The sequence below is a fragment of the Brevibacillus dissolubilis genome (assembly GCF_006170445.1).
Taxonomy (GTDB): domain Bacteria; phylum Bacillota; class Bacilli; order Brevibacillales; family Brevibacillaceae; genus Brevibacillus_B; species Brevibacillus_B dissolubilis.
In genome coordinates, this window is the sequence record NZ_VCNA01000014.1 from 57360 (window position 1) to 113491 (window position 56132).

Here is a 56132-nt window from a genome sequence, read left to right on the forward strand (position 1 = left end):
GGAGATAAAGCAATGCTCTACGAGGTTTTCCAAGTCACCAATGTTGCCCTCGTCAATTTTACGGTGAAAATCAAGGGTAATCTGGTTCTCGAAGCTTCTCGGCGGCCACTGCTGACTGCGGTGCTCATCGATTGGGATCCCGAGGAATTGCCTGATATGCGGGCGGTTTCCCCAGATTTCATTGAGAAGATGGATGATCAGCTCCGTATCCTCAGGGACCCTCTCGACTGTCAGCCAGAAGTGGACACAGATATGACAGCCGATCTGATCTGTCAACTCCACCTCAAGCTGCTCACTGGCGATATCCCGTAGACTCGTGGAGAGCTGGATCTGTCCACGGATCGGATTCGTCTGTACCGCTTCCACCGGCAGGGTGAATTCGATATGAAAATAGCGCTGGAAGGTAGCCAGATCCATCACATCATGGCGGTCGGTGACAGTCAGATTGCCCCCCAGGTCTTGATCATAGACGTGCCCCTCCAGCACAGTCCGGATGTTGTCAAATACAGTTGGATGAAACATGATGTACCCCTCTCATGGTTTCGCTTCCCCAATAGGATGCCCTGTTTTTTACCCGGTCGCAGGTGGATGTGCAGAAAAAAAGCCTGTCCCGTGCGACGAATCGGCTGTGGGAAGGCTCTTGCTGTTCTCGGTTCGGCAGATGTCAGACTTATACCGCTTCGTAGAGCGCTTCGTAGCGCTGACCGATCTCTTCATCGGAGAGTCCGAAGTCGCGGAGACGCTTAAACATCGCTTGCACCCAGATGCTGGTGCGGTCGAACATTTTTTTGTATTTTTTGGCTTCTTTAGACTTGCGTTTGGCACGGTCCTCAGCATTGGACTTGAGGTTATCGAGGATAAAGAGCATTTTCATGGTATCTTCCTCGCTCAGCTGCTGCCATTCTGCATCGAGGTGTTTGAGAACCTCTTTATAGTAAGTATCAAATTCGTCAAAAGCAATTTCGGTGTCCATATTGAGATATCCTTTAAGCTGTTCAAACAATGCTTCCATTCTGTTACACTCCCTCGTTTTTCTTACCCTCCATTATAGCAAAAAGTGGGGGCAAGAAGAAACCATTTACATTTTCTGTTTGATGTCACTTTAGACAAGCCATCCTTGTATGTTACTATCAGGGTACCGACTCATGTTTTTCTTATCAACTATATAAAGACTAGTAGCGGAGGGAACTGTTCATGGATCCGATCGAACGTATTAAACAAGCCAACGAGCTTCTGGCCCAAAACCAATTGGAATCTGCAAAACCGATCTATCAGGAGTTAGTTGGTCAAAATCCAATCGTAGATGCGCTGGCCTATTATCATCTGGGTCAAATCGCCAACCGTCAGAAAGATCCATTGCTCTCGCAGGATTGTCATCTCCGTGCGTTTCAAGCTTATCCGAAGCTGGCTGAAATCTTGGTGGCTCCCAATCATCCTTCACACCCCTATGTGTTCACCCATCCTGAAGAAACCAATGTAGTTCACTGCCCGTTATGCGGAACCGAGGGTAAGCCATATGCCTGCTACAACACGGTGACCGGAATCGACTTCATCCCAGGATTTAATCCTGTACGTCTGTGGATGCATTGTGATAACTGCCACCACTTGTTTGCCAATAACTATCCGTTTAATCTAGGTGAGCTTTTGGCTGGTACAGCATTCGAGTTTAACTTGAATCCACGCACACAGCGATTCTCTGTCCTCTCTACCATTATCTCTAATCTCAAACGCTTGGCTCCCGGCAATAAGCTGCTGGAAGTCGGGGTGGGTGCTGGTGAATTCTCAGCGGTAGCAAAAGAATTCTTGTTTGATGTCACTGGATTGGATATCCGTCCGGCTTATGCAGAAGCAGTCTCCAACATGCTTGAGATTCCCGTTCACTGCGCCGACTTTCAGCACGTGGAGGGTGAGGCTGAGTTTGATGTGATCTGCATGGGTGATGTGATCGAGCATATGGCTGACCCCGTCTCTGCCCTCAAAAAAGCTCACAGTCTGCTTGTGCCAAACGGTGTGCTGTGGGTGTCCACTCCGAACTTTGAGAGTGCCTTCTCCTATGTGAAAAAAGAGTCTGATCCAATGTGGCTGGTAGTTGAGCACTTGAACTACTTCTCCTTTGTTTCCCTCCGTAAAACATTGGAAGAGTGCGGCTTCGAGGTCGTCAACTATCAAGTCTCCTCCCACTACAACGGTTCTATGGAAGTCACCGCAGTCAAAAAATAAAGCAGGCTCTCACGCCTGCAATCGTCTCCACAGTCTGTATACATATAACACAAACACCATAATCCCGGTAAAATAGGCCGCTTGCAATCCGCCTCTGATCCAGTCGATGGAAGAGAGACGATGTGCAAGCGGTTCTTTTATGTAATCAGGCCGGGATTCAACCCGAATGAGGTGAACAATGGTATTGCCGCCGAGTACAGGTGTCCATGCCTCTGTCCCATACTCATCATCAGGTACAAGCCAGATCTCAATGCGGTCACCTGGGCGGACATCAACAGGTGCTCCTCCGGCATATTGGTCCCATGACCAGGACGGGAGATAGGAATAGGCTACTTTCAACAGACTCCCCTCCCCGATTCCGAGGCTGGATGGCTGCTTGAAGACTTCCAATACCCTCCCCTCAACAATCCGCAGCTGCACAGGGGACATTGGGTCCGGGTTCAGAATGCGCTCGACACGGTCTTGGGTGATCTCCAGCTTTACATGCACAGGGGCTTCTCGCTTCAACTCCTCCACTTCTGTAGGCGGGGGAGCTGCCCAGCCTATCATCGGGGGGATCAGCACGAAGCATACAGCCAGCATCAACAGCGTGAATCGGTAACGCCTCACAGGTACTTCCCCCTTTTTTAATTGATACTTGTGAGACGTAACTGGCTGTCTGTGCGTTACTTTTGTTTACGCGACGGACTATACTTCTGTCTTACTCATATTGACATCTTCCGTCAAAACAATCAAAATTTAGACGGGATTCTTAAATCCATCCGAAGATGTCGCCGCCACTGTCAGCGGACTGTGTCAGCACCTCTCAACCATTTCCCATTCATTAATAGAAAAAGCTGACAAATCAGATTGGTTGTTTTTTTGATATATTAGAACATTTTTATATACGATAAAAATAACATCAGAAAAAGTTTTTTTGTTAATTTAATTTTATAAATTAGTTTACCTGAACCTATTTACAAAACTAACAATTGATACTATTTTAGTAGAAGAATATTATTCCAATTTACACTATTTTTCGATAAATTTCGCTATGGTCAGAGGTTAAGGGGAGGGAACGTTTTGTGAAAAGTATCAAGGTCGTACTGGTCGTTGTCACACTCTTGATGACTGTTTTAGTTTTTGCTGGTCAATCCATTTTTAGTTTCTTTCAATTCAGCAATATTTTTATCAATGAAGTACAAGAAAAATTGATCTTTCAGGCTGAGAAGGAATCCGGAAATTTTTACAGCCAGTTGGATCATGTCGGTAAGTACACTGAATCTCTCGCTATCATGATTGCTTCCTCTGATACATATGGCCCCAACACATTTTCCAAGAACGTAGAAAAAACAGTTGAGGCAGACAAAATGATCGTGGGCGGTGGTTTCTGGATGGAACCGAATGTCTATGATCCTACTAAAAAATTCTTCGCTCCTTATGCCGCCAAAACCGACGGTAAAGCTAAAATCACATGGGAATATAGCACGGATCAGTACAATTACTTCCAATACGATTGGTATAAAGAAGGAATGAAGACAGAGAAAGCGGCCCTCTGGAGTGAGCCTTACTACGATCAGGTGTCTGGACAGACCATGATCACCGTATCCAGCCCAATCCGCAAGAACGGCAAGTCCATCGGGGTCACCACCATGGACGTCGGACTCAATGAACTGCAGGAATATGTCGCTACGATCAAAGCAGGAGAAAACGGCTATGCCTTCCTGCTGACCCGTGACGGTACCTACTTGGCCCATAAACAAAAAGAAAAGATTTTTAAAGGCAAAATCACTGAGGAAGCGGATGCGAACTGGAAGCAGTTGGGTGACGAAATCCTCAAGCAGGACAAAGCAACGATCACCCAAGCTACGCTGGACGGTACGGATATGCTCGTGGTCTATACCCCGATCGCCGATACAGGACTCAAAATGGCGATTCTCCTGCCGCGTGATGAAGTGCTGACCGGTCTGAAAAATCATGTGATGCTTACTTCGATTGCTTTTGTTGTCGCTATCGTATTTTTTGCACTGCTGCTGATCATCTTCATCAACCGTATCGTCATCCAGCCACTCTCCCTGTTGCGCGAAGAGATCAACAAGCTCGTGGAAAAAGGCGGCGACCTGACACAAGAAATCAAGATCAAACGCAAGGACGAGATTGGCGATCTGGTTCAATCCTTCAACCGCTTCATCGCCAACCTGCGCACAATTATGGCAAATGTGGTCCACAACACCGAGCAAGTGGCCAGTATCTCTCAGGAGGTTTCGTATGCAGCCCAGCATGCAGGTGAATCCTTCAAGCAGGTAGCCAGTACGATTGACCTGATCGCCCAAGGTTCCGGTACCCAATCGGAGGAAGCAAGCAAAATCCTCCGTATGATGGAGCAGACCCAGATGTATGTAAGCGATGTGAACGATCAGGCTGAGAAGACCGCACATAACGTAGAGTCCTCCACCCAGGTGGTCTACAGTGGGGAACAGGCGATGAAGGAAGCGACCCATCATCTCGAATCCCTGACCAATATGTTGCAAAATGCGACCGATGCGATCCAACAGCTGGGCGGACGCTCCCAAGAAATCGGCGTCATCATCACGACGATCACCGATATCTCCAGCCAAACCAACCTGCTTGCGCTGAATGCTGCGATTGAGGCAGCCCGTGCAGGTGAGCACGGCCGCGGCTTCGCGATCGTAGCGGACGAGGTGCGCAAGCTTGCGGAAGAATCCAAACAGGCCGGGGAACAGATCACGTCTCTGATCACTGCCATCCAAAACGAGACCTCCAGCATCGTCGATATGATGGCTGCCAACCTCGATGCCATCCATCGTCAATCCGATATGCTGTCCACCGGGGACAAGGCCCTTGCCACCATTGTGTCACAGGTCGAAGAAACGAGACGCAATACAATCGGGATGCAACGGATCTTCAACAACCTGCAAGAGAACTCCGTGGCGGTGCTGCAAGCGATCGAGACCACATCCGGGATCATCGAAGAGTCCTCCGCCTCGGCAGAGGAAGTGGCCGCAACCGCCCAAGAGCAGTCTGCCACCCTCGATGAAATGGTCAGCCGCCTGCAATCCCTGGCAAGCCTGTCCAGTGACCTGCAAAACGAGATCGGCAAGTTCAAAGTATAACAGCCTGACAAAAAACGGGATGCCCAAGTCAAAGTGCTTGGCATCCCGTTTTTTTGTCATTCATTACGATGAGTGAGGCTGGGCATCCGGCTCTGCCTGTTCTGCCTTGGCTGGCAGCAGCAGTGCGATCAGAGCGGCGATGATACTCATCACGACCATCCATTGAAATACGGTCTCAAGACCTACAGCCATCTGTACTCCAGCACCGCTGTAGGTGTTAAACACCGCACCAAGAACGGCAACCCCTACCGTCTGGCCGACAATCCGTGTGAATTGTAGCGTCCCTGTCGCTACACCGCGCTGTTGCCAGCCTACACTGCTCTGGACAGAGATGGTGATCGCTGTCATCGAATAACCAAAACCTGCCCCGATGATGAACATTACGAGCGGAATCATCCAGACCGGGCTTTGTTGGTTGACAAGGGACAGGAGCGAATACCCGAGGATCAAAAGCAACAGCCCGATCATCGTCGCCCGTTTGTACCCGGAGCGGACCAGCATACGCCCCCCTAAGGAAGCCGCTATCGGCCAGCCAATTGACATCGGCAGCAGAGAAAGGCCCGCATATGTTGCAGAATGCCCCATCACGCTGATAATCCACATCGGCAGATACGCATTGATCCCCATCAGAATCCCGCCCTGCACGAAGGAGACTGCCTGTGACACAGACATCAGCCTCATTTTATACAGACGCAGCGGAACCAATGGCTCTGGCACCCGCCGCTCAATCATCAGGAAGATCCCGAACAAGACGGCACTGACGATGAAATACATCCACGTAGCCGCAGTCAGATTCAGAGCGCTACCCTCTCCACCTGAGAGCAGGCTGTAGAGGAACAACCCGAGGCTGAGCGAGAAGAACAAGGCCCCGTAATAATCGATATGTACCTTTTTAACCACCACATTCTCGTGGAAGTTCTTCCAGATGAGGAAGATGGCCACAAGACCGACTGGCAGGTTGATGTAGAAGATCCATTCCCACGAGATATAATCGACGAAAAAGCCTCCCACCAACGGTCCGACGATCCCGGCCACACCCCACATCGAGCTGAACAGCCCCATCAGCTTGGCCCGCTCCTCCTGCGAGAACACGTCTCCGATAATCGTCATGGTCATCGGCTGTACCGCCCCTGCGCCGATCCCCTGTAAGGCACGGAAGATCATCAGCTGTGTCATCGATGTAGACATCCCGCACAAGCCTGAACCGATCAAAAAGGTGGCGGTACCGAACAGGAAGATTTTTTTCCTCCCGAACAAATCTGCCAGCTTCCCGTAGATCGGAGTCGTGATGCCCGTAGTGAGCAGATAAATGGAGAAGACCCATGAGATCAGCTCGCTTTGTCCGAGATCGCCTGCAATCGCAGGCATCGCCGTACTGACCACCGTCGTATCAATCGCGGTCAAAAACGTTGCCACCATCAAGGCCGTAATGATATTGCGCTTGCTGGACTGTGAAGTTGTCATACCCATTTTCTCCCTTTTTAAATTAGTACCTATCTATCATGGAGAATCCAAGCTTTGAAGTCAACTGCAAGGGACACTTATAAAAAAAGAGCGCTCATCGGCGCCCTGTTAGATTTTTGGTACATGTTCAAAGAATTTTTGTAACTCAGCAGGTGCTTCAACCGCACGTCTTGCTTTGGCATCGATCATGACAGATGTGATCTTCGCATCGGCGACCAGATCCCCTGCTTCGTTGTAGATTTCCTGACCGATCACACTGCTTTTGTTGCCGACGGTCAAAGGTTTGGTGACAATCTTCAGTGTTTCGTCCATCAGCACTTCTTTCCGATAGTTAATATTAATATTGACCACTACCGGCAGAATTCCGCGCTCGCGCATCGCTTCCATGGTCAGTCCCAGTTCTTTCAGCCACTCAAAACGTGCCCACTCCATATACTCCAAGTATTTGGCATTGTTGACGTGACCGATGGTGTCTACTTCTGTGGAGCGTACGGTATTGGTAAAAATATGTTCCATTTTGCCTGACCTCACTTTCTGTTCATGCTCTAAGTATACCCGATATCGCATATTGAGTGAACATTCATTCATGACGATTTTTATGTCGTGTATTTTCTGAAGGTTGCTTATATAATTGAATGGTAAGGATTACCTGATAGAAAGGTTGTGCTTTTCTTGACTACTGCTGCTACCTCTGCACAAATCAGTCAAATCGAAAACACCCGCGCGCTTCGTTACCGTCCTATTTTAGACAATCTCACCGCTGAGCAGGTAACATGGAAGGTTGCTCCAGGCTCCAACTCGATCGGTTTCTTGATTCGTCATATCGCTGAGGCGGAGTATGCGTTCTCCGGTATGTTCACCGGTAAACGTTACGAAGGTCTGTCCGAATTTTTCACCTTGGGCCCAGTAACCGATCAGGGACAAGTGACTGACCTGGCTGCCACCATCAAATTCGCTGACGAAGCTTTTTCCTATCTGATGGAAGCTGTCAAAGCACTCCCCGAAGATAAATGGGACATAAAAACCGAGACTCCAGTCGGTCCTCTCAGCCCGCGTGAAGGCTTGAGCCTGATGCAACACCACATGGGTTATCACGCAGGTCAAATCGGTCTGATCGCCAAGTACGGCTCTACCCTCTAGAACGGGCATGAGTATTCACCTGCAAGGCACTCGCATCACGATCACAGAATGGAGCGCGGCTGATCTTACAGCCGCGCTTAACGTATATAACAGCAATCCCGCTTATAACGAGTCCATCTTCGGTACGCCACAGCTCACTTGCGACGCACTGCGGTCGGAGTATGAAAAGTGGCGAGACATGCCCACCAGTCACTGGCTGGCCATCCGTCTAGCTGATGAGTGGATTGGCGTGGGTCATATCGCGGTCGTAAATCCACGCGATGAGAAGAGCTGGATCGGCCTCTTGATGATCCATGGTGAGCATCAGCGGCTCGGATACGGCCGGGAAGCGTATCACCTGATCGAATCCCACCTTCGGATGCTCGGCAGGACAAGTCTGAATGCCGGGGTGACCGTCTCCAATTCCGGGGCACTCGCCTTTTTTGGAACAATGGGTTTCGAGCAATATCGACAAGTCTTGGCACCAGTCGGCAAGCAGGTTCAACCCGTCATGTGCATGGCCAAATGGCTGGGTGAATAAAACAGAAAATCAGGTGAAATCAGTGGCATACTCGGACAAATGGGTATGTCACTTTTTGTTGTCCAGCTATATTGTATCAGTAGGGATTATCCAATACCGAAGTATGACCAGCCGGCCCCACCAGACAGGCAGATTGTAGATGTTTCGTGATGACAGAAAGGCTGATGACACGATGTTTAAAAGCTTACAACTCAAAATCCTGGTCTCGTTCTGCATCTTAAACCTTGTAGCGTGTGGCACGCTCGGGATTATGGTCTATAATTCTGCGGTCAATCTGGTCACCTCGACCATCGGTACTCAGGCGAAGGCTGTCATCGAGATGGCACGCAATCAAGTGGATACGGAAGCCTTGAAAAAAGTGATCAACGAGGTGAAGCGGCTGGAGAATGACCCCCAGCGTGTGGAAAAAATTGTGAGTATGCCGGAGTACCAGAGCATCCGAACCAAATTAACCACCTATCGGATCACCAACGGCATCAAGTATCTATACACCATGGCCAAACAAGATGACGGCTCCTATATGTATGTCATCGATGGCTTTCCATTGGACTACAGCGGCAGCCAGATTTCTCTGCCCGGCGATGTGGAGAAGGAGTACTATGAGGACATGGACTCGGCCTTCACTACCCAGCGTACACAGATTGGACAGTTGACCTTCAGCGACAAGTGGGGAGCCAATATTTCCACCTATGTGCCGATCTTTGATTCAAAAGGGACATTTGTCGGGATCATGGGCGCTGATTTTGACGCGAGCGAAGTGTATCAGATCCTTGATACCAATAAAAAGAACATCATCGCCCTGACCATCTCCATTTTGTTTATCTCCGCTTACTTCTCCTATATCTTCTCCCACTATTTCCTCCATCCGCTGCGCCAGCTTACCGACAAAGTAGCCAAAGTGCGCGGAGGCGACCTCTCCATCCAGGTCGAGGTGACCAGTCAGGACGAGATCGGTCAGCTTGCCCTCTCCTTCCGCGATATGATCAGTGAGTTACAAGTGATGTTTGAGCAGGTCAGTCATCTGGCCTATCATGATACATTGACAGGCTTGCCGAACCGCCGTTCGTTTGAGACAGAGCTGTCCGCGGCTCTCTCGAAAAAGGATCAGGCTGTGGCTGGCGCTGTTTTATTTATTGACCTGGATCAGTTCAAAGCCGTCAACGATACCTGGGGGCATGATGTCGGAGATGCCCTGCTGCAGGAAGTGGCGCGGCGGCTGGTCAAGATCATTTTTGGGTATGGGATGGTTGCCCGCCTCGGCGGAGATGAGTTCATCGTACTGCTTCATAAATATGAAAGCCTGTCTACCATCAAGTCGATCGCCATCCAAATCCTAGAGAGCCTGCAGCCTCCCATCACCATCGACTCCTACCAGCTTCCCGTCACCCCAAGCATCGGCATCGCCCTCTTCCCCGAACACGGCAAGCATCCCCAGGAACTGATCCAAAAAGCTGACATCGCCATGTATAGCGTCAAACAACACGGCAAAAACAGCTTTGCCTTCTACTCCCCTACCTTGGAGATGCCAAAATGAGAAAAATGGGATCAAACCTGACATAAAAACCTTGATTTTATGGAAGATCAAGGTTTTTTTCATGGGAAATAGGCAGAATGATTGTATGATGATTCAGAATGATGTAAGATTATCTTACATAGAATTCGTTACGTCCAACAATTTCGGCTGAAAGGGTGAATCCTATGGGTCTGTTATTTGATATGGTGAAGGCATACCGTCAACGCCTTCCCCATGATGTCGCGCGGCTGTTGCCTTTGGAGCATTTAGAAAAGATTCATCTTACACAGGAGGCGATTGCCGAGATTTTGGACCGAATGGAGCAAGTAACTAATCCGTCTGCACCAGCGGATGATACCGCTGGCGATCCCGCTCTTTTCTCCAACCAAACTCTCCCGGATCACACTGCTGCGTCTGGAGATGATCCGGTTTGTCCAGAAAAAGCCTAGCCTTCAAAAAAAGAGTAGACCGTTGTCCGATCTGTCATGCTGTCCTTGTCACTCATGTCAGCCTCGGCAAAGTGTTAACCTGGTGTTCACAAAATCCCCTTCATTTCCGCTGGGAGAATGAGCAGTAGCGGTTGTGCCCCCTCTATCCCATCATGATATAATGCAGACAAGGTTATTCTGAATGGCATGAAAAGGGTGACAGAGACGTTGCAAAAACATTATCGGCATCATATCGAAATACACGGAAAACCGGATCGGGATTGGCTCATCCTCATTCATGGTGCGGGAGGCTCGTCGAAAAGCTGGTATAAGCAGTTAGCCGCATTCGCTGAGCATTTTCATGTGCTCGTCTACGATCTGCGCGGTCACGGAAAAACCGCTGCGCTAAACGAGCACGATGAGGAGGAGTACTCTTTTCATCTGATCGCCCAAGACCTTCTGTCGATTATGGATCAGCATCATATCCGTTCTGCTCACCTGTGCGGCTGCTCTCTGGGGACCGTGGTGATGCAGGAGCTGTCCCTGATCGCTCCCGAACGGATTGATTCCATGGTGATGGCCGGTGCAGTCACCAAGTTTCACGGCTGGTCGAAGCTCCTGTACATGATCGCACGATACCTGCTGGTGCACATCCTATCGAAAGACCAGCTGTACCCGCTGATGGCTTATATGTTTATGCCGTTCAAGCTGGCGCGCGGATCACGCCGTCTGTTTATCCGTGAGTCCAAAAAGCTGTGTCCAGACGTTTTTTATAAATGGTGGCGGTTGACGTATCAGTTTACGATCTATCACAGGCTGAAGGAAATGCGGATTCCTACGCTGATTGTGATGGGTGAATATGATTATTCATTTTTGTCCGGCAGCTATCTCCTGCTGAAAAAGTGTCCGAATGCAACACATCATGTGCTGGAGAGAGCCGGGCATGTGTGTAATATGGATCAGCCGAGGGCGTTTAATAAGCTGGCTGTGGAGTTTTTGCTTGGGCAGAGTGGGGCGAAAAGTGTGGTTCGAGAGGAAGAGGCTTTCCATCTGCTTGCCTAGTTGAATCCCCTGCGTGAGAAGGGGTGACTGTCCGCTGCGAAACAAAACATGGCTAAGGACGGGGCAAAAATGATAAAAAGCTTGGATGTATGCCAACTTTGGCGGCTTATCCAAGCTTTTTCCGTATGCTATTTTACCTGACTCAGTTACTCTGAACTACTCTGCATCCATATTCCTCACTCGACCTCACTTCACTTACCCTTCAATCCATCCACCAGCTCCATAAACCCCGCTTCCTTCCGCTTCAGCGCCCCTACGGCCTCCCACATATACAGGGACACATAGCTCCGATACGGTCTCCAGCTCTCGCCGATCTCCCTGATCTCGGCTTCCGTCGGCTTTTCCGTCATGCCGTACATGATCATCATGCCATTGCGAAGCCCGATATCGGCTGCAGGCAACAGGTCAGGGCGGCCCATCCCAAACATCAGGAGGCACTCGACGGTCCAGCGGCCAATGCCTCGGAGCGGGGTCAGGTAGGCAATGATTTCATCGTCGGACATGTGCGGGAGTCGGTCGAGGTCGACTTTGCCATCGACGACAGCGCGGGCGAAGTCGATGATGTATTCGGCCTTGCGTTGGCTGTATTGAAGCTCGCGCAGCTGGGCGACCTCCAGGCGTGCGATGGCTTCCGCGGTAGGAAAAACATAAAAGGTGGTGCCGTCCTCCGCCGTGATCGAATCCCCAGCCAAGGTGAGCAAGCGGTGCGTGAGTGTAGCGGCAAAAGCAAGGTTGAGCTGCTGGCCGATAATCGTGCGGATCATCGATTGGAACAAGTCTGGATCAAGCAAATACCGCAGTCCGCGAAAGCTCTCCACCAACGGCTTGAGGTGCTGATCCTGATTCATATGATCATACAGCGGCTGCAGGTCCACATCTGCGCTGAACATATGCTTAACCTTATACACCAGCTCTTCCTGCTGGGCTTGTCCCAAATCACCAACCGCTGTCAGCTCAATCGACGGCTCTTCATCTCCCCCCTGAAACTGCAGGGTGACCAGCTCCGGCTTTCCCTGCAGGCGAAACGCCCGGCGGATCAGCCTATTCTCTGCATCGACACGCAGTTGATCGTCCGGGTGCGATTCTAATCGGCGCAACAGACGGTCAAACGAATAAGGCGGTTTCATTTCAATCCTCGTGGTAAACACTGCTTATCCTCTCCCCTCATCTTTGAGTACCTTTTTCTGAGTCCTACCACTGTTTTCCTGTTTCCATTCTCTGTAGTAACACAATTTTTGCTAGACCGCTGTATATTCTGAGCAAAATACGCTATGTCCGTGTTCACGCTCTCCCTTATAATGGGGAGAAATCTTTGGAAAAAGCGGTGAACACATCCTTATGAATTTTGGCCTCTTTCGTAATCGCAACTATGCCTTATTCATTTTTCGTGAATCTATGTCGGTATTTGGGACGATTTTTCTTAATATCTCACTTGCCTTGTATATTCTGAATCTGACTGGCTCCGCAGGCAAATTTGCGGCCATTCTGGCTATGGGGATCATCCCCCAAGTGCTGTTAGGGCCGTTCGCCGGGGCATTGGTCGACCGCTGGGATAAGTGAAAGGTTCTGGCACTCATTGATCTGTGCCGGGCTGTCTTTATGCTGTCGCTGTTTATCATCTCGTTGTTGATACCGATTGGGCAGCCGCTCATCTATGCGACGGTTATCTTTTTTGCCACATGCGACTTGTTCGCTGCCCCCGCCTATATCACACTGATGCCTGCCCTTGTCAAAAAAGAAGAACTGACCGAGGCCAACGCCATGGAGACGACCATCGTGGAGACAATCCGCGTACTGGCCCCGTTCCTCGGCACGGTGGTGTACAGTATAGCTGGTCTTGGGATGATTCTCCCTGTTCATGCGGTGTGTTCGTTTTTATGTGTAGGCGCGACTCTGTTCATGCGCGTAGACACCACTCCAGTCAGACATAGCAAGACCCCGTCGATTCTGCGCGAGATCCGCGAAGGGCTGACTGTCTTTCAAAAAGATATCCGTGTCACGTCCCTTGTGCTCAATGGAGTGCTGACCCACATCTTTCTGTTCCCGTTTGCGTTGATCGGCTTTCCTTATATGATCAAGCAGGTGTTTGGCGGTACGGACATCGACTTCGGGATTGTGGAGAGCGTACAGACGGTCGGTTCACTCTGCTCGATCTTCGGTGTGACGTTTCTCTTGAAGCGTTACAACCTCTCACAAAATATCTTCATCGGAATCTTCGCCTTGAATCTGGCGGTTGTACCGATGATGTTTCTCGGTCACAGCGGAACGCTTCTGCTGTTGAAGGGTTCTCCTGTGTTCATGCTGTTTTATTTCTCGGCGATCAGCTTCCTCTTGTTTTTGACCTTTAATACGTATGGGGTCTTTTTCCGCACGTTCTATCAGACCACAGTGGAGTCTGCGATGATGGGACGGTTCGTGTCCGTGATGGTGATGGTATTTGCACTCGGGCGGTTGCTCGGATTCCAGCTGTATGGGGCGCTGTTCGATCATATGCCGCTGGTCTATGCTGTCGCCGTGGTCGGTGTAGGGATGCTGCTGAAGATGCTCATGCACATTCCGTTTATGCGCCATGATAAAAAGCTGAGAGAGAATTCTGTCCCAACTGCTGAGATGGTGGGACAAAAGTAATTTGCTTCCAGTGTCAAATGTGATAAAATATCACTTGTAATGCATAGAATAAACAAGACCGCGGGTGCTGGTAACACCCACGGCCTTCATACAACTGACGTTCCCTCAAGGGGCGGCTCATATTTTTATCAAAGAAGTAGATCAAATGAGGTGCGAACTCAAGGGTGATCTACTTCTTTTTGTGGAAGGACAGAATGCCGAGCAGCAACGACCCGAATGCAAACATCAGGGAAAGAGCTTCGTAGACTGTCATGAGCGTCACCCCCTTCCATCTATTGATGGGGTTTGGAGATGAGCCGACCACCCTTGAGGAGCCTGTCAATTGTACATGTCAGATTATCCCACTGCTTTATACGATTCGAGCATCTCGCTAAACGCTTTATTTCACCCGTCCAAAACAAAACCTCCAAGCAGCCGCTTTTGGCTTCCTGGAGGTCTTTTTGCATGTATATCGATTGAGCTTCTGTTACTTCGTGAACATTCCTTTCAGCACGAACGCTACGTTGGCCGGACGCTCAGCGAGGCGGCGCATGTTGTAGCCGAACCAGTCATTGCCGTAAGGAACATAGACGCGCATTTTGTAGCCTTCTTTGGCCAGATCCACCTGGGACTGGGTACGGATTCCGTAGAGCATTTGGAATTCGAACTGGGTGCGCGGGATGTTGTACTCTTTTTCGATTTGTTTCACGTAGTTGATAATCTCGTCGTCATGGGTTGCGATTGCAGCATAGCTGCCGTTGAGCAGGTGTTGTTTGATGATTTTTTTGTAGTTCTCATCCACGTCTGCTTTGTTCGGGAACGCCACTTCAGGGGATTCCTTGTATGCACCTTTTACAAGACGGAGATTCACATTCTTGTCTTTGAGGGCATCGATATCGTCAGCTACTTTGTAGAGATACGCCTGCATAACGGTACCTACATTGTCGTACTCTTGGAGCAGCTTGTTCAGAATGTCGAGGGTCACTTCATTGTGCGCATAGTCTTCCATGTCGATACGGACAAAAATATTGCCGTGACGCTTCGCGGTATCCAGAATCCGGCGCATGTTGTTCATACACAGCTCGTAGCTGATGTCGAGACCAAGCTGGGTCATTTTGAGAGACAGGTTGCAGTCTACACCGGATTCTTTGATCGCATCCAGTGTTTTGATGCAGTAATCAGTAGCCTCGTTCGCCTCTTCCACGCTGAAGATGAATTCGCCGAGGTGGTCGAGTGTGCAGACGAGACCTTTTTTATTTAGTTCACGTACATTTTTAATCGCCTCTGCAATCGTTTCACCAGCGACGAAACGGCTTGCACCGAAGCGCAGACCCCACTTCTTCGCAGCTTTATTCAGGGCTGGGTTTTTGGAGAGAAACAGGAAAAAGTTCTTGAGTAGTTGTTCCATCGCAGTCACATCCTCCTAAGCTTGCTTGTCTGATTATTATATCAAGCAAGAAGCGTGCCAACTTTATATAGCGTGAATCCAACGGTTGTGTGAACGATATGAGCATGAACACTCAACAGATGTGTACAAAATGTGTTCATTCTTGTACACTAATGATTAACACGAACTGAACTTTCTTTTTAGGATGTGATAATTTGACCCCATTATTCTCGTTGCAAAAACCTTTTGTTGCATTCATCCGCCCACTAGATGGGATTCGTATAGAGGGTACACCACCACATCATCTTGTGACCGAAGACGGTGTGAGATATCCCGTCTTGACCGTCGAGGCGCAGATGCCGCTCGCTACAGTCTATCGGCTGATCGTAAGCTGGCTGCAGGAGCATGCAGGTGAGCCATCTCCTGCTGTGTTGGCACGAGACGGAGCGGGCCATGCCCGTGGCTGGCTCGATACAGCCGCTGTCCTGTCTCTGTGCGTTGAGGTGGCTGACAATCAGGCTGCACTCCTGCAGACCTTGATGGAGACGATGAGCGAGGCGACCACGGTCGTCGATCTGGATGCGAATGTGCAGTACTGGAATGAATCAGCTGAGAAGATCTATGAAATCAACCGCCACCATGTGATCGGCACGTCGCTGTATAACCATTTTGACAGTGAATCGATCCGGCTTCGGGACGCACTCTTCAACGGTTCACGAGTGCAGCGGCTGTATCATGTGCCGCGGCCAGACCGTCACGTATTGATCAATTCAGCACCGATCGTGCGCCATCAAGACATCATCGGTGCGCTCTCAATTGAGCAGGATATCACGGAGCTGGTGCGTCTGCACGAAGAGCTGACACACCGGACCGAGGATCTGCACAACCTCAAGCAGGAGATGAACCGCTACCAGTCCCAAGACGATCCGTTCTATATGATAAAAGGATATTCAGCCTCCATACAGACCGCCATCGCCTCTGCCAAAAAAGTCTCCGCCACTGATGCAACCGTGCTGATCCATGGTGAGAGCGGCGTTGGTAAGGAACTGTTCGCCCAAGCGATCCACTCTGCCAGCCGACGCAGTGACAAGCCGTTCATCGCGATCAACTGCGGGGCGATTCCTGCTGCCCTGTTTGAGAGCGAGCTGTTCGGCTACCAAGGCGGAGCCTTCACCGGCGCGGAGAAAAAAGGCAAGCCAGGCAAAATGGAGCTGGCACACGAGGGGACAATCTTTCTCGATGAGATCGGTGAATTGCCGCTGGAGCTGCAGGTAAAGCTGCTGCGTGCCCTGCAGGAGCGTCAGTTCTACCGTGTCGGGGGCACCGAGCCAATCCATGTCAACACGCGGATTATCGCGGCGACCAACCGTGATCTGGAGCAGATGGTGGCAGAGGGGCGTTTTCGCGAGGACTTGTATTACCGTCTCAATGTCTTCTCACTCGACATCCCCTCCCTGCGCGAGAGGGTGCAGGATATTCCGGAGCTGGTGCAGCTCTTTTTACAAGAATATTCAGCCTCGCATGAACAGCCTGTTCCACGCCTCGCAACCGAGGTGATGCAGGCACTGATCGATTACAGCTGGCCCGGCAACATCCGCCAGCTGCGCAATGTGATCGAGCGGCTGACCATCCTGCAAGAGGAGGACATCATCCTGCCTGAGCATCTGCCACCGGCAATCCGCGCTTATCTGCCTGCAGGCGGCTCTGTGCCTGCCATCGCCGAATTCAGCACGGCCTACGGCGTAACCGCACAGCCTCTGACTACACCGCTAACTAATCCTTTGTCCAATCCGCTCGGGCGTGGATTTGTCCGCAGAGAACCACTTACGCATCCGTCATTGGTCAATGCCCCCTTGGACGAACGGAGCCAGATCGAAGCAGCCCTGACCCGCACCTACGGCAACAAAAAAGCAGCCGCCGAGCTGCTTGGTATCTCCCGCGGCACTCTCTATAACAAAATGCGAAAATATGGAATGGAGTAGGAAAAGAGACTTTTTCCTTTCATTTACCAATTTTCATCGTTTTGCTACAATCGAGTGGTATACCTACTCGATCTAAGGGATGTGTTCCTCTTTGAATAAATTCAACAAAGTCCTGCTGCTCACTACCCTCACACTCTCTGTGGGCTTCAATCAGGCAGGCGCCGAAGAAATCGTAAGCAAACAAGGGATGCCAGCTGCATATGAGGTGAATAGCCCACAAGCCCTCTCCCTTGCCTCCGTACCGCAAGAATACGCAGGGATGGCCGTCTCTTCCCGTCTCGTCATCATCCGCTTTGACGGGCCGATCCAAGAGTTCTGGAAACAGGAGATGGCCCAGCTGGGTGTAGAATTGGGTGACTATTTGCCCGATTATGCCTTTATCGCTAAGCTCCCTTCCGCTGCCGTCCGCCAGCAGTTGGCGAAGCATGCACATGTTCAAGAGGTCCTTCCTTTTCACCCTGCATATAAATTAGCACCGGGTCTTAGCACCCAACTGAACAAAAACGGTCAGATGAGCCTCGCACTGGTGAGCTTTTCAGAAAAAGGCGAAGGATTGCATGATTCCATCCAAAAGCTGCAAAAGGACGGTCTGCAGCTGGATGTTGCACCTGCAACAGGTGACAGCCCGCGTGTCGCATTGGTAGCTCAAGCGACAGCCTCCCATCTGAACACCCTGATGCAATCCGACGAGATCATCGCGATCTATCCGATCTTACCCCATCGGCCATTTAATGATGTGGCAGCTTCGATCATCCATGCCGATCAGCTCCAACAAACAGGCTATACTGGCAAAAATCAGATCATCGGCGTCAGTGACAGCGGCTTGGATACAGGCCGACAGTCAGATATGCACCCAGACCTCGCCGATCGGATCGTCAAGATGATTGCTGTCGGACGCACGAATAATGTAAGCGATCCGGACGGTCACGGAACACATGTCGCCGGATCACTCGTCGGTACAGGCAAATCCTCCCATGGGCAAGTCAAAGGAATGGCCCCTGATGCCAAGCTTGTTTTTCACTCTCTGCTGGCACGTGGAGGCGGCTTCCTCGTACCTGATGTGTATGATCTCTGGGACGAAGCCTACGCCAATGGCGCCCGCATCCAATCGGCCTCCTGGGGCGTGAGTCTGTACGATCAGCCTGAGCTGGCTGGACAATACACCTATGATTCCTATCGGGCCGATCAGTTTCTGTGGGATCACAAGGATGTCATCTCTCTCGTCGCAGCCGGCAATGACGGTACATCTGGAGAGGTCACCTCAGACGGCTACCGCACCATCTCCTCTCCTGCCACAGCGAAGAATGTCATCTCTGTAGGAGCCTCAGAGAGCCTGCGTACCGACTTTACCACGTATGATGCTGACAATCCGGATGAGCTGGCAGAGTTCAGCAGCAAGGGCCCGACCGATGATGGCCGGATCAAGCCAGACATCGTCGCACCAGGCACTATGATTCTCTCCACTAAATCAGCCCTTGCTTCCGACGACAACTTCAACTACGTCGAAAACGATTATTATGCCTACATGAGCGGAACCAGTATGGCTACGCCTGTGCTCGCGGGAGGCACGGCACAGATCCGTCAGTTTTTACAGGACAAAAAGGTGCAGAACCCAAGCGGTGCCCTGATCAAATCGATGCTGTTGACCAGCGCGGATGACCTCAATCTCAGCCTCGCTGCCCAAGGCTTTGGCCGGGCCAACCTGCAAGCAGCGATTACGACCAGCTTCCTTGATGAGTCTCGGGGAATGCGCACAGGCGATAAGCAGACCTATACGGTCAAAGTCACTGACAAGAATAAACCATTCGTCGTCTCCCTCGTCTGGACCGATTACCCAAGTACCACCCCAATCGCAACAAAACGTCTGGTCAATGACCTCGATCTCGAAGTGACCTCCCCAAGCGGTCAGGTACTCAAAGGCAATGATTTCGAGAAGCCGTACAACGACCAATCTGACCGCTATAACAATGTCGAGCAGGTGTATATCCCTGCGGAGACAGGTACCTACACCGTACGCGTCACCGCCAACAACATTCCAATGGGACCGCAGCCGTACGCTCTGGCAACCAATGGGGTGTTCGGCACAGACGGTGGCAGTACACCTGGGGAAGACCATTCTCTTTTTGATGAGACTTCAGTCAAGACCAGTGTGAAGATCAGCGGTACGAAGTATAAGCTCTCCGTCCGCGGCAAGGTGACAAACCCGGCTGTGAAGCAGATCATCGTAGACTTCGGCGGCACTGAGCTGAAGACATCAGTGAAAAACGGGCAGTTCTCGCTGAGCAAAAATCTTGATATCGCCGGATTGTATGTCGAGGAACTGACGGTCAAGGCCCAGACATCCAGCGGGAAAAATCAGGAGTATCTCACGTCGACCGAGACAGAACTCATCAAAGACGAGACCCTGAAAGCCACAGAAAGCGGCAGCGACGGGGATTACGAATACGAGATCAGTGGCACACTGACGAACACCAACGGGAAGACCAGCTATGCCGTCGTGGACGATCAGAAAATCCCACTGCGGATTCAAAGCAAGACCGTGAAAGGAACAGTGACGTCCGAGGAGCAATTGAGTGAGATTACGATTGTGATACTGGACCGTACCGGTGGTTATGAAGTTGTCATCGTAGATACGACCGAATCCTAAAACAAGTAATGAAATCAAGACATCTTGTATGATCAGAAAAGCGCATCCCGCAGGTGTCGGGGTGCGCTTTTTGGATTAGCGTATCCTCTGCGTCATCAACTATAGGTAAAAACTATCAAAAACATAAAAGTTATATATTTGAACTATACCCTCTTTTGACATAAAATGTGTCTTAGATAAACAAAGGAGGAGAGAGAATGGAGTCTACGAACGAGGTAATCATCCAGTTTGATCAAATTGCCAAAAAATATGATGAGCAACGAAAAAAATTGATACCGTGTTTCCACGACTTTTATCAAATTTCCGTAGCGTTAGCCAATACAACCAGGGAAGCCCCTGCCATATTGGATATCGGAGCTGGCACAGGATTATTCTCATCCCTGGTTCTCGAGAAGTATCCGAATGCTCACCTGACCTTGATTGATATCTCGGAAAAAATGTTGGATGTTGCGAAGGTTCGCTTTCAAGACCGGGCCAATGTAACATACATCGTGGATGATTACACGAAGCACGAATTCAATGAGAAGTTCGATATCATCATCAGTGCTCTCTCCATTCACCATCTTACGGAGCTCGAAAAGAAAAACCTCTACTCCACGGTATTCTCGCTCCTAAATGACAACGGTGTATTTATTAATGCGGATCAGGTTCTCGGGCATACCGATTATATCGAAACCCTTTATAAGGATGACTGGAAGCAAAAAGTAGAGAGCAGCGGATTATCCCAAGAAGAGATCTCAGCTGCCTATGAACGAACCAAGCTGGATAAAATGTCGACACTGGATGACCAGCTCACTTGGTTGAAAGAGATTGGATTCTCTGATGTAGATTGTGTCTATAAATATTATAATTTCGTCGTTTTCACAGGACGGAAGCAAGGGTAGCCGACATGTTGAACGGGGCCGACTCATAGGAATGTCAGTGAAACCACAAAAAAGACCAGTCAAAACCTCCGTTGGGGGGTTGACTGGTCTTTGTTTTGATTTCTTGTGTGATATGCTGTTTTTTACCGTAACAGGATATCCCCACTAGAATGGATCGACGTCCTGCTAACCATCTATCTTATTTTTCTGGTACCTGAATCTCACCTTTTATGATTTTCACTTTTAATTCCTCTACTTTTTGCAATACATCTGCTGGCACGTTTTTCGTGGAGGTGTCTGCCAGGCCCACTCCATTTTCAGCGAGACCAAGAGACACGATTTGGCCACCTGCGAATTTGCCGTCAGCGAAATCTTTCGTTACCCGCTCGACTGCTTGATCCACTCGCTTGACCATGGAGGTGAGGGTAATATCGTCACCAAATGTCAAAGACTGGTCTTTATCTACACCGATGACCCAGACTTGCTCGCCTCTGCCTTTGCGGTCCTTGGCTTCATTAAAGACCCCTGTTCCTGTGCCGCCTGCTGCGTGGAAGATGATATCGGCTCCCTGTGAATAGAGTGCGGACGCTGTAGATTTGCCCAGATCTGGTTTGTCAAAGGCACCTGTATAGACAGAAAACACCTCAACGCCTGGATTCGCTGCTTTGGCACCTGCTGTAAAGCCTGCTTCAAACCGCTTGATCACTGGGATGTCAATTCCACCTACAAACCCGACTTTTCCCGTTTTGGTCATCAAACCAGCCACGGCTCCGACCAAGAACGCCCCTTCGTTCTCTTTAAATACAACCGACGTCACATTCGCCTCCTGCACCTCAGCGTCAATAATCGCCAGCTTGGCTTTCGGATTTTCTTGGGCGGCCTGCTTCATATGATCTGCCATGAACGTCCCGATCCCCCATGTTAAGTCCCAACCATCTCTGACGAATTGGTTGAGGTTCGGCACGTAGTCAGCATCACTGTTCGACGCGAGGTAGCGTACTTCCAGACCTTTTTCTTTTCCTACTTTCTCCAGCCCTTCCCATGCGCTTTGATTAAACGAATTGTCATTCACACCGCCAATGTCGGGAACCAACCCGACCTTCAGTGTGGTCTCCCCTGTCGGTTGAGCCGCCGGGGCTTTGCCACAACCGGCCAGTGCCAATGAGAGCGAAAGAACTGTGGCGCTGATAATAGATGCAGTTTTGTTCATGCTGTTCACTCCTTGATGATTGTCCCGCACACGTATGCAACAAAAAAAGCCTTGGATGTTCCCTAATCCCAAGGCTCTACCTCTATGAAAAAACAAGAATGAATCACAGGTCGATGTTGCATAAACCTGCGCTCAATCCCTCATAGTCAAGCCATTTACGGCAGCTTGGTAGAAACTCATAGGCCTTATCCCTAAAATTATACGAGGTACGGATATTTAAAATATAGTTGTTGATTATACGCCACTGATATGGAAGTAGCAATATATCATCTCGCTAAAATTTAATAAAACAAATTTTAATAAAAATAAATATGTCACGACTGCGTTTTCATTTCCAGCCTGCTTATAGAGCTCTCTTCCCTTTTGTAACCCCATACAAAAAAGCAGATGCGCTCTACTCCTCCACATCTGCTTCCCTGCTATTCCTTATTATTATTTTTCAACTCTTCCAGCTGCCGCTGCAGCAGATACTTCCGCAGCTTGTGCAGGTTACGGCCGTTGATCTCCGTCACCCGGCAGCCGTGGATGAACCCACCTTTGCCTGATTTCGTATCTTCCTTGGCATGAATAACCACCAGATCAGCCCCGATGGCCCCTTCCTCCACGTTTTTCCCGAGCAGCTCCATGAAAATGGCAAGCTGGGTGTCCACTTCCAGCTGTTTTTCATAGCGGAAAGCCAGACCGCCCAAGCCGACATTGATGACCTCGACGGTAGGAATCTGGAAGCGCTGCAGGCCCTCCTGCTTTTCTCCGATCATCTGTACGAAGGCTTTGACATTCACATCAAAGCGCGGATACCGTCGCCGCTGTTCGCGGAATTCAGCAACCGTCGGTGAATGGAAAATATACAGCTTGCTGTCGTCCTTGGCGATAATGATCCCCTCGAACGTGTACATCTCATCGAAGGAACGCATGACCATGCACCTGACCGGCTCTCCCACGTTGATTGCGGGTCGAGCGTCAAACGTCGCTTCAACCAGGTCCCCTTCCTCATAGGTGACCTGCCCCTCCAGCATCTCGTTCCCCTTTTGGATTTGGATTACATGCATACTCATCGTTCTCCTCCAGCTTTGCCGAAAATCTCGAAACGCTACCTACATTCGCCGCAAAAGAGGTATAATAAGGACACTTGCAGCAAGTAATGAAGGAGGTTCCACTCTATGAATCGCCATCAATTGGTTTTGTTAGCCATCGCTTTCCTCGTCGCCATGAGCATCGCGGGAATCGGCGTTGCCATTGGTCTTGGCAGCTGGCTTATCGGTATTCTTTGCGCCCTACTCACCACGGGTTTGATGGGAGCAGGCTTTGTTTACCGGAAAAAGAACCTCAACTGATTATCTGCGCACCAATAAACTGTTGAGGTAAAAGAACACAGACGTAAGCCCGCTGGCATGCTTTAGCAGCTGCCTGGCGATGGTATAGATTTGCGGCTGGCTCTTGTTCACCTTGCGATCTGCCAGATAGAACGCCACCAAACCGTCTACGATCATCCGATGGAAGTCCGGCTCCGGCAATCTGGCGACACTCGCCTTCGCCTGCCCAACGAAGTATTGCAGCCGTTCGAGCGCCTCATCGTCGGAGCGGTAGTAGCTGACGAAGTTGAGGTCACCGCCGAGCCGGTCTTCCTCCAGATCAATCAAATAGTCAAGCAAAATATGTAGCCCGCTGATCCACGGAAAATACGCTTCATCCAGCGCGCGAATCTCACTATCATCCACTTCCCGCTTTGTGGCAAGACAAAACAAGGCAAAGATCCCTATTGTCGAGCCGGTGACAGCACTGAACTCCTGCCAATAGATTTGCGGATATGAAGACCGATGCTCCTCCCACCAGGTGAGAAGCGCGGTCTCTCTTTTTTCTTGGGCGATATGCTTATACACCTGCAAATCGCTGTACAGCGTTGATAATTCAATAATACGCTGCTGTACCCGGTCATAGGACGGCAGGGAGCGCACTTGCTCCTGACAAGCCCGCACCAGGTCATGCAGAAACCCTCCATCATCCTTCTCCGTGCGGTATTGATAATAATCACGAAGCGGTGCATCTGGGGTCAATGCATCCTGCATAGATATATGTAACTGACGAAAATCTACCGGGTCCTGTGAAGTACTGCGATCACAAAGGTTATCCAAATAATCGCTGATCGTCTGATACGCCACAATCAGTGGGATCAGCCTGTCGGCGAAGCCAAGTGCTTGGGCGGCATAGACGGCACCGCCTTGGCAGTGGAATTTTTTTGCGCTCATACTGGCCAGAGCCTGCCGGCGTAATTCTGGATCAGGGATCTGTTCCGCCCGTTGAACCCATTTACTGAACTCCCGCTCAAGTGATGGAAGCACATACCGGTAGACACGATACATCAACTGCCAAGGGTGTCGTACAGCTTGTGTCACCAATGCCCGTCCCTCCTTTTTCTGCTCATCCTATATCATACCACAACTTTCACTTTTTCCCCTATGGATTAACATGTCGTAACTTTATATGTGTCATTTTGTAGAATTTCGTAGGTTAAAATGGAATAAATGTACAATTTGAGAATATGGATACGGGAAGTATGTCTTTTGCGTAGCCAGATAAAGAACAAGGGGGTTCCTATATGAAAAAGCGTAGTCTCTTTACCTCTATGGTACTGCTTCTCAGCTTGTCCCTGGCCGCATGTGGCGGCGGTGCAGCTCCTACCAGCTCCGGCGGTGACAGTGCAGGCAGCAACGATCCAAGCAACCTCGTGATCACCACTGGCGGTACGGGTGGGACATACTATCCACTTGGCGGCGGTATGGCTGAGCAGGTCAAGAAAAATGCAGGTATCGAAGCAAGTGCCACCACATCTGGTGCATCTGCTGAGAACATGCGTCTCGTCCGCGACAAGAAAGCGGATATTGCCTTCATCCAAAGTGACATCGCCCAATATGCAAGCGAAGGCTCCAACATGTTCCAACAAGACGGCAAAATCGACAACTTCGAAGCGATGGGCGCTCTGTACGATGAGACCATTCAGATCGTAGTTGCTGCCAACAGCAATATCAACACTGTCGCTGACCTCAAAGGCAAACGCGTCTCTGTCGGCTCTCCAGGCAGCGGTACTGAAATGAACGCACAACAAATCCTCGAAGCATATGGTCTGAAGTTCGAAGACCTGCAGCTGCAACGCCTCTCCTTCTCTGACTCATCCAAAGCGATCCAAGACGGTCAACTCGATGCTGCTTTCCAAACAGCAGGAACACCTACAGCAGCGATCACCGAGCTGGCTGCTACCTCAGGTGTAAAAATCATTTCCATCGAAGCAGATAAAATTGACGCAATTGTAGCAAAATATCCGTTCTACGTGAAAACCACCATTCCTGGTAACACCTATCAAACCGTTTCCGCTGACACCAACACGATCTCCGTCAAAGCCATGCTCGTTGTCCGCAAAGACCTGAGCGAAGACCTCGTCTACAAAGTAACCAAAGCGATCTTCGAGAACACAGACAAACTGGGCCACGCAAAAGCAAAAGAAATCTCCGTGGAAAAAGCATTGCAAGGGGTAAGCCTGCCAATCCATCCAGGTGCGAAGAAGTTCTTTGACGAAAAAGGCGTCAAATAATTTTTGCATGAACCATCCGAATCAGATGGAGCAGAGAGGGCGGAATAACTTCCGCCTTTTCTCCTTGTTATTGATCAGTATCCTGATGCTCGCTGGAATTCTGTTGCTTCCCCTCTCACAGGCAATTACGATCCGCGATGAGCGTACAGATCAGCTGTATGGGATGCTCAACATGCCCCGCGAGAGACAATTCCAATTGCAATGGACTCATTCCATCCACCGTACCCCTGTCATCGAGTATTACCAGATCGAAGACAATGACCTGCTGTTGACCCAGATGTCTTTTCAAGACTATGGGATCGGGATGGAAAGCGGGCTTGCTCCCGGCGAACAACTGGTTATGGAAGATAATCAATTTGTCCTCAAACATATGAATCGGAAATTTCCGGCTCTCCATCTATTCATCGGTCAAGTACGGGCAAATCATACCTTGCTGCTGTCAGGAGAAAAAATTCCGCTCAGCACCCTCGCTCCGCCCGGCACAGCCATCCAGCTTCAGATCGAGAGAGTATCAATTCTAGAACAGATTGGAGGGTAACCTACTGTGAGTACACATGCCTCGCAACAAGAGATTAACGAATTGATGGAAAAGTATGATAAAGAGTCGGCTGTCCGCCACTACAGCGGCCCGATGAAATGGATCGTTTTCTCCATGCTCGTATTATTCTCTGTATATCAACTGGTCGCATCCTTTTTTCTTACATTGCCTCCTCAGATTCACCGCCCGATTCACTTGGCATTCGGACTGGGCTTGGTTTTCCTCCTCTATCCGGGAAGAGCCAAGTCTGACCGCTCCAAGACCAGCATCATCGGTATCATATTAGCGGTCATTGCCGTTGCGACTTCCTTGTATTGGGTCTATGACTACGATGGATTGGTGCTCCGTACGGGGAACTATACCTCGTTAGACCTGGTGATCGGTTCTGTCGCCACATTGATCGTGTTGGAGGCGTCCCGCCGCGTAGTTGGTCTGCCGATTACGATTATTGCCGGCGTGTTTTTGCTCTACACCTACTATGGTCAGCTGATGCCAGGCTTTTTGGAACACCGTGGGGTTGATTTTGACCGAATCGTTGGGCACACCTTCTTCACATTAGAAGGAATCTTCGGAACACCGCTTGCTGTCTCGTCCACGTTTATCTTTTTGTTCATCTTGTTCGGTGCCTTTCTGGAAAAAACAGGCGTCGGCGATTACTTCAACGACTTATCGCTCGTTATCGCTGGTCGCCGGATCGGTGGTCCAGCCAAGGTAGCGGTATTCTCCAGTGCCCTGCAAGGAACGATCAGCGGAAGCTCTGTTGCCAACGTCGTAACCTCCGGGGCCTTCACCATCCCGATGATGCAACGGCTGGGCTACCGTAAAGAATTCGCGGCAGCCGTAGAGGCTTCCTCCTCCACAGGTGGGCAGATCATGCCGCCGATCATGGGTGCGGCAGCGTTTCTGATGGCTGAGTTCATCAATATTCCGTATTGGGATATTGCCAAATCTGCGGCACTCCCAGCCATTCTCTTCTTCGTCGGGATCTGGATCATGACCCACTTTGAAGCGAAAAAACTGGGCCTGCGTGGTCTGACGAAAGAAGAAATACCGGATAAAAAAGAAGTGTTGAAAAAAATCTACCTGCTCGCACCGATTGTGATCATCATCGGCGTCCTGATGATGGGCTTATCTGCTGAGCGTTCCGCCATTATCGGCATTATCTCCTGCATTGTCGTCGGTGCCTTCCGCAAAGAGACACGCATGGGACCAAAAGATATTCTGGAAGCTCTTGCCTCCGGTGCTCAAATGTCTCTTGGCGTCGTCGCTGCAACGGCTGCCGCAGGTATTATCGTCGGTGCTGTTACCCTGACAGGTATCGGTCTCAAGCTGGCGAATGGTCTGCTCGACCTCGCCGGCGGCAATCTGTTCCTCACCCTGGTCTTCACGATGATCGCTTCCCTGATCCTCGGGATGGGAACACCGACGACCGCCAACTATATCATTACCTCGACCATTGCTGCTCCGGCACTGGTTCAACAAGGTGTGCCTGAATTGGCTGCCCATATGTTTACCTTCTACTTCGGGATTGTGGCAGACATCACACCGCCTGTCGCACTGGCCGCCTTTGCCGCCGCCGGGATCGCCAAATCCAAGCCGATCATGACCGGGGTGGAGTCGACGAGGCTGTCCATTGCCGCATTCCTGGCCCCGTATATCTTCGTCGTCTCTCCTCAGTTGTTGCTGATTGATACCACCTTCCTGGAGTCGATCTGGGTCATGATCACCTCAACCGTCGGGATGATCGGTGTTGGTGCAGGTCTCATCGGCTTCTGGATGGCACGGATGAACTGGCTGGAACGTCTCGTAGCTGTCGCTGGCGGGATTCTGGCGATTATTCCGGGCATGATTACCGATTTGAGCGGGTTTGCCCTGCTCGGACTGGGCTTCGCCTACTCGCTGTATAAAGCGAAGAAACAGGGCCCTGCCCAACAGCAAAACACCGCAGCCTAACATAACAGACACAAGACAAAAAAGATCATTTGAGCTCGGCAGGCTCAGATGATCTTTTTTGCCTTCCGTCCGAATGAACGATATAAGCTCTTCTCATTGTAATTTTTCCTTCAATGCGCTGATCCCGCTGCTCAGCTGTTGCAGTTGCTTCTGGATTTGTGTGTATTGCTCATCTTCCGCTTGCTTGTTGTCGGCCTGCACAGCAGATGTCTGAGGGACTGGGGTTGGTACGGGCGGCACTAGCTTTGTGCCGTTTCCTCCGTCCTCTTTGCATGGCTCATTGTTGAGACCAACTGTTTTGCTAATCGCCAAAATGATAAAACCGATGGAAATAATCCAGAGAGCTATTACCATTACATCATCGTCAGAGGCCGACATCTACACCCTTCCCCCTCTTCCTTACCCTTGAATCGGTCCGCTGTCAGCTATCCAGAACCCTTCTTTTTTGGATTCCTTCTTTGTTCGAGTTTGGTTTCAATCTCCTTTAGCTCCATCTGCAATTGCCATAGCTGAAACTGGATTTGTTGCTTTTGTATCTGCTTGTTTTGGAGCTCCATCTGATTCTGCCAATCATCCAGCCTCTTTTGGATGTCTGTGTTATCTGTTGTGGTGGTCGTTTCGGTTTCTGGTTGGACGGCAACGGTCGCACCAATCGCTGCCATGAAGTCTGCAAGTAATGTAATCCAGGCAGCGACGAGAGCCAAATCATCGCTTATATTTTGCCTTCCCATATCCACACCCCATACCGCGTTGTCCGAGTCTACATCAAGATGAGTCCCAATCCATACTATTCATTTGCCTACACACAGTGAAACCATTTTGTTGGATTTTCTTCCTCCATCCAACCCGAACAGTTAATCGGTCTATCCATCCTTACACTCAAGTCAGTTATTCTTGATCAACGGGTTTTTGCAGGTCATCCTGATAAAAATCAAAGACCAGATGTCCATTCGTTGTTTTCACTGCATAAAACACATCGGAGAGCTGCCTGCCCTTTGCTGTGACCTGTGTAATCAGCCACTCTTTGCTGATCCCCGGCGTCTCGAGGGCCTGCTTGGTTATTTTTCCTTCTATAATCAGTTCGACTGGAAAATGGGAATGCGGTGCGAATGGCAGCTGCAGGTCTTTTTTCGTCACAGTCAAATATTCATCCTTTTTCTTCACCGAAAGCTGCCCGTTATTCTCCAGCACTGCATACTCCACTTCTTCTATATTAAAAATATCCTTTTGCCGCAGTGACTGGTTCAGGGAATCCATCGTGAACTTGACTTTCTTCATATTAGTTTCCAGAATTTTTCCACCCTCGATCAAAACGGTAGGCTCACCGGAGACCCATGAACGGCTTTTGTGACTCTTTAGTGCTACCACAGAGATCACATAGGAAATCACCATAAAAACAGCAAAGGCAACAATAAAATACATCGTCGGTATCTTTTTGTTGAACGCCAGATTAGCTGCGATTCCCCCGACGGTAATCCCCACGACAAAATCATGAAATGTCATATTGGAAGTGGTCTGCTTCCCCAGTATCTTGGCCATAATGACTGGAATCGTAAAAGCTAGTATGGTTCTGCCCAGTATATGTACATACTCCATATGGTTTTTCACCTCATTTACAGGATGTACCAAACCGATATGGTTGATGCTATTCTTTTGAGAGTCACTTACCTAATAAAAAAAGACAGCGGTCCGAGCAGCGCGAGGTAGAAGCGCTTCGAATCGTCGTCTTTTTTTTGTTATTAATCAGGCACAGGTTAGCTCCGGTTATCCCAACTTGACCGCTGTACCGGTTGCCACGATCATCAGCATGCTCCCATTCGCCCCGATAACCTCAAAATCAAGGTCGACGCCGAGAACTGCATCTGCTCCGCGCAGAGCAGCCGCTTCCTCCATCAGGCGCAGTGCTTCTTCCCGTCCTTCTTGAAGCTTGCTTTCATAGACCCCGCTGCGACCACCAATGATATCGGTGATCCCGGACAAAAAATCCCGCACGATGTTCGCCCCCATGATCACTTCACCGTTGACGATCCCAAGATATTCGCGGACTTCCTTCCCTTGCAGCAGAGGAGTTGTCGTAACGATCATGTTTTCTACCTGCTTTCCGTTGAAGTTTCTCTTTATTGTTACGCTGTCAGGTAGAAAACATTCGGGTTGATTCTTTGACACGAGCCTGTGTGTAGGGAAAAACTTTTATGTAGAATCGAGCATATTAGACAATCTTTTTTGAACAATTTGGCTAAATCGGGTCTACAATCGTAAGGTAACAACAGGTACGGTGGGCACCATCGGCGGAAGCCTCCAAGAGAGGAGGTGAGGCCATGGTCGTTCTTGCAAAGCTGTTTGTCATCATCATGGTAGCGTCTACCCTGCTGAGCTTTTGGTTCGGCATGCGTAAGCTATACAGGTGGTTACGTAAATGGCATAACAAGAGAAAACCCACCGAATAAAGGTTAGACGACCTTCGGTGGGTTTTGATTAATCCAAATCCATTTCGCCGAGGTTGTAACCCCGCATTGTTGTTACAACCGCAGATGCGCCACATCTGCGGTCTTTTTATTTGGCTGTCTTTATTGTATGACAGCTGAAGCTTTTTTGGGACATTAAAGTTTCTTTTAGAAATCCATCCTCGTCCCTTACTGCAAGTGCGTCTCTTCCTGCTCCAGCTCTGCCTGCATGCTCAGATAGGCTTCCCGCTTGAGGTGTGTCCATTCTTCATCCTGCTCAATCAAACCTTCTTTCATCAGCTTGCCGAGGGCGCGTTTGAAGGCACCTTTGCTCATGTTGAATTTGTCTTTGATGATCTCAGGGTCAGTCTTGTCGTTGAACGGCATCGCACCGCGCTCGGCCAGATAGGTGAGCAGGGTTTTGGCGTCCTCGCCGTATTGATGCTCTTTGCGCAGGCGTACGGAGCCGTTGAGTCTGCCATCTTCGCGGACATAAGTGACACGGGCGCGGATTTGCTGACCCATGCGAAGCGGTTCTACCATCTCATCGCGGTGGATGAACATGATGTACTTGGCGTCCGTAAAGACAAAAGCACCTTCGCGGATCACACGGTAGACCCGTCCATCCACCCATTGATTGCGCATCTCTTCACCTGCGTTGCGCGATGCATCCCAGATGACATCTTCGACAGCTGGGTCAGCGAGCAGGCGGCCGTATTTGTCATGCTTGAGTGTGACATACACCTTGTCGCCTTTTTGCGGCCATTCTTCACGCATCGGGGAGAGGTCGTCCATGAAGAGGAGCAGGTCTTTTTGTGTACCGTTGTTGAGGAACACGCCCATTCGCGGATTCACTTCCACCACTTCGAGCCAGTCATACCGGCCCTCGGTGACGATTGGCATGCGCATGGTGGCGGAGAGGCGGTTTTCGTGGTCATGGTAGAAGAACACCTTGACCTCATCGCCCACGCGTACCGGCTCTGTCACCTCATTTTTGTGAAGCAGAATATCTACTTCGCCGTCTGTGACGAAGTAGCCGAACTCGGTTTCGCGCTCAATCGGCAAAGTAGCGATCTGTCCCGCTCTAAACCGGGTAGACTGTGGCGGGATAAACGGCTTGGCAGCTACACGGCCACGCATCTGTCTGCCAGCATCTGGTCTGCTGCCAAATGCTGGTCTTCCTCCCGCTGCACCGCGGCCTGCTGCTTGACGGCCATAACCCTGTCGGCCTGTAGGTGCACCTGATCCGGAGCGTCGGTTATTGCTTCTTCCATCTCTTCGATCATTCATTCGTTTTCACTTCCCTGTTCATAACTGCATGAGGTACTGATCTATTGTATAGAGTGCCCGTTTTTGCCCCTTTTTCTACAGACGAAGTACCGCTTCGGCGTTGTGGTCATACGCGGCGGAAGCGGTACATTCCGTACAAAAAAAGGGTTACTTGTTGAATTGACGGCTCAGGTTAGCCATCTCGATTGCAGCGGTTGCTGCTTCCCAGCCTTTGTTGCCTGCTTTGGTACCCGCGCGCTCGATCGCTTGCTCGATGCTGTCCACGGTCAGTACACCGAAAATAGTCGGTACGCCAGTGGAAAGAGAGATGGAAGCCACGCCTTTGGCAGCCTCGTTGCACACATAGTCAAAATGCGGAGTAGCGCCGCGGATGACAGCACCCAGCGTTACAACTGCATCATATTTACCGGACTCCGCCATTTTTTTGGCGATCAGCGGGATTTCGAATGCACCTGGAACCCATGCCAGCTCTACATTTTCTTCTTCAACGCCGTGACGTTTGAACGCGTCAAGTGCACCGCCTACGAGTTTGCTGACGATAAATTCATTAAAACGACCTGCGACAATCCCTACTCGTAAGCCTGAACCTACTAAATTTCCTTCATATGTACGCATGAAATTCACTCCTTTGTGATGGTAAGCAGATGCCCTAATTTCTCGTGTTTGGTCTGCAAATATTTTTCATTGGCAGGGTGGCTCTTCATCTGGATCGGCACACGCTCCACCACTTCGAGACAATAACCATTGAGTCCTTTGATTTTACGCGGGTTGTTGGTGAGGAGTTGGATTTTGCCCACACCGAGGTTACGCAGGATTTGCGCCCCGATGCCATACTCACGCAAGTCTGCCGGGAATCCGAGCATTTCATTGGCTTCCACGGTGTCATATCCCTGCTCTTGGAGCTTGTAGGCGCGCAGCTTGTTGACTAAGCCGATACCACGGCCTTCCTGGCGCATGTAGAGCAGCACACCTTTGCCTGCTTCATCGATCTGGCGCAGGGCCGCGTGAAGCTGCGGGCCACAATCGCAGCGGAAAGAGCCGAAGACATCCCCCGTGAGGCACTCGGAATGAACACGTACCAATGTCGGCTCATCTGGATTGATGTCGCCTTTGACCAGAGCCAGATGTTCCTTCTGATCGATCTCATTGGTGAAAGCAATGACACGGAAATCACCGTATTCGCTCGGCAAGGTCACTTCCACTTCACGCTTGACCAGTGATTCGGTGCGGGTGCGGTAGCGGATCAATTCTTCAATCGAGATGATCTTGAGGTCAAAACGCTCCGCTACCTTAAGGAGTTCCGGCAGACGGGCCATGGAACCATCCTCGTTCATAATTTCACAAATGACCCCGGCTGGATAGGCACCTGCCAGACGAGCCAGATCAACGGCTGCTTCGGTATGTCCGGCACGTCGCAGGACACCGCCCTCTTTGGCGATCAGCGGGAAGATGTGGCCGGGACGGCGATAATGCTCTGGCCCCTTTTTCTCGTCGAGCATTGCCAGAACGGTCTGGGAACGCTCATGGGCACTGATTCCGGTATGTGTGGTGATCTCATCAATCGAGACAGTAAAGGCTGTGCCTTGCTTGTCCGTGTTATGCTCGACCATCGGCTTGAGATTGAGCTGTTGTGCGCGCTGCTCGGTGATCGGCACACAGATGAGACCCCGCCCATGAGTAGCCATGAAGTTGATCATCTCAGGAGTAGCCGCTTCCGCTGTGCAGACGAAATCCCCTTCGTTCTCCCGGTCTTCATCATCGACGACGATGATAGGTTTTCCCGCTTTTAGTGCTTCCAGTGCTTCTTCAATGGTATGTAACATGTGAGCTTCTCCCCTTGCTGGTTGCTTCACTAGATTGTGATTGCTTTTAGGCAAAACCATTATCGCGTAAAAAGTCAAGGCTGACCGATGAGCGTCGGGATGATCCCTCCGAACCCTCAGTCCCAAATGTCATCAGACGCTCTACATACTTGCCGATCACATCGCACTCCAGGTTCACCATATCCCCTGCGTGCTTGTCCCTAAGACACGTATGGGCCAGTGTGTGTGGAATGATCGAGATGGAAAAACCGTCATTCTCTACATCCACGAGTGTCAGGCTGATGCCATCTACCGTGACAGAGCCGCGTGGGATCATATATTTTTGCAGGGACTTGGGTGCCGTAATGCGAAACAGCACGGCATTGGCATAGTTCTCCCGCGAGATGATCTGTCCGACGCCATCCACATGCCCAGATACGATGTGACCGCCAAACCGGTCTCCCATCGCCATCGCCCGCTCCAGATTGACCGGCTCTCCGCGCTTGAGCTTGCCGAGGTTGGTCTTCTTGAGCGTCTCGGGCATCACGTCAGCGGTAAAATGACTGGCGGTAAAGGAAGTGACGGTCAGGCAGACACCATTGACAGAGATACTGTCTCCCAACTGCACACCCCCGAGCACCGTCTTGGCTTGAATCAACACCTTGCTCGCTTGTGAACCACCCTCTACTCCGGCGATGGTTCCTACCTCTTCAATGATTCCCGTAAACACCTATAATCGCTCCTTGCCTTGTGCAAACTGCGGATAGCCGACGATACGCAAATCCTGGTCGCTGATCCGCTCCACCTCAATGTCACGAAGCAAAATGGCATCCCCCATCAGCTCAATCCCACTTCCGCCAAATGGTGTAGGTGCTCCTGCGCCCCCCACCAGCTTCAGTGAAATATAGCTGATCACCTTCTGTATGGCACCTGCTGCGAGGAACGCCCCATTGACAGCGGAGCCACCTTCTACCAACAGCGATGTGATCCGCCGCTCTCCTAATGACACGAGTACCTCATCAATCTCCACTTTGCCGCTCGGACTGCTCAAGCGGACGACCTCTACTCCAAGCTGCTGCAAGGCTTCCTGCTTGTCTGCCGGCGCCCGGTCTGTCGTGTAGATCAACGTAGGGGCAAGACCGTCTGTGACAACCTTGGCATGAAGCGGAATCCGCAGTGTCGTATCAAGAATCACGCGCACCGGTTGACGAGTCTCCCGCTCTAATCGGGCGGTCAGCGATGGATCATCGGCCAGCACGGTATTGACCCCGACCAAAATCCCATCAAACTGGTGACGCAACATATGTACTTCTTCTCTTGCAAGCTCACCTGAAATCCATCGGCTGTGACCCGTTTCTGTCGCTACCTTGCCATCCAGTGTACTTGCTGTTTTGACTGTGACGAACGGTCGATTGGTCGTGATATAGTGGAAAAAGATTTCATTCAACCGCTTGGCCTCTTTTTCCAGTACGCCGACTGTTACCTCTATACCCGCCTCCTGCAGCATAGAAACACCACGGCCGGCCACCTGCGGATTGGGGTCCAGAGTCGCGACGACCACACGGCTGATCCCCGCTTCGATGATCCCCTTGGCACATGGAGGTGTCCGTCCATAGTGACTGCAGGGTTCGAGCGTGACATAGATGGTCGCTCCACGGGCTTTGTCCCCGGCCATCCGGAGAGCGTGGACTTCCGCATGGGGTTCTCCCGCTTGGAGATGAGCACCCATCCCGACGATGGCTCCATCCCGGACGACGACGGCCCCCACGACTGGATTGGGGCTGGTCTGTCCCAACGTGCCTTGTGCCATCTGTAAGGCGACCGCCATATAGTCTTGATCACGCATATCCGTTCACCTACCTTGGGTCAGGCTTTATTTTCCCTCATTATACACAAAACCACTCATCCCGCCCATAGCGGAAGTTCACCTGCTGGACTGTAAAAAATTACATAACTTTTTCAAAACATTGCTACTGAATTATGATAAAATAGACAAGTCGTGCTCAAAGGCACATACACTTTTGTTAGAAACCAAGTGAAATTTTTGTGTTAGGAGCGAATCGAATGCTGGAACTGTTAGAACACATTATATTGGGGATCGTGCAGGGCTTAACCGAGTTTTTGCCGATCTCAAGTACGGGCCACCTTGTGTTGTTTGGCAAGCTGTTTGGTCTTCGTGAAGCTGGGCTTTTGTTTGACACCCTGCTGCATATCGGTACGTTCGTAGCCGTTGTCATCGTATTCTGGGGCGACATTCTGCATATGCTCAAAAACCCAACCAGCCGTCTCGTCCGACTGCTGATCGTCGGTACGATTCCGACGGGGATCATCGCCCTTACGTTTAAAGACTATTTTGAAGAGATCTCACAGACCGGGGCTACCATCGGCTACGAGTTCATTGCCACAGGGATCATCCTCTGGGCGGTTGAATCCATCCGCAAAGGAAGCCGTAACTTTGAGCAAATCAACTATATGGATGCGTTCATCGTCGGTACTCTTCAAGGTGCGGCGATTCTGCCGGCGATCTCCCGTTCTGGTCTGACCATCGCAGGTGCACTCCTGCGCGGGATTGACCGTGCGGATGCGGCCCGCTTCTCCTTCCTGATCTCCCTGCCGGCGATCCTCGGTGCGACTGTCTTGCAGGTGAAAGAGCTGGCGGAAGCTCCTGTGTTGCCGTCCAATCTGTCATACATGCTGATCGGTGCTGTGTTTGCCGCGATCTTCGGTTATGTCGCTGTCCGCTGGATGATTAAGCTCATCAGCAATGGCTCGATGAAAGTGTTCGCGTATTATGTATGGGTGCTCGGTGCAGTGATTCTGATCATGCAGGCACTCGGTAAGTGGTAAGTTGATTCATAAGGTAGAGAAAAGCGCACAACCCTGATGAGATTTCGGGCTTGTGCGCTTTTTTGCTGCTGTCCGTTATTGGGGTTGGTTTTGATTCGCCCATTTGATAAACTCTTCACGGCTGATTTTGCCGAGTGTCTGATAATCGTTGCCTTGTGGATCAGGCTTAATCACAATGACATCCAGGTAATCAAATGCAGCTACCCGTTCTGTACCGTGCGCGATAATGATTCGGTTTTTACCCGGCTCGGGTGCTGTCTTTAAGAAGGTACCCAGATTCTCCTCCAGCTTTTCTAAAGACAATAACGGATGAGTGACGACCCCTTTCATTTCAAAAGCAAGGTTGGCCGTTTCACGGGCACGACAGTATGGACTGGCCAATACCGGATATTGAATCGGAATCGCATGCTTTTTGAATACTTCCCCGATCTGTCTCGCCTGTGTCTTCCCTTTTTCGCTCAGATTGCGTTGGGTCTTGCAATTCGTGAGGTCTACATGGGTCGGGTCATCTTCGCCGACCGTAGCTTCCCCGTGCCTCATGTACAGAATATATCCGCCTTGCTTCATCGCCTCCAATAACGAAGCCGTATCATTCCCATCTGCCAGTGGAACCGCACTAGCCGTGCTGCCCGAAAAGAAGAACACAAAGGTGGTAAGCAGGCACGCCAACACGGAAGTCTTTTTGTAAAACATATCTGTCCTACATCCTCTCATAACTTTTTCCAAACGCGCTTATGTTTCCCAAATGCTTGCCTTCTATTCCACCAATGAAAACCATACGAAAAAATGCACCCCCTCATGCTGCATCAGGATCAACCAAGAGGTAATCCGATGTCTGCTTGTAAGAGGTGCATTTCTATCTTATTTCTTCGCGGCTAAGTCAATCTGATACTTGGCGAATCCGCTTTCCAATGTGGTCACATACTTGATGTGGCCCAGCTTCTCAGCGAAATCCTTGGCTTGTGGAGAAGATTCGAATACAACCTTCACATTGCCGTTAATCGGAGCAAAAGACCAGTTGTTGTCTGCGCTTGGGTTGATCGTTTTTTGATCGCGGATGTACTCGATTAGAGCTTGACGGTTTTCGTCCGGGGCATCGAGGATGATGTTTTGCGCTTTGACCCCTGGGAAGTTCCCGCCGCCGCTTGCTCGGTAGTTGTTGGTGACGACTACGAATTCTTGGTTCGCGTCAATCGCCCCTCCTTCGAACATCAGACTCTTGATCCGGTTGGCACTTGCGTTGACGACATTACCTTTGGAGTCGTATTTGGCCGGTTGGGTGACGTCGATTTGGTAGGTGACGCCATCGATGACATCATAATTGTAGGTTGGGAAGTCGTTATTGATGAGCTGCTGTTCGTCCGTCTTGGCAGGATCAATCTGCTTGAATTGACCTGCCGACATCTCCAGCCATTCCTTCACGTCTGAACCTTTGACGAGGACAGCTTTGACGGTGTTTGGATAGATATAGAGGCTGGCTGTATCTTTGATCGCAATCGTACCGGCTGGAATGTTGGTATAGTAGCTGACTCCATTGCGTCCGCCTGCTTTAAATGGTGCACCGACAGAGAGAATTGGCTTGCCTTCGTATTTTGTACCCTCGAGGGCTTTTTCTGTGTACCATTTTTGCGCATTGGTCACGATTTGGATGGAGGGGTCGTCATTGACCAGAGCGAAAAAGCTGTTGATCGGTGCGGTGGTGTTGCCTACAGGACCGCGTACATATTCAACCGTTCCTTTATGTTCTTCGGCGATCAGATTGGCGATTTTTTTGTTGGCATCGGTCAGCGGTTTTTTGTTGACGGAATCATAGATATAACGGTTGGTGGATTGCGAATCGGTTACGATCCAAGTATCTTTGTATTTTTGCAGGGTCAGATCGATGATGCCGAGCTTATCCCCCCAAGAGCCAGCTTCTACAGCCGCTACACCGTTGATGGTACCTTTCTTCACGTCAACACCTTTGATACCGCTAAAAGAGGCACTCGGGAATTCGACGTGAGCATGACCGAAGAGGATCGCATCAATATCATCCACTTGGCTGAGCGGATAGATGGCGTTTTCCGGGTTGTATTTGGTGATGTCTTTGTCAAAACCGGTGTGAGCCAGTACTACGACGACATCAGCACCTGCTTTTTTCATCTCAGGGATGACTTTTTTGGCGGTCTCAACGATGTCTTTGGCCGTGATCTTGCCGTCGAGGTGGGCTTGGTCCCATTGCATGATTTGCGGAGTAACCAGCCCCGTGATACCTACCCGTACAGTCTGCTCCTGACCGTTTTCGTCGGTGAATTTTTTGGTGATGATGCGGTATGGAGTGAAGTAGTTCTGGTCGTTGTCTGGATTGGTGTCGTGGTCATCCACATAGACGTTGGCGTTGACATATGGGAATTTGGCGCCTTCCATCGCGGTCTCCAGAAAATCGAGACCATAGTTGAACTCATGGTTGCCGACCGTCGCCGCATCATAGCGAAGCAGATTGAGCGCTTTGTAGGTTGGATGGATTTCACCCTGCTGCAACGGCTTGATTTTGGCCACGTAATCACCAAGCGGGTTGCCCTGCAGGAGATCCCCGTTGTCGAGGAGAAGGGTGTTCTTCGCTTCTCTGCGTGCCTGTTCAATCAGGTTGACCGTTTTGGAGAAGCCGAACGTGTGAATTTCTTTATCTTCATAGTAGTCATAGTTCATGAGATTGACGTGAAGGTCTGTTGTTTCGAGCAGACGAAGCTTTAATTTGGGCCCTTGGGCATCTGGTTGGACTGCCTCTTCACTTGCATAGGACACAAGATTGGGAAATGCGATAACACCAAGTGCCACCGTGGTCGCCATTATGCCACCAAATACTTTTTTCATAGTCAATCGATTCACCCCATCGGTTTAATAGTTAACGAATGGTTAACAGTTCCAAGTATAGACAAGCTGAATGAATGTTCTGTGAATAGAGAATGAAGGTATGTTAAAGAATCTGTAAATCGTACGAACACAAAACCGCCAAGCTCTTACAGCCGGCGGTTTGACAGGTTGCTCATCCACGTATTCAGTTATGGACGGATAAACATCTGTGTCCAGTAATGACGGTAGCTTCCCCCTGATGCGTAGCCGACACCGATCTCGGTGAAGTTGGCATTGAGGATGTTTCTGCGGTGGCCTTCACTGTTCATCCAGCTGGTCACGACTTGCTGTGGTGTTGTCTGACCGGCTGCGATGTTCTCCCCTGCTGCCGTGTAGCGGATGCCGAACTGCTTCATCATGTCAAACGGAGAGCCATACGTAGGAGAGGTGTGGGAGAAATAATTCTTGTCCCGCATATCAGCCGATTTGTAACGGGCGACACGGGCGAGTTCCCAGTTGGCACGGAGCGCTTTGAGACCGTACTTGGCACGCTGTTGGTTGACCAGTGTGACGACCTCGGATTCGAACGACTTGATCTCTAAGAACAGCGGAACCGTTACCTTGTCCCCCGGATGGATCAGCGCTGGGTTAGGAAACTGCGGGTTGGCAGCGATGATCTCGGAGAGACCTACCTGATACTTCACAGCGATCTTCCAAAGTGTGTCACCCGGCTGAACCACATACACTTCCTGAGTGGATTGGGCGTGTGCGGTTGGTGCAGGCATCACAGCACCGCTCATGATCATCGCCATGAGCGCAACAAAAAAGACTACTCTTCTCATCATTTGGATTCACCCCTTCATCCGTTAAGGTGTCCAAGTGCGGGTCGAGTAGTCCTGTTGACTCACAGGAAAATGCTGTGCTGCTTATTACGTTCTTTGTTTATTCTGAGTGAATCGGCGGGCCACTACTTTGAGTACCAGCAGGGCGACCGCATAGACAGACGTCGCCAACAGCGTCGTAGCCAGCCAGTTATCTGTGCCAAGCAAAATATACAAAAGTGCATGCGCGATAAAAATTCCAAGAATCCACATCCACACGTTCATACGCTCAAAAAAGTTCATCAATCCAGCCAAACTGACTCACCCTCCATCCAAGATCAAAAATCTTCCTAGGTATGGTATTGCCAGTTTGTCCGTATGTTATGCTTATTTGATGGCAAATCCTGCTTTTTCAAGAATCTCTGCCAATTCATCCAACGGGGTATCTGCCACCTCGGCGAAAATTTTCTTGGTATGCAGATGGGTCGCATTGGGGAATTCCTGACGAAGCTGGGACCGCAGCTTTTTGCCGCTGTCATCTTCATCGGTGAAGATGTAGATCTCCTCGGCCTCATCGATCTGCTCATGCAGCCGCTCCGCTTTTTCCTCGCTGAACGTACCGAATGTGCAGATGATCGTGACAGGCTCATCCAAGATACGGAGCAGGCGTTCTTTGTCCGTTTTTCCTTCTACAATCATGACAACACCCGTTTCCATCCCAACTCCTCCTCCTGTGCTCTTTCCTATTATCATATACCATTTCCCACTAGAAAATGGCTGTTTAATCAAAAGCGGAGCTCGGCAAGCTAAAGACAACTTTTGCGAAAAGGAGTCGATCCAGCATGCAACAAAACCGTTCTAAATCCAAAAACCTCAACCAAAAAGGTCTGGCTGTCACTGGTCTGACAAGCAGCACGGTAGCAGATGATCTGCATACCGAAACCAACGGCGGCAACAGCTCTGACTATGCACAAAAAAACCGCCAAGCAGGCAGCCAAGGCAACGGCAACCGTTAATCTTTGTGCCAACATGACAAAAGACCAAGCTTCCTTTTCAACGGGAAGCTTGGTCTTTTTCGTTATATCTTGAACTTTTTCACGAGGGAATTCAGCTGATCGGCCAGTTCATTGACTTGGTTGGCTGATGCGGTGATGATATGGATGGAGCTGAGTTCCTGTTCGATCGACGCCGCAATCCCGCTAGAGCCTTGCTGGGTACGGCGGGCGATATGAGCGACATCATCCATGGAGCTGCTCACCTGTTGAGAGGAAGCTGCCAGTTGCTCAGAGGCTGCTGACATCTCTTCAACCTCTGCCGATACTTCTTGAATCGTGCGTAGAATATCGCGGAAAATCTGTCCGGTCGCTTCTACCATATCTGTCCCGACGGCTACTTCCTTGGTACCGATATTCATCGCTGCCAGCACTTGCTGGGTGTCGGCTTGAATACGCTTTACCAGGTCGGCGATTTTGGTCGCAGATTCTGCTGACTGTCTGGCCAGATTGCCAACCTCGCTGGCGACGACGGCGAAGCCTTTGCCATGCTCGCCTGCACGTGCAGCTTCAATAGAAGCATTGAGTGACAACAGGTTGGTCTGGTTGGTGATTTGTGTAATAACCTCGATGATTTGGCCGATTTCGTTGGATTGCTGGCTGAGTGATGTGATCGAGCTGGCCAGGTTCTCCACAGTGCGGGTGATCGAATCCATCTGTGTAACGGTTTGCTTTAATTGTTCAAAGCCTTTGTTCGTCTGCTCGGTGGAATAGACTGAGCGTTCTGACACCAGTGAAGATGATGAGGCAATCCGTTGAATGCCGATGGTCATCTCTTCCATCGCACGGGCGCTCTCTTCCGTTGCTTTCATCTGAGTAAGCACGTCGTTGGAAGTGGTTTGGACACTGACCGTTACATGTTGCGCAATATTCTCTGTCTCAGCAGCATGTTCAACCAGATGTCCGACCGATTGACGCAGGCTTTCGTTGGCACGATTGATCTGGTTGATCATGCCACGCCAGTTATCACGCATCTCATCGAGTGGACCTGCCACCCTGACAAGCGGCCCGAGTGCTTCCCGGTCTGGTTCTGCAGTCAAGTCACCGCTCGCCAGCACATGGATATGATTCTCAATCGCTTTGAAAGGCTTGGCCCATTTGATAAAATTGAATAAGCCTACCAGAATCATGCCTACTCCACACAGCAACAACACGATTATCACTTGCAGCCAGCTTATATCTTCAGTTGACCATATGATATATCCCAATACCGGAAGCGCTAACAACAGCCCCTGTATGAATGAGCCCATCAGATAGATGACCATTCTTTTGACCATGAATGAATCCATAGCTCGCTACATCCTCTCTTTGGCAAAATTTCAACCAAGTAATATCTCGATTCCCCTTTTTCTATTTAGTTAAACACTAAAAAGAGTTTAGAATGATTTTGCTTTGTCCACCATACATAATGAAATAGGTGTGATAAAGGAGAGAACCGCGATGCAACCAAAACAATATTACCGGATGAGACGAATCAACCAAGGGAAGGGGCGTCGTCCGTTTTCTACTCGGGAATCCAGCCTGATTTCCCTGTTTGAAATCGACGGTGACGATTATGATGATACCTATTGTGAACTGCTGGGAACAGGCAAGTGGCTTGCCAATACGGGCCGCCATTCCTTCGGCAGACAAGTCACGTCACAGCCTTATATTCTGTAGCAATATGAAGAACCCCGTTTTCGCTCCTGTCAACTAGTGAAGGAGATTCGCGAACGGGGTTTATTCTTTCGTTTCTTTCGATTCTGTAGCCGTTTGATCCTCATAAAGGTCGAGGTAAAGCAAACCAGACTGATCTACCTGCCCGAAAAATACGTCCTTCACCTGCAGGCTCCGCTCTTGTAGCTTATACTCCAACCAAGCCTTGGAAAAACCGATGTCCCGCAGTTCTTTATCCATCACCGTGCCGTCCATGATCACCGTTTTCGGCGGGTCAAGGGCAGGTACGGCAATGCCAAGCACCTTGGGTGTGACAGGCTGGGCTTCGGATTTGAGCATCACTGTGACATCTCCGTTCTCTTCCATCACCGCGAATTCTACATCAGATACGCGAAACACCTGCTGCATCCGAAGGGTTTCCAGCAGGTCTTCGGTACTGATTCGTTCTTTTCGCAGATTCTTCTCAAGGATTTTCCCCTGATCGATTAAGATTGTCGCATTACCCTGAAAAATATGGCGGAGCTTCTTACTTTTCAAAGAAAGCCAATCTGCGAGCATAGGAAAAGCCCCGAAGATCGACAAGGCGACCAAATCCTGATAAACCGGGCGCTCTGTGGTCGTTGCAGCTACCCCTGCGATCGATCCAATGGTAATCCCTACGATATATTCAATGGTCGTCATCTGTTTCACTTGACGTTTCCCAATCCATTTTGTGATGATAAACAGGTAGCTAAGTGTTGCGATTGACTGGATGATCACTTTTCCCCAATCCGGCATGGAGTCTCCTCCTTCGGCATAATCATAGGTAGTTTACCCGCACGCCGATTTTTTACCTGCTTTACAATTATTCCACTTTCTGTTACCCTTTTAAAATAATTTTAGTGAATAAAGGAGTCGTCGGCTATGCACGTACCCTTATGGAAGCAACGGCCTTTTCGACTGTTGTGGTCAGCACAAGTCGCCTCCAATGTGGGCGATCAGTTTTACTATATTGCGTTATTGTGGTTTTTGCTTCATGAGACCAACGACCCCTCTGTATTAAGTATGGTGAGTATCCCTGAGATGTTGGCCGGGCTGATCTTCTATATGATCGGCGGGGTACTGGCTGATCGGATGAGTCCCCGGCAGATGATGATGTCCTCTGACCTTGCCCGCGTCGTGATTGCGGCCCTTGTTGGTCTGGTGGTCATGCTGAAGGTGACATCCTTTCCGTTCTTTCTCGCCATGCAGTTCGCCATCGGGATCTTCTCTACGCTGTTCTATCCGTCCCGTGCGGTAGCGCTCCGCTCTGTCATCGCACAGGAGCAGCTGGGCAAGGCGAATGCTGTGTTGGATACGACCTTCCGCACAATCCGCATACTCGCCCCGATGTTGATCGGGCTCATGGCAAGTCTGATGCCGATATCCTATATGTTCTTTACCACAGGGGTATGCTATTTATTTTCAGCATTTTTTGTATATTCATTACGCTCCTATCTGTATCAGGAAAAAATGCCGCGTGCTGGTGCCTTGTCACCCAAGGAGTATATGAGTGACATCAAAGATGCGCTGACAGAGGTAGCGGGGAAACGCCTGCTCTATTACATCCTGCTGTTCGGCAACATCGGCTTCATCGTCTGGCAAATCTGCTGGAACGTCGGTTTCCCCGTCCTTGCCAAACAGCTTGACGCGGATAACCCGCAAATGCTGGCTACTCTGTTCGGCTGCTACGGGGTCGGCAATCTGATCGGAAGTCTGTTGATGACCCGCCTGCGCTATCAAAACCATCTGCTGGTTATCCTCGTTGGCTGGGTGTTCGTCGCCCTTGGATTCTTGCTGATCGGGCTGTGTGATTCAATGGAAATGATCGTCTTCGCCTCCGCCATCATCGCAGGCTTTGGCGGGCCGCTGATTGGAATCCCGCTTGTGACTGCGATTCAGACCAAGATCGAGATGCAGAATACGGGAAAAGTGTTCTCGCTCAACATGTTCGGATTCACCCTGTTTTGCATCGTGTCCAACAGCATGGGGGCCGCAGGGCTGTCTACACTGCCGGTGGCTACGATCTTTATGATCGCCGGGGTGTTCCTCTTCGTGATGATTCTGGCTGGTTATGTGCTGGGACGTACGGAGTGGAAAAAGGTGCAGAGTGAGGCGGCTACGGTGCAGGGGAGTTAGTGTTTGAGGAAATGAATCGTTAGAGTTGAAAAACATGTGTGAAAGCCTTCTCGGGATAGACCCGGGGAGGCTTTTTTGCGCTTCGAAGCATCTTCCCTCCTCATCCTTTCCCCACTTTGAGGGACAGGTTTCAATCTGGTGAACCTTCTTGAAAACCCTCCCAACTTCGAGAGGAGCGGCAAGTCTACGCCCCCTTGGGGTTTTTAATTAGGTGTAGCCAGATTGAAACCTGCCCCCTCCCACCCACATTATTAGTGAAATATTCAAAAAACAGTATACAAAACCACCTTCATGTCATATAATCTCACATATAGATAAGATGTTAGGTAATCTAACACGAAAAAGGAGTGGAAGTAACATGCTACTGCGTATTTTGGCTTCAGTGGGACTCATGAGCTTATTATTTCCGACCACCATTTTTGCTGCGGATGAACTGACGATTGCACAAGTGGCTAATGCTGTCGATGCAACGTGGGTAATGGTGGCGGCAATCTTGGTCATTTTCATGCAGGCGGGCTTTGCCCTGGTGGAGACTGGCTCCACACGCATGAAAAATGCTGGTCACGTCGCGGGTAAAACCATCCTGACCTTCGGGATTTGTTCATTGGCATTTTGGGCTTTAGGCTTTGGTCTTACCTTCGGTGACGGTAACTCGCTGATTGGCTTGACCGGATTCTTCTTTGACGGTACAGAAGAACAGGCGGCGGCTGCCTACAGTTCTCTTGCCTTCTCCTCCATCCCGGTCGGGTTGAAATTCCTTTTCCAGCTTGGCTTCGTCGGTGTGTCGCTGGCGATTGCATGGGGTGGCTTCGCGGAACGTGCAAAGTTGTCGGTTTATTTCGTTTTTGGTGTTTTGTATACCATTCTGATCTATCCGGTTGTCGGTCACTGGGTATGGGGCGGCGGCTGGTTGGCTGAATTGGGCATGCAGGATTTTGCCGGTTCGACTGTCGTTCACTTGCAAGGGGCCATCGCGGCTCTGGTAGCTACCCTGCTCTTGAAGCCTCGTATCGGTAAATACAACCGTGACGGCTCTTCTAACCTGATTCCTGGTCACAACCAAGTCTACACCGTGCTTGGCGTTATCATTCTCTGGGTTGGCTGGTTTGGATTCAATGCCGGTTCCACACTTGGTTCTACGAATGGCTTCTTCGGTTATGTGGCATTGACCACCAACCTCGCAGCTGCAGCAGGTGCGGTTGCGGCTATGGTTATCTCTTGGATCGTGATGGGCAAAGCTGACATCCCTGCGATGCTCAATGGTGTCTTGGCTGCACTGGTAGCGATCACGGCGGCTTGTGCGTTCGTCGAGCCTTGGGCGGCTGTCGTCATCGGGGCTGTGGCAGGTATTGTTACATTCTTTACCGCGATTTACTTCGACCGTCTCGGTATCGATGATCCGGTTTATGCGTTTAGCGTACACGGGATTGCTGGGATCTGGGGAACGCTCTCTACCGGGCTGTTTGCTACACCGAAGCTGGTTGAGCAAGTAGGGATCGGGGCACCGGGCCTGTTCTACGGCGGCGGACTTGGACAGCTGGGCGTGCAGGCACTAGGTCTTGCTGGTTCTGTCCTGTATGTCTTCATTGTCTCCTATGTCATCCTCGGCATCATGAAAGCAGTCATGGGTCTGCGCGTCACAGAAGAAGAGGAAGTGGTCGGCCTTGACCTGAGCGAACACGGCAGCTACGGCTATCCTGAGCTGTTGAAACAACAGCACGCAGCACCTCATCTGACTGTCAGCACCAAACAGGAAGGGGGCGACTTATCTGGACGCCCAACACAGACACTTACCTGAACAGATGGATCATATCGGGCAGATTGAACAAATCACCACTTATACTGAACTGAACCTGCGTCGGACGGAATGGCTCGCTCCCCTGCAACAAAACGCCTCTACCCAAGAGTGGAGCGGGGCCGTCTACAAGGTGAACCTTCTGCACGAACGCATGATGCAGCGGAGTGTGCAGTTGGCGATCGAAGAATTAGAGGCATTAGGCATGGGAGAACCTCCTGTGCCTTATGCTTTTGTCGTGTTCGGCAGTGCGGGCCGGCAGGAGCAGTCTTTTGTCAGCGATCAGGATAATGGGCTAATCTATGAAATCCCGCCTCATACCGGCGATACTGCCCGTGCCGAGATCGATGCCTACTTCGCCCGCTTGGCTGATGTGGTGGTACAGGGCTTGGCGGACGCAGGCTATCCTCCTTGCCATGGCAATGTCACCTGTACCAATCCGCGTTGGCGGGGGTCGGTCGAGCATTGGCAACAGCTTTTTGATGAGTGGCAGCAGGACCCTACTTGGGAAAATGTCCGGTATCTGCTGGTCGTAGGCGATGCGCGTATGCTGGCTGGCAGTCTGGTCTTGTTCTCCTCTTGGAAAGAGCGCTATCACCAGCTTTTCCAGCGGTCTCCCATGATGGTCAACCGCTTGCTTGCCAACACGCTGCACCGTCATGTACCGCTTGGATGGTTCGGACGGATTCAGACCGAATTGCAAGGCAAGCATCGCGGTGCGATCAACCTCAAAAACGGACTGTACCTCCCCTACGTCAACTGCCTGCGCCTTTGGGCGATTGCACACGATATTCCCGCCACTTCCAGCCTGCAGCGCCTGTATCTCTTACGTCAGGACAACGCATGGCCCCCTGAGTGGTATGACGATGTAGAGCAGCATTTTCGCCTGATTCTCGGCTGGCGCCTGCTGGCCCATACGCAGTGGTCACAGGAGGATTACGAGGATGCGAGCTATCTGAAGCTCCACCTTTTTGACAAAAACACACGGCACAATCTCAAATCCGCGATGAAGCTGGCGATCCGGCTGCAAGAGTTCACGCAGTCCCGCTATCAGTCGCGATCCCGCTAAAAAGGAGAGAGTCGGATGAGACAGAACTGGAATCCATTGAACCGCCTCTGGAATCTCTACCGCGAAAGCGGCCTCCCCTCCTCTCTCTCTTCTGGTGTATCCGGCAACGCTCCGAGCGATCAGGCTTTTTTGCGGGCGATGAAAAAAGAAGCGGAGAAGAAAAGCAGTATCGATATGCCTCTGGAGACACTGGAGGTCGTAGTGGTCGATCTGGAGACGACAGGCTTTCACCCGCATCATGGGGATGAGATTATCTCGATTGGAGCGGTCGCGATGCGCGGGAGTGAGGTGCTTGCGTCGGAGAGCTTTTTCAGTCTGATCCAGCCGAAGCGTGCGATTCCGCCTCATATCCAGACATTGACCGGACTGACGCCCGAAGCGTTGGCCGATGCTCCAGAGCTGTTGGCGGTGCTTTCACAGTTTTTCCAGTATGTCCGCAACCGTCCGCTGGTGGCGCACCATTCGCGGCATGAGCGTGAGTTTTTGCAGGCAGGACTGTGGAAGACAAGCCGGACCAAGTTCGCCCATCGCCTGATGGATACGATGCTGTTGGTCCGCCTCTGTGACGGCTTGCAGCGGGATGGATCACTGGACGCCTTGTGTGAGCGCAACGGCATCACCATCGAAAAGCGGCATGACGCCCTACATGATGCGACTGCAACGGCGAAGCTCTGGGGGATCTATTTGGAGAAGGCTGTGTCGCTTGGGTACCGCGACCTGCACGATGTCTATCAACAGGTGGGGAATATGAATTATTAGGAGAAAAAAAGAGAGTCGCCCCTATTCTTGATAGGGTACGACTCTCTTTTTTATTCGATGGGGTCCTCGGCCCGTGCCTGTTTGGATGCCACGAGCATGGACATGGTGAGGACACCCAAGATGGCTCCTGCCATAGCTCCGAGTATGAAGGAAAACATGTGGGAAAGACCTCCCTTTTGCCTGAAAAAGGTGTAGGTCTTACTAGTGTAGACAGCTTACAGGGAAAACATTCCTGTACAAATGCTACTCTGCCACCTTCACCAGCTGTTTCCCGATGTTCTCTCCCCGGAACAGTCCGAGGAACGCTTCTACCGTATTGTCGAAGCCTTCTACGATATTTTCACGGTACTTGAGCTTGCCTTCTACGACCCATTGGCCCAGTTGCTTCATGCCTTCCGGGAATTGCTTGGCGTAGTCGCTGACGATAAAGCCCTTGAGCAAGGCACTGTTGATGAGAATCTGCGGCAGAACGCGTGGGCCGACTTCTGGCTTCTCCTGATTATAGAGAGCGATCTGACCGCAGAGGGCGATGCGTGCTTTGTGGTTGATCAGGCGCAGGACAGCGTCTGTGATATCGCCGCCGACGTTGTCAAAGTAGATATCGACGCCGTTCGGGCAAGCTTCCTCGAGCGCGGCCTTGATATCGGTGACCGCCTTGTAGTCGATCACGGCATCGAAGCCGAGTTCATCGCGGAGGTAGCTGCATTTTTCTTCGGTACCGGCGATGCCTACTACACGGCAGCCTTTGATTTTGGCGATCTGACCGACAACCGTACCGACTGCACCAGCCGCACCGGATACGACGACGGTCTCGCCTTCTTTTGGCTGACCGATATCAAGCAGTCCGAAGTAAGCAGTCAAGCCAGGCATGCCAAGCACACCAAGCGCTGTTGTGATTGGAGCGTATGGCGGGATTTTATGTACACCTTCGCCTTTGGTGATGTTATATTCCGCCCAGCCGAGGTAGCCGACGACTTTATCCCCTACGGCAAAATTCGGGTGCTTGGACTCGGTGACTTCCCCGACGACACCGCCGACGATCACCTCGTCGAGCTTGTATGGCGGTACATACGATTTCTGGTCATTCATGCGGCCTCGCATATACGGGTCAACGGAAAGATACAGAGTGCGGACAAGCATCTCACCGTCCGCAATCTCGCGCAGCGGGGTCTCTATCATTTTGAAGTTATCATGGGTGGGCATACCCTTGGGTCTTGAGACGAGCAGGATTTCACGATTCGTAATGCTTGACATAAAAAAATCACTCCCTACCGATTGGTAATGGACTTACGAAAATTCACCGAGTAGTATACCATAAAAACCAACAGGTAAAAATGACCAAATGGGCTAACCTGCCTTTGTCAAAGGAGATGAAGTGTACATGTCCCACTCTGTAAAAACCCTGCCTGCTTGGGCAATCCGTTATCTCAACCGCCTGGGTGTGTCGGTGCAGAAGCCGTCCCAGGCGTATCTGACCGAACTGATCTCCGCTCATCTGAACAAGCTCGCATTCGAGAATATCAGCAAGCTGCTCTACTATCGGGATCAGGAACAGAACGGCTATCTGATCCCGCCCATCGAGGTCTTCACGGAAAACATGCACCGCTATGGATACGGCGGAACATGCTATACCGCCAATTCGCATCTGCACACACTGCTGACCGAACTGGGCTTCGTCTCGCAGCTGGTGTTCCTCCGTACCGATCATATGGCGATTCTGGTGGAGCTGCCCGAATGGGACGGCGAAAAGGTATATGTGGATTGCGGTGCGGCTGCTCCCTTCCTCGAGCCTGTGAGATTCATCGGCGGGCAGGAGAATCATACCGCCTTTGGCATCGACGCGGTGAAGCTCGTGCCAGATGCTGAACATGCAGGTGAATATCTGTTTGTCCGCTACCGCCGGGGTGAGGTGGTCAGCCCGCAATGGGTGTTTGATCCGAACCAAAAAGCGGAGATGTCCGATTTTGCCCCAGTCATCGAGATGATGAATCAGCCCGGCAGTCCTTTTATGAAGATTCTACGCTGTCAGTTGTATCAGACGAATCTCGGGCGTTGTCTGTCTCTGGTGAACAACCAGCTGACGATCACCTATGCAGATGGCCGTGAAGAAAAAAGAAAATTAGCGAGTATCAAAGAGATGGAAGCAGTGATGCAAGATGAGTTCGGTCTGCCGGATCTGCCTGTACGCGAAGCGATTGATGTGTTAGCCTGGCTTGGTGTTGATATTTTTGCTCCTACTCTCCCCTCGCCCGCGACAACGGGGTGAACATCACCGCAACCAGTACGGACACCATCAGAAAAATCCCCCCGATCATGATCGTCATCCCTGCCCCTATCCATTCTGCGAGCGGGCCTACCATCAGGCTCGCCACAGGCAAAAGCATCGTGCTGATCGTCGTGACGATGGCGTATACTTTTGCCTGTTCAGCCGCGGGTACGGTGGTCTGGATCAAGACCATCTCTGGCACGTTGACCGCTGTCATCGCCATCCCGAACAGAAAGCTCCCCAGCACGACCAGCCACAGCCACTCCCCACTCCCGATTCCCAGCATCGCGATCCCCTCCAGCAGACAAGCCAGCAAAAACAAGGCACCATGACGCCTGATTGTGACCTTGGTCAACCAGATGCCTGCCACGAACGCGCCTGCCGTCTGGCTCGCCTGCAACAACGTCAGCATCACCGCACTCCCCTGTAGCTCTTCATGCACATAGACAGCCATTAGGGTGGAGAGTGGGACGACGCCGACATTCACCAAGGCAAAAAAGACAGTCATGATATACAGAAGCCGATGTTGTCTAAGCGTAGTGAAGCCGTCGGAGATATCGCGGAGGTAGGCTTTATCGGCAGATGGTTTGCGGTCAGGACGGGGAGCTCGCTCTTCCCAGGAACTCACCCGCAATACCAACACCGCCGACAACAGCAGCACCCCTGCCGTCACCACCAATGTCGTCCGAGCCGAAAGCATCATGATCAGCACCCCCGCACCCATCAGCCCGGCGAAGCGGATCACCTGCTGGGAAGACTGCAACACGGCATTGGCTGCTTGAATCTGTGCAGGCACTACGACCTTGGACAACAACGCTACAGAGGCTGGCTGATAAACCGAACCACATGTCGACTGCCAAAAAGCCGAGACAAAAAACAACCAGACCGGTGCATACCCAAACCAATGGCAGAGCGGAACGAGCAGCACAAGCAGGCCCCTCACCACATCTGAGGCACACATCCAATGCGCCATTTTTCCCCGTTGCAAAAGCGGGCTGAACAACACGCCAAACAGCATGATTGGAACAAGATTGCTCATATACAAAAGCGACGTGCTGACCGCGCCGCCACCTGACTCCAGCAACAGCCATACGAAGGCCACGGAAGCGAACTGATCTGCCAGTCCTTTTAGCAGATGGGAAGCAAATAAAAAGGAAAAGCTTGTATCCCACAGCTTCGTGCGGGGAGATGTCAACGGCAGGTTCATGGGCAAAACCTCTTTTCTTTTTGGAGATAGGGTCGGATATCGTTGGAACCAAGATTAGATAAGTGACTAATTAGATTATTATCTAATCTAATGAGACACGTCAACCCTTCCATGAAAAATATCATTCCTTAAACCAAATCGAAAATTTGAAAAAGGATAATAGCGGATATATAATGGAATTATGTGTAAATCATATCCCTAAGGAGCTAACGACTAATGACACTGAAATTGATCCCGTATCTCGTGATGGATGGAAATGCTAAGGAAGCAATCAAATTTTACGAGAGCGCATTGGATGCCCAAGTCCTCTACGTTCAAACCTTTGGCGAAATGCCTGAAAACCCTGAGTTTCCTTTGCCGGCAGAAGCGAAGGAACGAGTTTCACATGCTACACTCAAAGTGGGTGAAACAGACCTGATGTTCTCTGATTCCTTCCCAGGTCAGCCTGTTCAGAGCGGAACACAAGTAACCATCTGCATCTCCACTGACGACAGCGAAAAAGCAACCAAAATCTTTGAAGCCCTGCAGCAAGGCGGTCAGGTGAACATGCCGTTGCAAGAAACCTTCTTCAGCCCTGCATACGGAATTGTAACGGACAAGTATGGTGTGAACTTCCAAATCTATACCGAGAAGCAACAATAGATTGATCCTACAATGAAATACTGAGAGACACCGAAAAGCTCTGACGCGTATCATCGCATCAGAGCTTTTTATTTTTACCATCGGGATCAGCCATATAATCCAGACAGCCAACATGTTTTTCTGGGGATTTGTCTGATCATGAACAAACAAACCAATGATCTGTGACAATCATCACAAAGCTTTCACCTGGAACCTGTTCTGACGGATTGATTTCTTCCTATCCATTGATATAATCATCATGGACAATGAATTGAAGGAGGAACTTCCATGTTGAATACCCCAGTCGGGCGTCTACGCCTTGTCGGTATGATCGAAGGCATTTCTTATCTGGTACTGCTTGGAATTGCGATGCCACTCAAGTATTATGCTGATTTTCCGCAGGCTGTTAAAATTGTCGGTGCTCTTCACGGCATATTCTTCGTGCTGTTCCTGTTGGCTGTCGCTCATGTGATGATCGACCGTCGCTGGTCTCTGTTTCGCGGAGTCGGTGCGGTTGTAGCCTCCTTGATTCCTTTTGGGACGTTCGTTCTGGACAGACAGCTTCGCAGCGAGCAATAATGGATGAGAAAAAAAGCGCAGTGCCACAACCCCGAACAGGCTGTGACATTGCGCTTTTTTATGGCGTGGGGTCTCGAATCCCCGAACTTTCTTTTTCGTCTATTCCTCTACAGGTCGGTGGCTCGTATTCAGTATCATTTGCTGAATTCTATTAGGGCAACATTTAATTTTTTTATGTTCTCCTTATATTTACCGTCTGCTTTTTGTAGGGAGAAATCATTAACATTTAAGTTTCTTTCAAGATTGTAGATTTCACTAAAAACATTTTTCATTTTTTGGACTTCAGTCACATCACTTGTATCCAATATTTCTTTAATCTTAGCAACATATTTTTTTTCATTTGCGTATAGGTTTAATATTTCCTCTTGCAAAGATTCTTCCACGATCTTGTTAAATTCATTTGGATCCCGCGCAAGATCATGTGGCAAGGATGCAGGGTTTCCTTGAAGAAAACCATCTGCCATCCCTTTTATATACAGCAGGTCATCTTGGCTGTCTGCTTCTGTCAGTTCTTTTGTGATATTCCCAACTTTAAAGAGATGTTCAGAATAATGCTCCTTGAAGATGGAGTCTAATGTACTTGTCTTGGACTGATTATCTTGAATCACTTCAGTATCTGCCGGACTGCAGGAAATCAATAATAACACGGATATAATCAGGATATAGCTAAAATTTCTTCTCACCAGATCACAGCCTTTTTCTATTATTTTAACAGGAAAGGCATCTGGACTCATCGTCCAAATGCCCTACCTCTGCTTTATCCAGGTATCTGATCTAACCCCAAGGCCTGTTCGGCGGCTCATCCTGTGTCGGGGTGATCTCCCAACGTCCGTTCTGCTCGATGGCGACGTACTCCGTATGGGTTTCCTTGCCATTGCGCTTGGCTGTGATGACGATGCTGTAGCCCTCGCCTTGTGCCTTGGCTTGCTCCAAAGTGAGATAAAGTGCGCTTCTGGCTGATGAAGTCTCCATCGTCCCCCTCTCCACCTGTCCCATGTAGTGGTAATCCTGCTCCGAGGTCTTGACAGCGACTTCTCCAATATAGGCGAGCATGCCTTTGGCCAGATGTTCCTTCTCTTGATCTTTTAGTTCGGTGAGTGCGGTCGTATCGAGGGCGACGACTTCCACCGATGTGCCGTTCTGCGGTGGGCGGAAATAGTGGTTGAGCACGGAACGGTAGAGATCAATGTCTTGATTGGCCGCGCTCGCGGTCTGAAAGGTGAACGTATGGGAGCGACGACCCGCAAGTGCTGTCACCTCTACCGTTTTCCCCGGGAGGAACAGATCCGGAGTGAAGGTGAGCATCTTCTGGTTAAAGCCGGTCACACCTTGGATCGGGATCGTCAGGTCATCGGCATACTGTACCATCAGCCCACCGCTGTCTGACTCCTCTTCAAAAGTAACGGTAATGGACTCATGCAGCGGTACATGGACGGCACCATTGGCCGGATACGTAGAAGTTACCCAAGAATAATCGAGATATTTATCATAGCCATACAGAAGCAGTACCAGACTGGCAATCACGGTGAGTGCGATCCCAGCTTGTTTTTTGTTCAGGCGGTCGGATGATTCTTTGCTGCTGAGCATACGAAGCATGTGACCAATTACAACAATTGATAATGTGAGCAGTATGATATGCGGCAGCATCATCAGGATGCCCCCGTGTGCCGGGTTCGTGATCATGGTCTCAGCGATCGCTCTTCCATAAAAAGTGATGTTGAGTATGATCGGCATGATTTGGGCTAATGCCATGAATATCATCCCGAGAACACCGATGATCAGCAGGCTTTTGCGCCAGATGCCTGTCAAGACTGGAAGCAGTAATCCCCCTATGAGTGTCACTCCTCCACCGCCTATGGCGAGCATCCCCCAGAGTGTAATCTCCCCTTCTGTCTCCTGTCCCAGCACGTACCATGAAAACAGCGGAACATAGCAAGTCCCCACAATGACCGATAGAATCCCTGTTGCCATGATCCAAGCAAATGTACGTCTGAATAAACCTTCCATCCCCCTCACCCTTTCTATGTATTTTGGGTGTTTTATCCATTCATGTATGACGGATCGAGATTCCAAATCGTTACAATCAAGACAGAAAAAAGAGCACTTCCGTCTTGGGAAATGCTCGTGTAGCATAGATGCCGGCAAAATAAGATCAGCCCGTCGAACGAATCGAACGGGCTTTTGGGCTTTTGATATGGTTTGATACGGCTTTATTTTAACTGAAAACGGCTGATCAGCTGCTGCAGGTCCTCCGCCATCTGAGCGAGTACACTGGCAGACACCGTGATCTCTTCCATCGTAGCCAGCTGCTCCTCGGTGGAGGCAGAGATATTTTGCAGGACAGAGGAATTCGTCTCGCTCACTGCTTCGATCTGACGAATCACAACCACGACATCCTCAGCACCGACAGCCAGCTGTTGGACAGCCGTGGTGACTTCTTGAATCTGTGTGGTGACATCGCTGACCGCAAATGAAATCTGACCAAAGGAATCACCCGCGGTCTGCACCGCTTTGATCCCCTCTGCGACCTCTTCCGTTCCAGCTTCCATGGAGCGGACAGCCTGGCTGGTTTCTTGTTGGATCGTGGTGATCAGTTCCGTGATTTTGGCTGCGGATTGGGTGGATTGTTCCGCCAGCTTGCGGACTTCATCAGCAACCACCGCAAAACCACGGCCATGCTCTCCGGCACGTGCTGCTTCGAT

59 protein-coding genes and 1 riboswitch (2 of these 60 cut by a window edge) are annotated in these 56132 nt (G+C 50.4%); of the genes, 26 read left to right on the forward strand and 33 right to left on the reverse strand.

The genetic code is table 11. The annotated features are described in order from the left end of the window. Positions 1–522, reverse strand: partial view of a hypothetical protein gene (locus FGI41_RS21220; protein ID WP_139492307.1) — the 5' portion only. 45 nt of this gene lie to the left of the window's left edge; 522 of the gene's 567 nt are visible here — the first part of the coding sequence; it begins with the start codon at positions 520–522; its stop codon lies off the left edge, out of view. Between the two features lie 148 nt (positions 523–670). Further along, positions 671–1012, reverse strand: a complete 342-nt coding sequence (locus tag FGI41_RS21225; protein WP_139492308.1) for a hypothetical protein — start codon at positions 1010–1012, stop codon at positions 671–673. A gap of 182 nt (positions 1013–1194) precedes the next feature. Between FGI41_RS21225 and FGI41_RS21230 the strand changes: the two genes are divergently transcribed. Continuing rightward, positions 1195–2220, forward strand: coding sequence for a class I SAM-dependent methyltransferase (locus tag FGI41_RS21230; protein WP_139492309.1), 1026 nt, complete (start codon positions 1195–1197; stop codon positions 2218–2220). 9 nt (positions 2221–2229) lie between these two features. Here the strand turns inward: FGI41_RS21230 and FGI41_RS21235 are convergent, their stop codons facing one another. Continuing rightward, positions 2230–2829: a hypothetical protein gene (locus tag FGI41_RS21235; protein ID WP_139492310.1), complete on the reverse strand. Its 600-nt coding sequence runs from the start codon at positions 2827–2829 to the stop codon at positions 2230–2232. Positions 2830–3284: 455 nt separating this feature from the next. Between FGI41_RS21235 and FGI41_RS21240 the strand changes: the two genes are divergently transcribed. Beyond that, complete coding sequence (locus tag FGI41_RS21240) at positions 3285–5333, forward strand: methyl-accepting chemotaxis protein (RefSeq protein WP_139492311.1); 2049 nt, start codon at positions 3285–3287, stop codon at positions 5331–5333. 63 nt (positions 5334–5396) lie between these two features. Here FGI41_RS21240 and FGI41_RS21245 read toward each other — a convergent pair whose 3' ends face one another. Together FGI41_RS21245 and FGI41_RS21250 are read right to left on the reverse strand one after the other, a co-directional pair. After that, the gene (locus FGI41_RS21245) at positions 5397–6797 is read right to left on the reverse strand and encodes an MDR family MFS transporter (RefSeq protein WP_139492312.1); all 1401 of its coding nucleotides are present in this window, start codon (positions 6795–6797) and stop codon (positions 5397–5399) included. A gap of 108 nt (positions 6798–6905) precedes the next feature. Next, positions 6906–7313 (reverse strand): acyl-CoA thioesterase, encoded by a 408-nt coding sequence (locus FGI41_RS21250; RefSeq protein WP_139492313.1) that lies wholly within the window; start codon positions 7311–7313, stop codon positions 6906–6908. A 156-nt stretch (positions 7314–7469) separates the two neighbouring features. On the opposite strand from FGI41_RS21250, the gene FGI41_RS21255 reads away from it, so the two are divergent. The 5 genes from FGI41_RS21255 (at position 7470) to FGI41_RS21275 (ending at position 11460) form a co-directional block, all read left to right on the forward strand. After that, positions 7470–7937, forward strand: coding sequence for a DinB family protein (locus FGI41_RS21255; protein ID WP_255298577.1), 468 nt, complete (start codon positions 7470–7472; stop codon positions 7935–7937). A gap of 7 nt (positions 7938–7944) precedes the next feature. Continuing rightward, on the forward strand, positions 7945–8457 hold the full coding sequence (locus FGI41_RS21260) for a GNAT family N-acetyltransferase (RefSeq protein WP_139492314.1): 513 nt from the start codon (positions 7945–7947) through the stop codon (positions 8455–8457). Positions 8458–8629: 172 nt separating this feature from the next. Then, on the forward strand, positions 8630–9991 hold the full coding sequence (locus FGI41_RS21265; protein WP_176560379.1) for a diguanylate cyclase domain-containing protein: 1362 nt from the start codon (positions 8630–8632) through the stop codon (positions 9989–9991). Between the two features lie 164 nt (positions 9992–10155). After that, positions 10156–10419 (forward strand): hypothetical protein, encoded by a 264-nt coding sequence (locus FGI41_RS21270; protein ID WP_139492316.1) that lies wholly within the window; start codon positions 10156–10158, stop codon positions 10417–10419. Positions 10420–10626: 207 nt separating this feature from the next. Continuing rightward, on the forward strand, positions 10627–11460 hold the full coding sequence (locus FGI41_RS21275; protein ID WP_176560380.1) for an alpha/beta fold hydrolase: 834 nt from the start codon (positions 10627–10629) through the stop codon (positions 11458–11460). Between the two features lie 191 nt (positions 11461–11651). On the opposite strand, the gene FGI41_RS21280 is transcribed toward FGI41_RS21275, so the two are convergent. After that, entirely contained in the window at positions 11652–12608 is a 957-nt protein-coding gene (locus tag FGI41_RS21280; protein ID WP_139492318.1) for a DNA-3-methyladenine glycosylase family protein, read from the reverse strand. Positions 12609–12798: 190 nt separating this feature from the next. Between FGI41_RS21280 and FGI41_RS25560 the strand changes: the two genes are divergently transcribed. Further along, positions 12799–13020 carry a hypothetical protein gene (locus FGI41_RS25560; protein WP_255298578.1) on the forward strand — a complete coding sequence of 74 codons (222 nt, stop codon included), beginning with the start codon at positions 12799–12801 and terminating at the stop codon, positions 13018–13020. Between the two features lie 39 nt (positions 13021–13059). Next, the gene (locus FGI41_RS21285) at positions 13060–14088 is read left to right on the forward strand and encodes an MFS transporter (RefSeq protein ID WP_255298579.1); all 1029 of its coding nucleotides are present in this window, start codon (positions 13060–13062) and stop codon (positions 14086–14088) included. A gap of 169 nt (positions 14089–14257) precedes the next feature. Here the strand turns inward: FGI41_RS21285 and FGI41_RS25565 are convergent, their stop codons facing one another. Further along, positions 14258–14341: a putative holin-like toxin gene (locus tag FGI41_RS25565; RefSeq protein WP_368656817.1), complete on the reverse strand. Its 84-nt coding sequence runs from the start codon at positions 14339–14341 to the stop codon at positions 14258–14260. A 213-nt stretch (positions 14342–14554) separates the two neighbouring features. After that, positions 14555–15475 carry a proline dehydrogenase family protein gene (locus FGI41_RS21290; protein ID WP_139492319.1) on the reverse strand — a complete coding sequence of 307 codons (921 nt, stop codon included), beginning with the start codon at positions 15473–15475 and terminating at the stop codon, positions 14555–14557. Between the two features lie 518 nt (positions 15476–15993). Here FGI41_RS21290 and FGI41_RS21295 point away from each other — a divergent pair. From FGI41_RS21295 to FGI41_RS21305, 3 genes are all read left to right on the forward strand, one after another. Beyond that, complete coding sequence (locus tag FGI41_RS21295; RefSeq protein ID WP_438358045.1) at positions 15994–17436, forward strand: sigma-54 interaction domain-containing protein; 1443 nt, start codon at positions 15994–15996, stop codon at positions 17434–17436. A 91-nt stretch (positions 17437–17527) separates the two neighbouring features. After that, the gene (locus FGI41_RS21300; protein ID WP_176560381.1) at positions 17528–20083 is read left to right on the forward strand and encodes a S8 family serine peptidase; all 2556 of its coding nucleotides are present in this window, start codon (positions 17528–17530) and stop codon (positions 20081–20083) included. Positions 20084–20280: 197 nt separating this feature from the next. Then, positions 20281–20967: a class I SAM-dependent methyltransferase gene (locus tag FGI41_RS21305; RefSeq protein WP_139492321.1), complete on the forward strand. Its 687-nt coding sequence runs from the start codon at positions 20281–20283 to the stop codon at positions 20965–20967. Positions 20968–21145: 178 nt separating this feature from the next. On the opposite strand, the gene FGI41_RS21310 is transcribed toward FGI41_RS21305, so the two are convergent. Next, a complete protein-coding gene (locus FGI41_RS21310; protein WP_139492322.1) occupies positions 21146–22156 on the reverse strand; it encodes a BMP family lipoprotein in 1011 nt (336 codons plus the stop codon). A gap of 123 nt (positions 22157–22279) precedes the next feature. Further along, positions 22280–22381, reverse strand: a riboswitch (purine riboswitch). Positions 22382–22575: 194 nt separating this feature from the next. After that, entirely contained in the window at positions 22576–23211 is a 636-nt protein-coding gene (locus FGI41_RS21315) for a PilZ domain-containing protein (protein WP_139492323.1), read from the reverse strand. 105 nt (positions 23212–23316) lie between these two features. On the opposite strand from FGI41_RS21315, the gene FGI41_RS25130 reads away from it, so the two are divergent. Next, on the forward strand, positions 23317–23490 hold the full coding sequence (locus tag FGI41_RS25130) for a DUF5325 family protein (RefSeq protein ID WP_176560382.1): 174 nt from the start codon (positions 23317–23319) through the stop codon (positions 23488–23490). Here the strand turns inward: FGI41_RS25130 and FGI41_RS21320 are convergent, their stop codons facing one another. After that, complete coding sequence (locus FGI41_RS21320) at positions 23491–24516, reverse strand: tetraprenyl-beta-curcumene synthase family protein (protein ID WP_139492397.1); 1026 nt, start codon at positions 24514–24516, stop codon at positions 23491–23493. A gap of 236 nt (positions 24517–24752) precedes the next feature. Between FGI41_RS21320 and FGI41_RS21325 the strand changes: the two genes are divergently transcribed. Genes FGI41_RS21325 through FGI41_RS21335 form a run of 3 tightly spaced genes read left to right on the forward strand, consistent with a single transcriptional unit; the run spans position 24753 to position 28233 of the window. After that, positions 24753–25742 carry a TAXI family TRAP transporter solute-binding subunit gene (locus FGI41_RS21325; RefSeq protein WP_139492324.1) on the forward strand — a complete coding sequence of 330 codons (990 nt, stop codon included), beginning with the start codon at positions 24753–24755 and terminating at the stop codon, positions 25740–25742. Between the two features lie 7 nt (positions 25743–25749). Continuing rightward, positions 25750–26280: a DUF1850 domain-containing protein gene (locus tag FGI41_RS21330; protein ID WP_139492325.1), complete on the forward strand. Its 531-nt coding sequence runs from the start codon at positions 25750–25752 to the stop codon at positions 26278–26280. Between the two features lie 45 nt (positions 26281–26325). Beyond that, on the forward strand, positions 26326–28233 hold the full coding sequence (locus FGI41_RS21335; protein ID WP_139492398.1) for a TRAP transporter permease: 1908 nt from the start codon (positions 26326–26328) through the stop codon (positions 28231–28233). Positions 28234–28326: 93 nt separating this feature from the next. Here the strand turns inward: FGI41_RS21335 and FGI41_RS21340 are convergent, their stop codons facing one another. The 9 genes from FGI41_RS21340 to ribD all read right to left on the reverse strand — a co-directional run bounded on the left by FGI41_RS21340 (position 28327) and on the right by ribD (position 35615). Continuing rightward, positions 28327–28611 carry a hypothetical protein gene (locus FGI41_RS21340; protein ID WP_139492326.1) on the reverse strand — a complete coding sequence of 95 codons (285 nt, stop codon included), beginning with the start codon at positions 28609–28611 and terminating at the stop codon, positions 28327–28329. 47 nt (positions 28612–28658) lie between these two features. Continuing rightward, on the reverse strand, positions 28659–28964 hold the full coding sequence (locus tag FGI41_RS21345; RefSeq protein ID WP_139492327.1) for a hypothetical protein: 306 nt from the start codon (positions 28962–28964) through the stop codon (positions 28659–28661). A 157-nt stretch (positions 28965–29121) separates the two neighbouring features. After that, complete coding sequence (locus FGI41_RS21350) at positions 29122–29829, reverse strand: DUF421 domain-containing protein (RefSeq protein ID WP_139492328.1); 708 nt, start codon at positions 29827–29829, stop codon at positions 29122–29124. A 168-nt stretch (positions 29830–29997) separates the two neighbouring features. After that, positions 29998–30318, reverse strand: coding sequence for a YbjQ family protein (locus FGI41_RS21355; RefSeq protein ID WP_139492329.1), 321 nt, complete (start codon positions 30316–30318; stop codon positions 29998–30000). Between the two features lie 548 nt (positions 30319–30866). Continuing rightward, positions 30867–31967: a CvfB family protein gene (locus FGI41_RS21360; protein WP_139492330.1), complete on the reverse strand. Its 1101-nt coding sequence runs from the start codon at positions 31965–31967 to the stop codon at positions 30867–30869. A 147-nt stretch (positions 31968–32114) separates the two neighbouring features. After that, on the reverse strand, positions 32115–32582 hold the full coding sequence (gene ribH / locus FGI41_RS21365) for a 6,7-dimethyl-8-ribityllumazine synthase (RefSeq protein WP_139492331.1): 468 nt from the start codon (positions 32580–32582) through the stop codon (positions 32115–32117). A gap of 5 nt (positions 32583–32587) precedes the next feature. Next, positions 32588–33790: a bifunctional 3,4-dihydroxy-2-butanone-4-phosphate synthase/GTP cyclohydrolase II gene (locus tag FGI41_RS21370; protein WP_139492332.1), complete on the reverse strand. Its 1203-nt coding sequence runs from the start codon at positions 33788–33790 to the stop codon at positions 32588–32590. Between the two features lie 46 nt (positions 33791–33836). Next, a complete protein-coding gene (locus tag FGI41_RS21375) occupies positions 33837–34499 on the reverse strand; it encodes a riboflavin synthase (protein ID WP_139492333.1) in 663 nt (220 codons plus the stop codon). Further along, positions 34500–35615 (reverse strand): bifunctional diaminohydroxyphosphoribosylaminopyrimidine deaminase/5-amino-6-(5-phosphoribosylamino)uracil reductase RibD, encoded by a 1116-nt coding sequence (ribD, locus tag FGI41_RS21380; RefSeq protein WP_139492334.1) that lies wholly within the window; start codon positions 35613–35615, stop codon positions 34500–34502. Between the two features lie 218 nt (positions 35616–35833). Between ribD and FGI41_RS21385 the strand changes: the two genes are divergently transcribed. Continuing rightward, positions 35834–36616 (forward strand): undecaprenyl-diphosphate phosphatase, encoded by a 783-nt coding sequence (locus FGI41_RS21385; protein ID WP_139492335.1) that lies wholly within the window; start codon positions 35834–35836, stop codon positions 36614–36616. Positions 36617–36691: 75 nt separating this feature from the next. Here FGI41_RS21385 and FGI41_RS21390 read toward each other — a convergent pair whose 3' ends face one another. The 5 genes from FGI41_RS21390 to FGI41_RS21410 form a co-directional block, all read right to left on the reverse strand. Continuing rightward, on the reverse strand, positions 36692–37309 hold the full coding sequence (locus FGI41_RS21390; RefSeq protein ID WP_176560383.1) for a histidine phosphatase family protein: 618 nt from the start codon (positions 37307–37309) through the stop codon (positions 36692–36694). Between the two features lie 168 nt (positions 37310–37477). Then, complete coding sequence (locus FGI41_RS21395; protein WP_139492337.1) at positions 37478–39469, reverse strand: bifunctional 2',3'-cyclic-nucleotide 2'-phosphodiesterase/3'-nucleotidase; 1992 nt, start codon at positions 39467–39469, stop codon at positions 37478–37480. Between the two features lie 188 nt (positions 39470–39657). Then, on the reverse strand, positions 39658–40293 hold the full coding sequence (gene safA, locus FGI41_RS21400; protein ID WP_255298582.1) for a SafA/ExsA family spore coat assembly protein: 636 nt from the start codon (positions 40291–40293) through the stop codon (positions 39658–39660). Positions 40294–40377: 84 nt separating this feature from the next. Further along, entirely contained in the window at positions 40378–40584 is a 207-nt protein-coding gene (locus FGI41_RS21405) for a hypothetical protein (RefSeq protein WP_139492338.1), read from the reverse strand. A 72-nt stretch (positions 40585–40656) separates the two neighbouring features. Continuing rightward, positions 40657–40986, reverse strand: coding sequence for a toprim domain-containing protein (locus tag FGI41_RS21410; protein WP_139492339.1), 330 nt, complete (start codon positions 40984–40986; stop codon positions 40657–40659). Between the two features lie 125 nt (positions 40987–41111). On the opposite strand from FGI41_RS21410, the gene FGI41_RS25135 reads away from it, so the two are divergent. Further along, positions 41112–41285 (forward strand): hypothetical protein, encoded by a 174-nt coding sequence (locus FGI41_RS25135; RefSeq protein WP_176560384.1) that lies wholly within the window; start codon positions 41112–41114, stop codon positions 41283–41285. A gap of 62 nt (positions 41286–41347) precedes the next feature. On the opposite strand, the gene FGI41_RS21415 is transcribed toward FGI41_RS25135, so the two are convergent. Beyond that, positions 41348–42610 (reverse strand): methyl-accepting chemotaxis protein, encoded by a 1263-nt coding sequence (locus FGI41_RS21415; RefSeq protein ID WP_139492340.1) that lies wholly within the window; start codon positions 42608–42610, stop codon positions 41348–41350. A gap of 151 nt (positions 42611–42761) precedes the next feature. Here FGI41_RS21415 and FGI41_RS21420 point away from each other — a divergent pair, with 151 nt between their 5' ends. After that, on the forward strand, positions 42762–42980 hold the full coding sequence (locus FGI41_RS21420; protein ID WP_139492341.1) for a hypothetical protein: 219 nt from the start codon (positions 42762–42764) through the stop codon (positions 42978–42980). A 60-nt stretch (positions 42981–43040) separates the two neighbouring features. Here FGI41_RS21420 and FGI41_RS21425 read toward each other — a convergent pair whose 3' ends face one another. After that, entirely contained in the window at positions 43041–43754 is a 714-nt protein-coding gene (locus FGI41_RS21425; protein WP_139492342.1) for a DUF421 domain-containing protein, read from the reverse strand. A gap of 126 nt (positions 43755–43880) precedes the next feature. Between FGI41_RS21425 and FGI41_RS21430 the strand changes: the two genes are divergently transcribed. From FGI41_RS21430 to FGI41_RS21445, 4 genes are all read left to right on the forward strand, one after another. Further along, positions 43881–45134, forward strand: coding sequence for an MFS transporter (locus tag FGI41_RS21430; protein ID WP_139492343.1), 1254 nt, complete (start codon positions 43881–43883; stop codon positions 45132–45134). Between the two features lie 358 nt (positions 45135–45492). Then, entirely contained in the window at positions 45493–46932 is a 1440-nt protein-coding gene (locus FGI41_RS21435) for an ammonium transporter (protein ID WP_139492344.1), read from the forward strand. 4 nt (positions 46933–46936) lie between these two features. Beyond that, positions 46937–47998: a DUF294 nucleotidyltransferase-like domain-containing protein gene (locus FGI41_RS21440; protein ID WP_139492345.1), complete on the forward strand. Its 1062-nt coding sequence runs from the start codon at positions 46937–46939 to the stop codon at positions 47996–47998. Positions 47999–48013: 15 nt separating this feature from the next. After that, entirely contained in the window at positions 48014–48757 is a 744-nt protein-coding gene (locus FGI41_RS21445; RefSeq protein ID WP_139492346.1) for an exonuclease domain-containing protein, read from the forward strand. A gap of 50 nt (positions 48758–48807) precedes the next feature. Here FGI41_RS21445 and FGI41_RS21450 read toward each other — a convergent pair whose 3' ends face one another. Both FGI41_RS21450 and curA read right to left on the reverse strand, forming a co-directional pair. Beyond that, entirely contained in the window at positions 48808–48915 is a 108-nt protein-coding gene (locus FGI41_RS21450) for a DUF3789 domain-containing protein (RefSeq protein WP_139492347.1), read from the reverse strand. 85 nt (positions 48916–49000) lie between these two features. Further along, positions 49001–50011 (reverse strand): NADPH-dependent curcumin/dihydrocurcumin reductase, encoded by a 1011-nt coding sequence (gene curA / locus FGI41_RS21455; RefSeq protein ID WP_139492348.1) that lies wholly within the window; start codon positions 50009–50011, stop codon positions 49001–49003. A gap of 127 nt (positions 50012–50138) precedes the next feature. Here curA and FGI41_RS21460 point away from each other — a divergent pair, with 127 nt between their 5' ends. Continuing rightward, the gene (locus tag FGI41_RS21460) at positions 50139–51023 is read left to right on the forward strand and encodes an arylamine N-acetyltransferase (protein ID WP_139492349.1); all 885 of its coding nucleotides are present in this window, start codon (positions 50139–50141) and stop codon (positions 51021–51023) included. On the opposite strand, the gene FGI41_RS21465 is transcribed toward FGI41_RS21460, so the two are convergent. Continuing rightward, on the reverse strand, positions 50992–52230 hold the full coding sequence (locus FGI41_RS21465; RefSeq protein ID WP_139492350.1) for an MFS transporter: 1239 nt from the start codon (positions 52228–52230) through the stop codon (positions 50992–50994). The genes FGI41_RS21460 and FGI41_RS21465 overlap by 32 nt on opposite strands. Before the next feature lie 216 nt (positions 52231–52446). Between FGI41_RS21465 and FGI41_RS21470 the strand changes: the two genes are divergently transcribed. Together FGI41_RS21470 and FGI41_RS21475 are read left to right on the forward strand one after the other, a co-directional pair. Continuing rightward, entirely contained in the window at positions 52447–52872 is a 426-nt protein-coding gene (locus FGI41_RS21470; protein WP_139492351.1) for a VOC family protein, read from the forward strand. A gap of 267 nt (positions 52873–53139) precedes the next feature. Continuing rightward, positions 53140–53430 carry a DUF3817 domain-containing protein gene (locus FGI41_RS21475; protein WP_139492352.1) on the forward strand — a complete coding sequence of 97 codons (291 nt, stop codon included), beginning with the start codon at positions 53140–53142 and terminating at the stop codon, positions 53428–53430. Positions 53431–53564: 134 nt separating this feature from the next. On the opposite strand, the gene FGI41_RS21480 is transcribed toward FGI41_RS21475, so the two are convergent. The 3 genes from FGI41_RS21480 to FGI41_RS21490 all read right to left on the reverse strand — a co-directional run. Then, a complete protein-coding gene (locus FGI41_RS21480; protein ID WP_139492353.1) occupies positions 53565–54164 on the reverse strand; it encodes a hypothetical protein in 600 nt (199 codons plus the stop codon). A gap of 40 nt (positions 54165–54204) precedes the next feature. Next, positions 54205–55437 carry an Ig-like domain-containing domain gene (locus FGI41_RS21485; RefSeq protein WP_139492354.1) on the reverse strand — a complete coding sequence of 411 codons (1233 nt, stop codon included), beginning with the start codon at positions 55435–55437 and terminating at the stop codon, positions 54205–54207. 203 nt (positions 55438–55640) lie between these two features. Continuing rightward, positions 55641–56132 carry the 3' end of a methyl-accepting chemotaxis protein gene (locus FGI41_RS21490; RefSeq protein ID WP_176560385.1) on the reverse strand. Its footprint extends 1464 nt past the window's final position, so 492 of the gene's 1956 nt are visible here — the last part of the coding sequence; its start codon lies off the right edge, out of view; the stop codon is at positions 55641–55643.

What these genes read in the sequence shown, in the direction of transcription:
- FGI41_RS21225 (WP_139492308.1), bottom strand. Translation starts at nt 1,012, where the DNA reads ATGGAAGCATTGTTTGAACAGCTTAAAGGATATCTCAATATGGACACC.
- FGI41_RS21230 (WP_139492309.1), top strand. Translation starts at nt 1,195, where the DNA reads ATGGATCCGATCGAACGTATTAAACAAGCCAACGAGCTTCTGGCCCAA.
- FGI41_RS21245 (WP_139492312.1), bottom strand. Translation starts at nt 6,797, where the DNA reads ATGACAACTTCACAGTCCAGCAAGCGCAATATCATTACGGCCTTGATG.
- FGI41_RS21250 (WP_139492313.1), bottom strand. Translation starts at nt 7,313, where the DNA reads ATGGAACATATTTTTACCAATACCGTACGCTCCACAGAAGTAGACACC.
- FGI41_RS21260 (WP_139492314.1), top strand. Translation starts at nt 7,945, where the DNA reads ATGAGTATTCACCTGCAAGGCACTCGCATCACGATCACAGAATGGAGC.
- FGI41_RS21265 (WP_176560379.1), top strand. Translation starts at nt 8,630, where the DNA reads ATGTTTAAAAGCTTACAACTCAAAATCCTGGTCTCGTTCTGCATCTTA.
- FGI41_RS21270 (WP_139492316.1), top strand. Translation starts at nt 10,156, where the DNA reads ATGGGTCTGTTATTTGATATGGTGAAGGCATACCGTCAACGCCTTCCC.
- FGI41_RS25560 (WP_255298578.1), top strand. Translation starts at nt 12,799, where the DNA reads ATGAATTTTGGCCTCTTTCGTAATCGCAACTATGCCTTATTCATTTTT.
- FGI41_RS21285 (WP_255298579.1), top strand. Translation starts at nt 13,060, where the DNA reads ATGCTGTCGCTGTTTATCATCTCGTTGTTGATACCGATTGGGCAGCCG.
- FGI41_RS25565 (WP_368656817.1), bottom strand. Translation starts at nt 14,341, where the DNA reads ATGACAGTCTACGAAGCTCTTTCCCTGATGTTTGCATTCGGGTCGTTG.
- FGI41_RS21290 (WP_139492319.1), bottom strand. Translation starts at nt 15,475, where the DNA reads ATGGAACAACTACTCAAGAACTTTTTCCTGTTTCTCTCCAAAAACCCA.
- FGI41_RS21295 (WP_438358045.1), top strand. Translation starts at nt 15,994, where the DNA reads ATGGAGACGATGAGCGAGGCGACCACGGTCGTCGATCTGGATGCGAAT.
- FGI41_RS21305 (WP_139492321.1), top strand. Translation starts at nt 20,281, where the DNA reads ATGGAGTCTACGAACGAGGTAATCATCCAGTTTGATCAAATTGCCAAA.
- FGI41_RS21310 (WP_139492322.1), bottom strand. Translation starts at nt 22,156, where the DNA reads ATGAACAAAACTGCATCTATTATCAGCGCCACAGTTCTTTCGCTCTCA.
- FGI41_RS21315 (WP_139492323.1), bottom strand. Translation starts at nt 23,211, where the DNA reads ATGAGTATGCATGTAATCCAAATCCAAAAGGGGAACGAGATGCTGGAG.
- FGI41_RS25130 (WP_176560382.1), top strand. Translation starts at nt 23,317, where the DNA reads ATGAATCGCCATCAATTGGTTTTGTTAGCCATCGCTTTCCTCGTCGCC.
- FGI41_RS21320 (WP_139492397.1), bottom strand. Translation starts at nt 24,516, where the DNA reads ATGTATCGTGTCTACCGGTATGTGCTTCCATCACTTGAGCGGGAGTTC.
- FGI41_RS21325 (WP_139492324.1), top strand. Translation starts at nt 24,753, where the DNA reads ATGAAAAAGCGTAGTCTCTTTACCTCTATGGTACTGCTTCTCAGCTTG.
- FGI41_RS21330 (WP_139492325.1), top strand. Translation starts at nt 25,750, where the DNA reads ATGAACCATCCGAATCAGATGGAGCAGAGAGGGCGGAATAACTTCCGC.
- FGI41_RS21335 (WP_139492398.1), top strand. Translation starts at nt 26,326, where the DNA reads ATGGAAAAGTATGATAAAGAGTCGGCTGTCCGCCACTACAGCGGCCCG.
- FGI41_RS21340 (WP_139492326.1), bottom strand. Translation starts at nt 28,611, where the DNA reads ATGTCGGCCTCTGACGATGATGTAATGGTAATAGCTCTCTGGATTATT.
- FGI41_RS21345 (WP_139492327.1), bottom strand. Translation starts at nt 28,964, where the DNA reads ATGGGAAGGCAAAATATAAGCGATGATTTGGCTCTCGTCGCTGCCTGG.
- FGI41_RS21350 (WP_139492328.1), bottom strand. Translation starts at nt 29,829, where the DNA reads ATGGAGTATGTACATATACTGGGCAGAACCATACTAGCTTTTACGATT.
- FGI41_RS21355 (WP_139492329.1), bottom strand. Translation starts at nt 30,318, where the DNA reads ATGATCGTTACGACAACTCCTCTGCTGCAAGGGAAGGAAGTCCGCGAA.
- FGI41_RS21360 (WP_139492330.1), bottom strand. Translation starts at nt 31,967, where the DNA reads ATGAATGATCGAAGAGATGGAAGAAGCAATAACCGACGCTCCGGATCA.
- ribH (WP_139492331.1), bottom strand. Translation starts at nt 32,582, where the DNA reads ATGCGTACATATGAAGGAAATTTAGTAGGTTCAGGCTTACGAGTAGGG.
- FGI41_RS21370 (WP_139492332.1), bottom strand. Translation starts at nt 33,790, where the DNA reads ATGTTACATACCATTGAAGAAGCACTGGAAGCACTAAAAGCGGGAAAA.
- ribD (WP_139492334.1), bottom strand. Translation starts at nt 35,615, where the DNA reads ATGCGTGATCAAGACTATATGGCGGTCGCCTTACAGATGGCACAAGGC.
- FGI41_RS21385 (WP_139492335.1), top strand. Translation starts at nt 35,834, where the DNA reads ATGCTGGAACTGTTAGAACACATTATATTGGGGATCGTGCAGGGCTTA.
- FGI41_RS21390 (WP_176560383.1), bottom strand. Translation starts at nt 37,309, where the DNA reads ATGTTTTACAAAAAGACTTCCGTGTTGGCGTGCCTGCTTACCACCTTT.
- FGI41_RS21395 (WP_139492337.1), bottom strand. Translation starts at nt 39,469, where the DNA reads ATGAAAAAAGTATTTGGTGGCATAATGGCGACCACGGTGGCACTTGGT.
- safA (WP_255298582.1), bottom strand. Translation starts at nt 40,293, where the DNA reads ATGATGAGAAGAGTAGTCTTTTTTGTTGCGCTCATGGCGATGATCATG.
- FGI41_RS21410 (WP_139492339.1), bottom strand. Translation starts at nt 40,986, where the DNA reads ATGGAAACGGGTGTTGTCATGATTGTAGAAGGAAAAACGGACAAAGAA.
- FGI41_RS25135 (WP_176560384.1), top strand. Translation starts at nt 41,112, where the DNA reads ATGCAACAAAACCGTTCTAAATCCAAAAACCTCAACCAAAAAGGTCTG.
- FGI41_RS21415 (WP_139492340.1), bottom strand. Translation starts at nt 42,610, where the DNA reads ATGGATTCATTCATGGTCAAAAGAATGGTCATCTATCTGATGGGCTCA.
- FGI41_RS21420 (WP_139492341.1), top strand. Translation starts at nt 42,762, where the DNA reads ATGCAACCAAAACAATATTACCGGATGAGACGAATCAACCAAGGGAAG.
- FGI41_RS21425 (WP_139492342.1), bottom strand. Translation starts at nt 43,754, where the DNA reads ATGCCGGATTGGGGAAAAGTGATCATCCAGTCAATCGCAACACTTAGC.
- FGI41_RS21430 (WP_139492343.1), top strand. Translation starts at nt 43,881, where the DNA reads ATGCACGTACCCTTATGGAAGCAACGGCCTTTTCGACTGTTGTGGTCA.
- FGI41_RS21435 (WP_139492344.1), top strand. Translation starts at nt 45,493, where the DNA reads ATGCTACTGCGTATTTTGGCTTCAGTGGGACTCATGAGCTTATTATTT.
- FGI41_RS21440 (WP_139492345.1), top strand. Translation starts at nt 46,937, where the DNA reads ATGGATCATATCGGGCAGATTGAACAAATCACCACTTATACTGAACTG.
- FGI41_RS21445 (WP_139492346.1), top strand. Translation starts at nt 48,014, where the DNA reads ATGAGACAGAACTGGAATCCATTGAACCGCCTCTGGAATCTCTACCGC.
- FGI41_RS21450 (WP_139492347.1), bottom strand. Translation starts at nt 48,915, where the DNA reads ATGTTTTCCTTCATACTCGGAGCTATGGCAGGAGCCATCTTGGGTGTC.
- curA (WP_139492348.1), bottom strand. Translation starts at nt 50,011, where the DNA reads ATGTCAAGCATTACGAATCGTGAAATCCTGCTCGTCTCAAGACCCAAG.
- FGI41_RS21460 (WP_139492349.1), top strand. Translation starts at nt 50,139, where the DNA reads ATGTCCCACTCTGTAAAAACCCTGCCTGCTTGGGCAATCCGTTATCTC.
- FGI41_RS21465 (WP_139492350.1), bottom strand. Translation starts at nt 52,230, where the DNA reads ATGAACCTGCCGTTGACATCTCCCCGCACGAAGCTGTGGGATACAAGC.
- FGI41_RS21470 (WP_139492351.1), top strand. Translation starts at nt 52,447, where the DNA reads ATGACACTGAAATTGATCCCGTATCTCGTGATGGATGGAAATGCTAAG.
- FGI41_RS21475 (WP_139492352.1), top strand. Translation starts at nt 53,140, where the DNA reads ATGTTGAATACCCCAGTCGGGCGTCTACGCCTTGTCGGTATGATCGAA.
- FGI41_RS21480 (WP_139492353.1), bottom strand. Translation starts at nt 54,164, where the DNA reads ATGAGTCCAGATGCCTTTCCTGTTAAAATAATAGAAAAAGGCTGTGAT.
- FGI41_RS21485 (WP_139492354.1), bottom strand. Translation starts at nt 55,437, where the DNA reads ATGGAAGGTTTATTCAGACGTACATTTGCTTGGATCATGGCAACAGGG.